Origin of the sequence: Streptococcus taonis (assembly GCF_029948085.1) — a bacterium.
Classification (GTDB): Bacteria; Bacillota; Bacilli; order Lactobacillales; family Streptococcaceae; genus Streptococcus; species Streptococcus taonis.
The window spans coordinates 1116-58786 of sequence record NZ_JARZZP010000001.1; the positions used below are offsets into that span (position 1 = coordinate 1116).

The 57671-nt window shown below is 39.4% G+C and carries 53 protein-coding genes, 1 tRNA gene, 1 pseudogene and 1 other annotated feature (1 of these 56 only partly in view); of the genes and pseudogenes, 8 read left to right on the plus strand and 47 right to left on the minus strand.

Features of this window, described 5'->3' with window-relative positions; genetic code table 11:
* From QEZ38_RS00010 to QEZ38_RS00065, 12 genes are all read right to left on the minus strand, one after another.
* A partial coding sequence (locus QEZ38_RS00010; RefSeq protein ID WP_281334586.1) for a sialoglycan-binding domain-containing protein occupies window positions 1-3543 on the minus strand: 3543 nt, incomplete at its 3' end.
* Window positions 3544-4057: 514 nt separating this feature from the next.
* Window positions 4058-10000 (minus strand): G5 domain-containing protein, encoded by a 5943-nt coding sequence (locus QEZ38_RS00015; RefSeq protein ID WP_281334587.1) that lies wholly within the window; start codon window positions 9998-10000, stop codon window positions 4058-4060.
* A 465-nt stretch (window positions 10001-10465) separates the two neighbouring features.
* A complete protein-coding gene (locus QEZ38_RS00020; RefSeq protein WP_281334588.1) occupies window positions 10466-10861 on the minus strand; it encodes a YtxH domain-containing protein in 396 nt (131 codons plus the stop codon).
* A gap of 15 nt (window positions 10862-10876) precedes the next feature.
* Window positions 10877-11260 (minus strand): DUF948 domain-containing protein, encoded by a 384-nt coding sequence (locus QEZ38_RS00025; RefSeq protein WP_414276739.1) that lies wholly within the window; start codon window positions 11258-11260, stop codon window positions 10877-10879.
* 1 nt (window position 11261) lies between these two features.
* Complete coding sequence (gene lgt / locus QEZ38_RS00030; protein ID WP_281334589.1) at window positions 11262-12050, minus strand: prolipoprotein diacylglyceryl transferase; 789 nt, start codon at window positions 12048-12050, stop codon at window positions 11262-11264.
* Entirely contained in the window at window positions 12043-12978 is a 936-nt protein-coding gene (gene hprK / locus QEZ38_RS00035) for an HPr(Ser) kinase/phosphatase (RefSeq protein ID WP_049526992.1), read from the minus strand. The genes lgt and hprK overlap by 8 nt, the downstream gene beginning before the upstream one ends.
* 129 nt (window positions 12979-13107) lie before the next feature.
* Window positions 13108-13284, minus strand: coding sequence for a 30S ribosomal protein S21 (gene rpsU, locus QEZ38_RS00040; RefSeq protein ID WP_000048054.1), 177 nt, complete (start codon window positions 13282-13284; stop codon window positions 13108-13110).
* A gap of 129 nt (window positions 13285-13413) precedes the next feature.
* Window positions 13414-13719, minus strand: coding sequence for a hypothetical protein (locus QEZ38_RS00045; protein ID WP_281334590.1), 306 nt, complete (start codon window positions 13717-13719; stop codon window positions 13414-13416).
* A 69-nt stretch (window positions 13720-13788) separates the two neighbouring features.
* A complete protein-coding gene (locus QEZ38_RS00050) occupies window positions 13789-14496 on the minus strand; it encodes a glucosamine-6-phosphate deaminase (protein WP_049508421.1) in 708 nt (235 codons plus the stop codon).
* Between the two features lie 511 nt (window positions 14497-15007).
* On the minus strand, window positions 15008-15643 hold the full coding sequence (locus tag QEZ38_RS00055) for an SGNH/GDSL hydrolase family protein (protein ID WP_281334591.1): 636 nt from the start codon (window positions 15641-15643) through the stop codon (window positions 15008-15010).
* A 1-nt stretch (window position 15644) separates the two neighbouring features.
* On the minus strand, window positions 15645-16472 hold the full coding sequence (locus tag QEZ38_RS00060; protein WP_281334592.1) for a Cof-type HAD-IIB family hydrolase: 828 nt from the start codon (window positions 16470-16472) through the stop codon (window positions 15645-15647).
* Between the two features lie 24 nt (window positions 16473-16496).
* A complete protein-coding gene (locus QEZ38_RS00065; protein WP_281334593.1) occupies window positions 16497-17816 on the minus strand; it encodes a CapA family protein in 1320 nt (439 codons plus the stop codon).
* A gap of 160 nt (window positions 17817-17976) precedes the next feature.
* Between QEZ38_RS00065 and def the strand changes: the two genes are divergently transcribed.
* On the plus strand, window positions 17977-18588 hold the full coding sequence (gene def / locus QEZ38_RS00070) for a peptide deformylase (RefSeq protein WP_281334594.1): 612 nt from the start codon (window positions 17977-17979) through the stop codon (window positions 18586-18588).
* Window positions 18589-18632: 44 nt separating this feature from the next.
* Window positions 18633-19361 (plus strand): 23S rRNA (guanosine(2251)-2'-O)-methyltransferase RlmB, encoded by a 729-nt coding sequence (gene rlmB / locus QEZ38_RS00075; protein WP_281334595.1) that lies wholly within the window; start codon window positions 18633-18635, stop codon window positions 19359-19361.
* Between the two features lie 181 nt (window positions 19362-19542).
* On the opposite strand, the gene trxB is transcribed toward rlmB, so the two are convergent.
* The 7 genes and pseudogenes from trxB to QEZ38_RS00110 form a co-directional block, all read right to left on the minus strand.
* Window positions 19543-20454, minus strand: a complete 912-nt coding sequence (trxB, locus tag QEZ38_RS00080; protein WP_281334596.1) for a thioredoxin-disulfide reductase — start codon at window positions 20452-20454, stop codon at window positions 19543-19545.
* Between the two features lie 65 nt (window positions 20455-20519).
* Window positions 20520-20744: a DUF4059 family protein gene (locus QEZ38_RS00085; RefSeq protein ID WP_000960970.1), complete on the minus strand. Its 225-nt coding sequence runs from the start codon at window positions 20742-20744 to the stop codon at window positions 20520-20522.
* 79 nt (window positions 20745-20823) lie between these two features.
* Window positions 20824-21567 (minus strand): amino acid ABC transporter ATP-binding protein, encoded by a 744-nt coding sequence (locus tag QEZ38_RS00090; protein WP_281334597.1) that lies wholly within the window; start codon window positions 21565-21567, stop codon window positions 20824-20826.
* Window positions 21567-22367 carry an amino acid ABC transporter permease gene (locus QEZ38_RS00095; protein WP_045762916.1) on the minus strand — a complete coding sequence of 267 codons (801 nt, stop codon included), beginning with the start codon at window positions 22365-22367 and terminating at the stop codon, window positions 21567-21569. Before QEZ38_RS00095 ends, QEZ38_RS00090 begins: the two co-directional genes overlap by 1 nt.
* Before the next feature lie 156 nt (window positions 22368-22523).
* Window positions 22524-22880 carry a Spx/MgsR family RNA polymerase-binding regulatory protein gene (locus QEZ38_RS00100; protein ID WP_281334701.1) on the minus strand — a complete coding sequence of 119 codons (357 nt, stop codon included), beginning with the start codon at window positions 22878-22880 and terminating at the stop codon, window positions 22524-22526.
* A 15-nt stretch (window positions 22881-22895) separates the two neighbouring features.
* Window positions 22896-23405: pseudogene (locus QEZ38_RS00105) on the minus strand (methylated-DNA--[protein]-cysteine S-methyltransferase); the annotation flags it as partial.
* Window positions 23398-23898 carry a GNAT family N-acetyltransferase gene (locus QEZ38_RS00110; protein ID WP_281334598.1) on the minus strand — a complete coding sequence of 167 codons (501 nt, stop codon included), beginning with the start codon at window positions 23896-23898 and terminating at the stop codon, window positions 23398-23400. The pseudogene QEZ38_RS00105 and the gene QEZ38_RS00110, both read right to left, overlap by 8 nt.
* 134 nt (window positions 23899-24032) lie before the next feature.
* On the opposite strand from QEZ38_RS00110, the gene QEZ38_RS00115 reads away from it, so the two are divergent.
* On the plus strand, window positions 24033-24488 hold the full coding sequence (locus QEZ38_RS00115; protein WP_281334599.1) for a DUF1836 domain-containing protein: 456 nt from the start codon (window positions 24033-24035) through the stop codon (window positions 24486-24488).
* Window positions 24478-25125 (plus strand): PAQR family membrane homeostasis protein TrhA, encoded by a 648-nt coding sequence (gene trhA / locus QEZ38_RS00120; protein ID WP_248034616.1) that lies wholly within the window; start codon window positions 24478-24480, stop codon window positions 25123-25125. Before QEZ38_RS00115 ends, trhA begins: the two co-directional genes overlap by 11 nt.
* Window positions 25126-25154: 29 nt before the next feature.
* On the opposite strand, the gene pdxT is transcribed toward trhA, so the two are convergent.
* The 6 genes from pdxT to QEZ38_RS00150 all read right to left on the minus strand — a co-directional run bounded on the left by pdxT (window position 25155) and on the right by QEZ38_RS00150 (window position 29023).
* Window positions 25155-25727: a pyridoxal 5'-phosphate synthase glutaminase subunit PdxT gene (gene pdxT / locus QEZ38_RS00125; RefSeq protein WP_153224914.1), complete on the minus strand. Its 573-nt coding sequence runs from the start codon at window positions 25725-25727 to the stop codon at window positions 25155-25157.
* Window positions 25728-26603, minus strand: coding sequence for a pyridoxal 5'-phosphate synthase lyase subunit PdxS (gene pdxS / locus QEZ38_RS00130; protein WP_006153788.1), 876 nt, complete (start codon window positions 26601-26603; stop codon window positions 25728-25730).
* Between the two features lie 138 nt (window positions 26604-26741).
* Window positions 26742-27374 (minus strand): Pr6Pr family membrane protein, encoded by a 633-nt coding sequence (locus QEZ38_RS00135; protein WP_281334600.1) that lies wholly within the window; start codon window positions 27372-27374, stop codon window positions 26742-26744.
* Between the two features lie 2 nt (window positions 27375-27376).
* Window positions 27377-27715 carry a zinc ribbon domain-containing protein YjdM gene (locus tag QEZ38_RS00140; RefSeq protein WP_075230400.1) on the minus strand — a complete coding sequence of 113 codons (339 nt, stop codon included), beginning with the start codon at window positions 27713-27715 and terminating at the stop codon, window positions 27377-27379.
* A gap of 139 nt (window positions 27716-27854) precedes the next feature.
* Complete coding sequence (cmk, locus tag QEZ38_RS00145) at window positions 27855-28526, minus strand: (d)CMP kinase (protein WP_075230401.1); 672 nt, start codon at window positions 28524-28526, stop codon at window positions 27855-27857.
* Between the two features lie 8 nt (window positions 28527-28534).
* On the minus strand, window positions 28535-29023 hold the full coding sequence (locus QEZ38_RS00150) for an SAG1386/EF1546 family surface-associated protein (RefSeq protein ID WP_281334601.1): 489 nt from the start codon (window positions 29021-29023) through the stop codon (window positions 28535-28537).
* A 45-nt stretch (window positions 29024-29068) separates the two neighbouring features.
* Between QEZ38_RS00150 and QEZ38_RS00155 the strand changes: the two genes are divergently transcribed.
* On the plus strand, window positions 29069-29266 hold the full coding sequence (locus tag QEZ38_RS00155; RefSeq protein WP_083303333.1) for a ferredoxin: 198 nt from the start codon (window positions 29069-29071) through the stop codon (window positions 29264-29266).
* Window positions 29267-29371: 105 nt separating this feature from the next.
* On the opposite strand, the gene QEZ38_RS00160 is transcribed toward QEZ38_RS00155, so the two are convergent.
* The 6 genes from QEZ38_RS00160 to QEZ38_RS00185 all read right to left on the minus strand — a co-directional run bounded on the left by QEZ38_RS00160 (window position 29372) and on the right by QEZ38_RS00185 (window position 36438).
* The gene (locus QEZ38_RS00160; RefSeq protein WP_281334602.1) at window positions 29372-30319 is read right to left on the minus strand and encodes a glycosyltransferase family 2 protein; all 948 of its coding nucleotides are present in this window, start codon (window positions 30317-30319) and stop codon (window positions 29372-29374) included.
* A complete protein-coding gene (gene galE, locus QEZ38_RS00165) occupies window positions 30303-31322 on the minus strand; it encodes a UDP-glucose 4-epimerase GalE (RefSeq protein WP_153224919.1) in 1020 nt (339 codons plus the stop codon). Before galE ends, QEZ38_RS00160 begins: the two co-directional genes overlap by 17 nt.
* A 103-nt stretch (window positions 31323-31425) precedes the next feature.
* Window positions 31426-32523 carry an NAD(P)/FAD-dependent oxidoreductase gene (locus tag QEZ38_RS00170; RefSeq protein ID WP_153224920.1) on the minus strand — a complete coding sequence of 366 codons (1098 nt, stop codon included), beginning with the start codon at window positions 32521-32523 and terminating at the stop codon, window positions 31426-31428.
* A 16-nt stretch (window positions 32524-32539) separates the two neighbouring features.
* On the minus strand, window positions 32540-33337 hold the full coding sequence (locus tag QEZ38_RS00175) for a Nif3-like dinuclear metal center hexameric protein (protein ID WP_281334603.1): 798 nt from the start codon (window positions 33335-33337) through the stop codon (window positions 32540-32542).
* Entirely contained in the window at window positions 33324-34001 is a 678-nt protein-coding gene (locus QEZ38_RS00180) for a tRNA (adenine(22)-N(1))-methyltransferase (RefSeq protein ID WP_281334604.1), read from the minus strand. The genes QEZ38_RS00175 and QEZ38_RS00180 overlap by 14 nt, the downstream gene beginning before the upstream one ends.
* Window positions 34002-34101: 100 nt before the next feature.
* Window positions 34102-36438, minus strand: coding sequence for a cation-translocating P-type ATPase (locus QEZ38_RS00185; RefSeq protein WP_281334605.1), 2337 nt, complete (start codon window positions 36436-36438; stop codon window positions 34102-34104).
* Between the two features lie 132 nt (window positions 36439-36570).
* Here QEZ38_RS00185 and QEZ38_RS00190 point away from each other — a divergent pair, with 132 nt between their 5' ends.
* Window positions 36571-37320 (plus strand): lysophospholipid acyltransferase family protein, encoded by a 750-nt coding sequence (locus QEZ38_RS00190; RefSeq protein ID WP_281334606.1) that lies wholly within the window; start codon window positions 36571-36573, stop codon window positions 37318-37320.
* Between the two features lie 119 nt (window positions 37321-37439).
* Window positions 37440-37512, plus strand: a tRNA-Thr gene (locus QEZ38_RS00195).
* 509 nt (window positions 37513-38021) lie between these two features.
* Here the strand turns inward: QEZ38_RS00195 and pyk are convergent.
* From pyk to QEZ38_RS00270, 15 genes are all read right to left on the minus strand, one after another.
* Entirely contained in the window at window positions 38022-39527 is a 1506-nt protein-coding gene (gene pyk / locus QEZ38_RS00200) for a pyruvate kinase (protein ID WP_001042821.1), read from the minus strand.
* A gap of 66 nt (window positions 39528-39593) precedes the next feature.
* The gene (gene pfkA, locus QEZ38_RS00205) at window positions 39594-40601 is read right to left on the minus strand and encodes a 6-phosphofructokinase (protein WP_000820873.1); all 1008 of its coding nucleotides are present in this window, start codon (window positions 40599-40601) and stop codon (window positions 39594-39596) included.
* 81 nt (window positions 40602-40682) lie between these two features.
* Window positions 40683-43784 carry a DNA polymerase III subunit alpha gene (locus QEZ38_RS00210; RefSeq protein ID WP_281334607.1) on the minus strand — a complete coding sequence of 1034 codons (3102 nt, stop codon included), beginning with the start codon at window positions 43782-43784 and terminating at the stop codon, window positions 40683-40685.
* A 116-nt stretch (window positions 43785-43900) separates the two neighbouring features.
* On the minus strand, window positions 43901-44611 hold the full coding sequence (locus QEZ38_RS00215; RefSeq protein ID WP_153225402.1) for a B3/B4 domain-containing protein: 711 nt from the start codon (window positions 44609-44611) through the stop codon (window positions 43901-43903).
* Between the two features lie 77 nt (window positions 44612-44688).
* Window positions 44689-45075: a lactoylglutathione lyase gene (gene gloA / locus QEZ38_RS00220; RefSeq protein ID WP_000157160.1), complete on the minus strand. Its 387-nt coding sequence runs from the start codon at window positions 45073-45075 to the stop codon at window positions 44689-44691.
* A 56-nt stretch (window positions 45076-45131) separates the two neighbouring features.
* The gene (gene rplT, locus QEZ38_RS00225; protein ID WP_000124830.1) at window positions 45132-45491 is read right to left on the minus strand and encodes a 50S ribosomal protein L20; all 360 of its coding nucleotides are present in this window, start codon (window positions 45489-45491) and stop codon (window positions 45132-45134) included.
* 51 nt (window positions 45492-45542) lie between these two features.
* Window positions 45543-45743, minus strand: coding sequence for a 50S ribosomal protein L35 (gene rpmI, locus QEZ38_RS00230; protein ID WP_001125942.1), 201 nt, complete (start codon window positions 45741-45743; stop codon window positions 45543-45545).
* Window positions 45744-45775: 32 nt separating this feature from the next.
* On the minus strand, window positions 45776-46306 hold the full coding sequence (infC, locus tag QEZ38_RS00235) for a translation initiation factor IF-3 (RefSeq protein ID WP_000848177.1): 531 nt from the start codon (window positions 46304-46306) through the stop codon (window positions 45776-45778).
* 15 nt (window positions 46307-46321) lie between these two features.
* Window positions 46322-46452 (minus strand) — a sequence feature (ribosomal protein L20 leader region).
* Window positions 46453-46539: 87 nt separating this feature from the next.
* Window positions 46540-47931, minus strand: a complete 1392-nt coding sequence (pgdA, locus tag QEZ38_RS00240) for a peptidoglycan-N-acetylglucosamine deacetylase PgdA (protein ID WP_153225403.1) — start codon at window positions 47929-47931, stop codon at window positions 46540-46542.
* A gap of 262 nt (window positions 47932-48193) precedes the next feature.
* Window positions 48194-49921: a septation ring formation regulator EzrA gene (gene ezrA / locus QEZ38_RS00245; protein ID WP_281334608.1), complete on the minus strand. Its 1728-nt coding sequence runs from the start codon at window positions 49919-49921 to the stop codon at window positions 48194-48196.
* An 81-nt stretch (window positions 49922-50002) separates the two neighbouring features.
* Window positions 50003-51949: a DNA topoisomerase (ATP-hydrolyzing) subunit B gene (gene gyrB / locus QEZ38_RS00250; RefSeq protein WP_281334609.1), complete on the minus strand. Its 1947-nt coding sequence runs from the start codon at window positions 51947-51949 to the stop codon at window positions 50003-50005.
* 14 nt (window positions 51950-51963) lie between these two features.
* A complete protein-coding gene (locus QEZ38_RS00255) occupies window positions 51964-52527 on the minus strand; it encodes an HAD family hydrolase (RefSeq protein ID WP_281334610.1) in 564 nt (187 codons plus the stop codon).
* A 105-nt stretch (window positions 52528-52632) separates the two neighbouring features.
* On the minus strand, window positions 52633-53184 hold the full coding sequence (locus tag QEZ38_RS00260) for a DJ-1 family glyoxalase III (protein WP_153225408.1): 552 nt from the start codon (window positions 53182-53184) through the stop codon (window positions 52633-52635).
* A 10-nt stretch (window positions 53185-53194) separates the two neighbouring features.
* The gene (locus tag QEZ38_RS00265; RefSeq protein WP_153225409.1) at window positions 53195-54418 is read right to left on the minus strand and encodes an FtsW/RodA/SpoVE family cell cycle protein; all 1224 of its coding nucleotides are present in this window, start codon (window positions 54416-54418) and stop codon (window positions 53195-53197) included.
* 32 nt (window positions 54419-54450) lie between these two features.
* Window positions 54451-56904, minus strand: coding sequence for a bifunctional DnaQ family exonuclease/ATP-dependent helicase (locus QEZ38_RS00270; RefSeq protein ID WP_281334611.1), 2454 nt, complete (start codon window positions 56902-56904; stop codon window positions 54451-54453).
* A 118-nt stretch (window positions 56905-57022) separates the two neighbouring features.
* On the opposite strand from QEZ38_RS00270, the gene QEZ38_RS00275 reads away from it, so the two are divergent.
* The gene (locus QEZ38_RS00275) at window positions 57023-57208 is read left to right on the plus strand and encodes a hypothetical protein (RefSeq protein WP_281334612.1); all 186 of its coding nucleotides are present in this window, start codon (window positions 57023-57025) and stop codon (window positions 57206-57208) included.
* Window positions 57209-57231: 23 nt separating this feature from the next.
* On the opposite strand, the gene QEZ38_RS00280 is transcribed toward QEZ38_RS00275, so the two are convergent.
* A protein-coding gene (locus tag QEZ38_RS00280; RefSeq protein WP_281334613.1) for an NAD(P)H-hydrate dehydratase crosses the window boundary here: on the minus strand, window positions 57232-57671 show its 3' portion. 409 nt of this gene lie beyond the right edge of the window; the window shows 440 of its 849 coding nt (coding positions 410-849); the start codon falls outside the window, past its right edge; the stop codon is at window positions 57232-57234.

The window sequence follows — 57671 nt, forward strand, 5'->3', positions numbered from 1 at the left end:
CTCAGCTTGCTTACGGAACTCAATCTGAATATTGGCGTTATTAGCAGTGTTATTGTTTGTGTTGTTATTTGTCAGACCTTCTTGGTCATATCCACTAATATAACGATTCCAGATATTTCGACTAGCTGGAGTATTGATAACCTGATCTTTACCAACATGACCTGAAATATTAACTTTATATGGGTTAGTATCTGTCGCATTGCCAGCTTGACCTAAATTACTTGTCTTATCCGTGAAGTTAATACTTGTACCATTAGCAGGAAGTTCAAGACGACCACCATTTGTAACTTCGAAATTACCTGATGGTGCTACTGCTTGAGCATTGTCGTGAACCTTAATCTTATCCAAGCGACCACTGTTATCAGTTAAGTTCACATCAACGCTAAACTCTTCTTCACGATAAACGATAATCTTATGTGGGTTAGTACTATCAATTTCCGCATTCTTAATAGGAGTTAAGCTAGTAATTGTTGGCGCTACTGTGTCACGAACTGTGAAGGTTACAGGTACTTCATCTGTTGAACCATCTGGATAAGTAACTACCGCTGTACGTGTGACTTGACCATTGTTAACAGTTGGAGTTTCTCCATCTTTCCATGTATAAGTCGTTCTTGCACCTGGCGTTGTACCTTCAGTTGGCAAGTCAGACTTGTTGGCAATATAAGTCTCTGGTGAGTCATAACCACTGATTGTACCATCTGTCGCTACATCGATTTTAGAGCCTGTTACTGCTGTTGGTGTATATTTATCAGCTTGCTTACGGAACTCAATCTGAATATTGGCGTTATTAGCAGTGTTATTGTTTGTGTTGTTATTTGTCAGACCTCCTTGGTCATATCCACTAATATAACGATTCCAGATATTTTTGCTAGCATCAGCTTTGACTTCCTGATTTTTACCAACATGACCTGAAATATTAACTTTATATGGGTTAGTATCTGTCGCATTGCCAGCTTGACCTAAATTACTTGTCTTATCCGTGAAGTTAATACTTGTACCATTAGCAGGAAGTTCAAGACGACCACCATTTGTAACTTCGAAATTACCTGATGGTGCTACTGCTTGAGCATTGTCGTGAACCTTAATCTTATCCAAGCGACCACTGTTATCAGTTAAGTTCACATCAACGCTAAACTCTTCTTCACGATAAACGATAATCTTACGTGGGTTTTTACTATCAATTTCTGCATTACGATTATCAGTTAATTTAGTAATTGTTGGTGCTACCTGGTCAGCTGGTGTTATCTTAGCTGGTGTTGTTACATCAGGAACTTCAACAGTTGGTTGACCTGGTTCTGTAATCTTACCTGTACCTGGGACATTACCTTCAGGTAAATCACTATTAGGTACTTTACCTTTACCGTCTTTACCGATTGTGACTGGGATTGGCTTGTCACCTTTACCTGGGATTTCTACCTTAGTTTCTGGTGGGTATGTTGAGCCATCTGGTTTCTTCGGTGTTACTGTAACGTCACCTGTCTTAGGATCTTGATTCAACTCTAATGTTGGTGTAATAGATTGTGTAACCTTGACAGTTGATGTAAACTCCGCACTTTGTCCGACGTTATTGACAGACTTGACCTTGACCTGATAACCTGTATCGCTAGGTTCAGAAGCAACACGACCTGTAATAATGAGCTTGTGCTCATAATCACTCACTTTATGAACTTCAACTTTTTGATCTTTAAGTTCCAGCTTACTATCCACTAACTTGATAGAATCAGCTGTATTATAACCTAGTTTTGGATCACCAAGTGAAAATCCTGCTAAATCATCTTTAGTTGTGAATTCGAGAGTGATCTCCTTGCCTTTTTCGATGGTTTGATCAGCCCCCGTCACCTTAGGAGATGGCAAACCATACCATTGCATATCATTTCGGTGGGTGTTGAACTCAAAGGAGCGCATCCCTGCTGCATACATGAGTGGAGTCCCCTCAGCAGCTTTGGTTTTGAAACGAAAGATATAGTTTGAGTTACTATCCTTAGTTTTACCACGATAATCGATTTCAAAATGGTAGACTCTTTGCGTATGCTGGATCAACCAATCCTTCAAATAATCTGATAACAGAACATCCTTCTCTGTTGACGTACGCGCACCCCCAGTACGAGTCCAGTACAGTGAATCAGGTTTTGAAATGATTTCTTCAAATGTTTTAACCTCTCCATCAGCACCTTTCCAGAAAGCATCGGTAGGGGATTTGCCCAAAGCCCACTCGATATGTCCACCAGGGGTACCATAGTTAGTAACCTTAGTCGTAGCGGCAACCTGCTGTTCAAAGATTTGTTGTAAGGTTCGTGATATTTTTTTTCTTCCTTGAGTATCAATACGTACTTTGCTACTATCACCACCCCAGTAACTAGCAAATGATGCCGAACCGTCGTTTACCAAGGTATGACCAGTTGGAATGGTAAACCAAGCATGAGCATTTTTGTGGTTTTCAGGATCACGGTCAAACTCAATGACCCAATCGTAGGTATCTCCGTTTTTAGTGACATCAACCTTAACGACATTCTTGACATCACTAACTTTTTGGTTATCCGCAGTATTTTGGTTACGGTCTCTAAAGAGCATGGTACCAGCTGGATAACCTGAGCCATCTCCTTCCTTTGTGAAGTAGAGCCCAACAGCCTTGTCATAGGTTGCCCCCGCATCAGCGCGAAGCGTTGTTCCAACTGGGATAGCTGCGCCATTACGGACGTCATTATGCCCAGAAGTCAAACGATTACGTGCAATCATAACAGAGCTTTCGTTACGTTTGATGACACGATTCATATCCTCAACATCACGAAGGCTAACTTCTACACCACCAAATGCAGACTTGGCTACAGCAACTTGGGCATTAGCTTTTTCCAAGATTTCACGTGTCAAGTCATTCTCAGGTGTTTGGGCGATAGCCTGCTCCAAACGATCAATAGATACTTTGAGACTAGCTTTAGCTTTTTCCAGTTGCTCAGCATTAGTATTTTCTGAAGTTTCCTCAGACTTAGCTGAAATTTCTGAAGTTGGCTTCGCTACTTCTGGCTTGATTTCCGAAGTTACTTCCTGTGTGCTTTCTTCATTTTTAGCTTCTTTAACTTGAGGAGTTTCAACTGCTCGTAGCTGGTCCAAAACATTGGTCAAGCGAGCTACCAAAGCGTCCACTTCTTCCTGACTCACTTTTGAATTAGCAAGAGTCTGTTCAGCCTTGACAAGTTCTTCCTTGGCGCGGACTAAAAGATCTGTATTCGCAGTTTCCTTGACGTGAAGCTGGTCTTTGATCTGTGCCACAAGCTGACTTGCAGTAGCTGTATCCACTTTTACAGAACTAGCAGGCTCTTCCTTATCCTGCGATGCTAGCGAACTCGTTTCTTGAGTTGAAGCCTCTACCTGAGGTTGATCAACAGGTGTCACGCTATCTGCACTAACGACACGCGCACCCAAAAACATCAGTGCTGCAACAGCAACTGAAGCCGCACCGAAGCTATACTTACGAATAGAGAAGCGTAAGACTTTTTCCTGTTGTCGACGCTTTACTCTACTTAGTGAATTTGATTTTTTTTCCATCGTTCCTCCTTATATTAAAGACAAAATCAAATTGAGAAGCAGTATTCCCTCTGGGGAATAATACAATAAAAATCACTCTTTTGAGCAATTTTTACACATTACAGCTATTACAGCTCGATTATATCATTTTCAATTCATTTAAGCAATCATAAAGCCATTCAACCTCTCGAATAAAGCGCAAACATATGCGAATATTTATAACACATTAATATACAGTTTGTTTAAATAAAACAGAAAGATTCTCCTTTCTGATGACATTCTCTATATATTAGATTAGAAAGTGTACTAATCGCTCACCGATTGAGAACTTTTGGGAACATTTCAAAACTGAGCACTAGGATTGAAGTCATACAATATTTTGAGAGGGGTTTGGTACCAATACTGATGTCTCCCTTTTTCAGAAATAAAACAACGACCTTGTACTTCTTCAAATGAGGAACAAGGTCGTTTCTTAATCTTTTATTTCATCGTTCACTTAACAGTGAGTAGTTCAAACTTTAACGAAATGCTTATTTTAGTCTTCTTTTTTCTTTCCAAACGCAAGTCCAAGGCTACTTAGCATACCAAGGAGTCCTAAAGATGCAAGAATCATATCAGATTCTGTTCCAAGTATTGGCAATACATTTTGAGAATCATTTGACTTAGATTCCTTATCAATAGTAGCTGTAGTAGATCTGTGATTTGCATTCGGAGTAACTGCATTTGGATTTGGAGTTGTTGGCGCAGGTGTATCATGACCAGAATTTCCATTAGTATCTGGTGTGACTGGAGTTGCTGGAATTGTATTTGGATTTCCACTTGCTTTTCTGAAAATGTGAGTAATTACTGGTTCATTTTCATCAATCACAGTTCGTACAAATTCATATCCTGGAATTGATCCATGTTCAGTATCCTTTTCATTACCTGTCTTAACAGATGGTTTCAATACATTTCCTTCTTCATCAATCCATCGAACCTCAATCATTAGCTCTGGTAATGCAATTGAACCCCCTAATACATCGTTTTCAAAAGTTGTTACCTTAGGAACTTCCACAGATGATTTACCTGGTTCAGTAATCTTACCTGTACCTGTTTTTTCTACGTTTGGTAGATCACTGTTTGGTACTTTACCTTTACCATCTTCATCGATTGTAACGACGATTGGATTACCATCTTTACCTGAGATTTCTACCTTAGTTCCTGGTGGATATGTTGACCCATCTGGCTTCTTCGGTGTCACTGTAACATCACCTGTCTTAGGATCCTGTTCTAACTCTACTTTTGGTTCTTTCGTTTTCCCATAAGTTCGAACGGTTGTTGGAGTTACCTTACCTGTTTTTGGATCAACTTCATAGGTAGTGATATCAATCACATCGCGACCTTCAGAATCTTTAGATTGTTCAACCTTAGTTTTCGCACCAACTTTAACGATTGTCTTACCTGCTGGGCTGACTACTGGGGTGCCAACGTGTTCTGTGATATGACCGTCATTTGAATCTACATCGTAAGTGGTTGTAGTAACTGTTTTACCTTTTTTACCCTCAGTACGCTGAGCTGGTGTACCGAAGTCTTTTTCACCATCTCTAACATACTCAACTTCAGGTTCAATCGGTGTTTCTACTACTTTGTCCTTCGCTGAAACCTTGACAATAGTTTCTGTTGGATTTACTACTACTGGTTCTCCTACTCTTTCTGTAATTGTTCCATCTGATGGATTTACTTCGTAAGTAGTTGTTACTGTTCTTGAACCTGCTTGGCCTGCTTCTTCTACATTGTCTTGGCCTTTTTCGCGCGTATCATCTTTTACATATTTCTTAGGTGATGGGATTGCTGTTGTTTCTACTTTATCCTTCGCTGGAACCTTGACAATAGTTTCTGTTGGATTTACTACTACTGGTTTCCCTACTCTTTCTGTAATAACGCCTGTAGTAGGATCAACACTATATGTTGTTGTGGTAGTGCTTGAACCTGCTTGGCCTGCTTCTTCTACATTGTCTTGGCCTTTTTCGCGCGTATCATCTTTTACATATTTCTTAGGTGATGGGATTGCTGTTGTTTCTACTTTATCCTTCGCTGCAACTTTAACAATAGTATTAGTTGGTTCTTTCGTACGAACTGGTTGACCTTCATTTGCTGTAATCTTTCCAGTATTAGGATCCACAGTGTAAATGGTTGTGATAGTGTCTTCACCATCTTCACCTTTAACAGTAGTTGGGGCTGTACCTTTTTCTTTCGTATCATCTTTTTCATAGACAACAGGTGATGGTACTACTCTCTTCTCAACTGTTGGTGCTTTCGTTTTCCCATAAGTTCGAACGGTTGTTGGAGTTACCTTACCTGTTTTTGAATCAACTTCATAGGTAGTGGTATCAATCACATCATGACCTTCAGAATCTTTAGATTGTTCAACCTTAGTTTTTGCACCAACTTTAACAATTGTCTTACCTGCTGGGGTGACGACTAGGTTACCAACGTGTTCTGTGATATGACCGTCCTTTGAATCTACATCGTAAGTGGTTGTAGTAACTGTTTTACCTTTAGCTCCTTCAACGCGTTCATTAGGTGTGTCAACTTCTCGTTCACCATCTCTAACATACTCAACTTCTGGTTCAATCGGGGTTTCTACTACTTTGTCCTTGGCTGCGACTTTGACAATTGTTACTGTTGGATTTACTACTACTGGTTCTCCTACTCTTTCTGTAATTGTTCCATCTGATGGATTTACTTCGTAAGTAGTTGTTACTGTGCTTGAACCTGCTTGTCCTGCTTCTTCTACATTGTCTTGGCCTTTATCGCGCGTATCATCTTTTACGTATTTCTTAGGTGATGGGATTTCGGTTGTTTCTACTTTATCCTTCGCTGGAACCTTGACAATAGTTTCTGTTGGATTTACTACTACTGGTTTTCCTACTGTTTCTGTAATAGCACCTGTAGTAGGATCAACACTATATGTTGTTGTGATAGTGCTTGAACCTGCTTGGCCTGCTTCTTCTACATTGTCTTGGCCTTTATCGCGTGTATCATCTTTCACATATTTCTTAGGTGATGGGATTTCGGTTGTTTCTACTTTATCCTTCGCTGCAACTTTAACAATAGTATTAGTTGGTGCTTTCGTACGAACTGGTTGACCTTCATTTGCTGTAATCTTTCCAGTATTAGGATCCACAGTGTAAATGGTTGTGATAGTGTCTTCACCATCTTCACCTTTAACAGTAGTTGGGGCTGTACCTTTTTCTTTCGTATCATCTTTTTCATAGACAACAGGTGATGGTACTACTCTCTTCTCAACCGTTGGTGCTTTCGTTTTCCCATAAGTTCGAACGGTTGTTGGAGTTACCTTACCTGTTTTTGAATCAACTTCATAGGTAGTGGTATCAATCACATCGCGACCTTGGTTATCCTTATTACGTTCAACCTTAGTTTTCGCACCAACTTTAATGACTGTCTTACCTGCTGGGGTGACGACTGGGTTGCCAACGTGTTCTGTGATATGACCATCGTTTGAATCTACATCGTAAGTGGTTGTAGTAACTGTTTTACCTTTAGCTCCTTCAATACGTTCATTAGGTGTGTCAACTTCTCGTTCACCATCTCTAACATATTCAACTTCAGGTTCAATTGGGGTTTCTACTACTTTGTCCTTGGCTGCGACTTTGACAATAGTATTCGTTGGTTCTTTCGTACGAACTGGTTTTCCTTCACTTACTATAATCTTTCCAGTATTAGTGTCCACAGTGTAAGTTGTTGTGATAGTGTCTTCACCACCTTCACCTTTAACAGTAGTTGGGGCTGTGCCTTTTTCTTTCGTACCATCTTTTTCATAAACTACTGGGGATGGTACTACTTTCTTCTCGACTGTTGGTTCTTTCGTTTTCCCATAAGTTCGAACGGTTGTTGGAGTTACCTTACCTGTTTTTGGATCAACTTCATAGGTAGTGGTATCAATCACATCGCGACCTTCAGAATCTTTAGATTGTTCAACCTTAGTTTTCGCACCAACTTTAACGATTGTCTTACCTGCTGGGGTGACGACTGGGGTACCAACGTGTTCTGTGATATGACCGTCCTTTGAATCTACATCATAAGTGGTTGTAACAACTGTTTTACCTTTTTTACCCTCAGTACGCTGAGATGTTGTACCGAAGTCTTTTTCAACATCTTTAACGTATTCTACTTCAGGTTCAATCGGTGTTTCTACTACTTTGTCCTTAGCTCCCACTTTTACAACTCTAGCTATTGGTATAGTTACGACTTCTGGTTTGCCTTTTGATGGAGTTAGGGTTCCATTTACTGGGTTTACGCTATATGTTGTGGTGACTTTAGTTTGTCCTGCTTTCCCTGGAAATTGAACGGTAACAGTACCTTTTGGACTGTTCTCATCTTTTAAATAAACTGGTTTGGGTTCAACTGAATTATACTCAACTATATCCCTCGCGCCACCTCTATTGACTACTTCTTCCTTCTCAGCCGAAGTAAGACTGCCAATTTTGGGGTCTACTGTGTAGCTTGTTGTCTTCTTAACAACGTCGTCTCCTTTTTTAATGTATTCTACTTCATCCTTGGCTGCGACTTTGACAACTGTTTCTGTTGCCGGTTGCTTAACTACTGGTTGTCCTACATGTTCAATAAGAACTCCAGTTTTAGGATTTACACTATAAGTTGTTGTTACCGTCTGTTTCCCGATTTTTCCAGGTACTTCAACATTAGCTTGTCCTTTTTCGCGTGTATCATCTTTTACGTATTTCTTAGATGATGGGATTTCTATTGTTTCTACTTTGTCCTTGGCACCATCTTTCTTGAAGATTTCATCAGTTGTATTCTTAGTAATATTTCCTGTATCAGGATCCTTAATACTAACAGTTGTTGACTTAATGATGTCATCTCCGCGTTTACTATATACAGTAGTTTCTCCAACTTTTTCTAGAGACTTGGCTGTAGTAATCTTAGGATTTTGAAAACCTATCCCATCTAAGGAAATTCGTTTCCCAGAAATAAACTCTGGTCGTCTATTAATCATATCGGCTTCAAAATAAGAACGGGAACTATGCCCTCCTTTTGTATCCCCAACATTTATAATAACATCACTATCATTGCTGACACCTTTTCTTATCGTCGAATCATTATCAACAATATAATGAGTCAATTTCCCTAACTTAGCTATTTTTTTGCTATCTAAACCTTTCTGCCAAAATTCACGACCAGAAACCAAACTTGTCACAACTTTTGGGGCATTAAATGTTGTTCCTTTTTTTAATACATTATTATAAAAGTTTCTATAAGCCAGCTGTTCTTTAGTAGACATGACTCTGCTGTCAGAATATGCCAACTGATAGGCTTCAACCATTGCCCGTTGTACTAAATATCCTCCTAAAGAGTGTCCTGTCAAATATAGATTGGTAATACTCTTATCTTTAGCCAGTTCACGCATGATATTTTCTGCATCGATCCCTTGTTGAGGATTGCTTCCTATTCCAAGTGTTATATCAGCTCCTATATCTTTGGCATCACTTGTTCCACGAAAGGCTAATACTTGTGCAGTTCCATTTGGTAAATATGAGAAATCACTCTTTGTTTCATACAAGACAGCATCTAGTCCACTGGAGGTATGATAACTTTTCTTCCTTTCCCAATAAGGGCCCAATTCCTTATTCATCATCATATACTCATAACGTGGTCTACTGTCACCATTCTTTTTATATAACTCTGACTCTGTTAAGGGTTTCTTATGATTCAGCACTCTATCAATATAATTATCATCACGGTAGGACAATTCCATGAACATAATCATATCGCGCTCACTGACATTCCATTTTAATTTTTCATCTGGCTTTTCTTTACTGTCAATAATACCATCACCATCAGTATCTTCTAAAAGTGGATGACTGTTATAGCCTACATACTTTTTCCCATTTTTTTCATATATATAAACTTCTTCTTTATCCTTCAAGTAATCATCATCTGTATAACCTTCTGGATTTAACTTGGGACCATTAACTAACAAACTATCAAGTTGATCACCTTCTGAACCGATTATTCCTGCTTTTATTTGATTCGCATACTCATCAGTTAATTCATACTTTTTAAGCTCAGAAGGATTTGATGCTGCTCTAACCTCTGGAGCGCTTGATCTGTCTTCACCTGCCACCAAAGTAGTTGCCGTCGAATTGACAGTTTCCTTATCACCAGAAGTATCCAGAATTGTCGTACTCGTAGCTACTGTTGAGAGCTCTTTAGAATCTATCTCAGAAGAAGCATTGTTTCGATGTTCTGAAATATTTTGAACTTCTTCTTTAATCTCCACAGTCGGCAGTGAATTATCAGTTTCAGAATTAACTTCTATCCCTGTTTTATTATTTTCCGTAGAAGCCAAAACTCCTTGAGTTGGAGCAAATAAGGAAACCCCTATTAGTACCGACGCCACTCCAAAAGAAAACTTTCGAATCGAAAAACGCTGGCGTTTATTAAAGATATCTTTCATGTTATCCAATCCTTTTTAACAATTTTTCATATAAAACATAGAAAACATTAACATTTTCTGTTAACAAAATCACAATTTTTTCTTTTCCTAAAATTTAGGAAGTTTACTCTACTTTAATACATCACATTTTAAATCCTTTCAATTTTTAAATAACTATTTGTTATAATAGCTAAACCCAGTCACCCAGTTCATCAGGCATGTTATTTAGGTTACGGACAGAACCGCTAATTTTAGACTTCCAAACAACTCTGTAAAAAGTACAAGGTTATCTTTTTCTATTTTATCATCTAGTTCCATTTTCCCATCCGTATAAAGATCAATAACCTGCTGTTAAAATTTCACTAAATTAAGAAAGAAATCTAAATACTGAACTTTCTATACTGCCATTATATCACAAAGAATTCCTTAAAAGAAAAAAATCACCATTCTTGATTTTCTAGAAAACCAAAAAATGGTGATTCTATGTTAATTTTCTTGAAGCTCAATGACAATTTCTTGACCATTTCCATTTTCTTCCACAACTACTTTTTCTTCCAGTTGTGATTTGAAATGATTCAAGGTTTCTTTTGAAACTTCAGTCGCTTGTTGAGCATGATATTTTGCTTTATCAAGAACAGTGTCCAGAGTAATTTCCCCAGATTCAATCTGCTCTTTTGTTTTAAGAACAAATTCTTTGGTTTGTTCTTTGACATCCGTTAATTTTTCACAAACCTGCTCTTTAGCATACTCAGGATCTTCTTTTAGATCTTCTAAAAATTCTTGTGCTTGGCTTCTAACTTGTTTTCCTTTGTCACTTGTTAGAAACAAGGCTGCAGCAACACCTGAAACAGTTCCTAGAAAGATAGATGATAGTTTACCCATTAGCTTACTCCTTTTTTATTTTTTGAAAAATTTACTTGCAAGACGAAGAGCTGACAGACTTGCACCAGTCTTGAGTGTTTTTGAACCAGCAGATGATGCCTTTTTACTCAAAACACGCGCTTGATCATTTAGGTCAGAAACAGAAACAGAAAGGTCTGCAACTGCTGTAAAGAGGGGATCAATTGTAGCAACTTTGACATTGATATCATCAACAAGAACGTTGACTTTTGTAAGCAATTCATTTGTTTGATGAAGAGTTACATCTACATCTGATGTTAAAGTTTTAACAGTTTTTTCAGTTTCATCAATTACACGACCAACTTTTTGAAGGGTAATAGTCAGATAAACTAAAAATACAACCAAGGCAATTGCCACAATAATATAAGCCACTTCTAACATTTTAATTCTCCTTTTTTACATTATAAAATGGTGCTTTTTTCCGATATTGATAAAAGATGATATAAATACCAAGGCCAATCAATAGGGCAGACAACCACTGAGATACTCGGAGTCCAAAGAACATGAGACTATCCGTACGCATGCCCTCAATAATCATACGTCCAAATCCGTACCAAATTAGATAAAAGGCAGTGATATGACCACGACGGATACTCTTTAATCGGCGTCTAAAAATGACAATCAAGGCAAAACCGATCAGATTCCAGATAGACTCGTATAAGAAGGTTGGTTGGCGGTATGAGCCATCAATATACATCTGATTCTTAATAAAACCAGGTAAATAGTCTAGATTTTCAACGACTGCTCCATAAGCTTCTTGGTTAAAGAAGTTTCCCCAACGCCCTAGACTCTGAGCAATCATGACGCTAGGAGCTGCAATATCTAAGAAATCCCAAGTATTGATTAATTTGCGATCAGCAAAGATATAGAGTACAATCGCGCCAGTAATTAAACCACCGTATATGGCAAGACCACCATTCCAAATAGCAAAAATCTCTCCCAGATGTTGGCTATAATAATCAAATCTAAAAATAACATAGTAGAGTCTAGCTCCAATGATTGACAAAGGAAAGGCAATTAAGATGAAGTCCAAAATATCATCAGATAAAATCTTCTTTTTAGGCGCTTCTTTACTGGCAAGGTATACCGCTAAAACAAGACCTGAAACGATGCAGAGTGCATACCATCTAACAGCTAAAGGACCAATTTGAAAAGCGATTGGATCAATCATTTTTCACCTCGTTCTTTGCAATCAGATTTGTCAATCTTTCTTCAAATAGTCGAGTAGCATCAAAGCCCATTTCCTTAGCACGATAATTCATCGCTGCTGCTTCGATAACGACAGAAATATTACGTCCTGTTTTTACAGGAATGCGGATACGTGGAATAGCTACTCCAGAAATCTCCAATTCCTCAGCATTATTGCCTAGACGATCAAAAGTCTTTTGCGTGTCATAATTTTCTAGATAGACAGCCAACTGAACTTGTGAAGAATCCTTAACTGCACTGGCACCATAAAGACTCATCACATCTATAATACCAACACCACGAATCTCAAGTAAATGCTTCAAGATTTCAGCTGGTTCACCCCAGAGAGTCATTTCATCCTTAGCAAAGATATCTACACGGTCATCAGCTACCAAACGGTGTCCTCGTTTCACGAGTTCTAGACCTGTCTCACTCTTACCAATACCACTGTCGCCTTGGATTAACACACCCATACCATAGATATCCATCAAGACACCATGTACACTTTCACGCTCAGCCAAACGAGAATCTAGGTAACTTGACAATTCTCCAGACAGACGACTTGTTGCTGTACGACTCGTTAAAATAGCGATTTTACATTCTCTAGCGGCCTTTAGCATTTCCTCTGGAACTACTAAACCACGCGCAACAATAACTGCAGGTGTTTCTGGTTGAAACATCTTTTTCAAAACCTGGTAGCGGTTATGAGAAGACATACTAATCAGATAAGACCACTCTTTCATTCCCAGTAACTGAATCCGCTCTGGAGTATAGTAGTCAAAATACCCCGTCATTTCAAGCCCTGGTCGCGTAATATCCGCAGTATTGATTTTCTTTTCAAGTAATTCTGGCTCACCATAGACAATGTCTAGTCTGAGCTTATCAATCACTTCTTTGACTAAAACCGACATAATTTTCTCCTTCAATCAAGTTCTTCCCTCTATTATATCAAATTGTAGGAGGAAGTTTCAGAATTTTGCAGGATTTATAGGATTTATTTAAAGCAAAAAAGACTAGATTACTCTAGCCTTTCTTATTAATTAGAATTTTTTACGTTTACGAGCTGCTTCTGACTTACGTTTACGTTTTACAGAAGGTTTTTCATAGAATTCACGTTTGCGTGTTTCTTGAAGAGTACCAGCTTTAGTAACTGCACGTTTGAAACGACGAAGAGCATCGTCAAGAGATTCATTCTTACGTACTACTGTTTTAGACATTTTTTTCACTCCCTTCAAGTTCAAGATCTATTCTATTTTACACGGAATGAAGAAAATTGTCAAGAAAAAAATGAAATTCTCCCAAATCATTCCATTTAAAATTTACAAGATTTTACCATTATATCTAGCCTAGTTCTCCACTTCTAAGGTTTGTTCTAAACGAACACTTAATTTTTTAATTTCTAACCCCATGTGGTCTAGGTACTCCCAATAAACTGACGGTAGATCAAAAATGATATATAAGTCCTTGCTGTCAACGTGATCAACAAAATGTTTCAGTATTTGCTCTCGAATAAAATATAAATCCTTTACTTGACCTAAACTAATAGTTTCTAACTTTGCTAAATACTGACATAAAGCAGAAAGTGATGAACAGTCAAATTTGTCTTCTTCATGTAAAAAATACAAAAAATTTTGATTTTCATCCCTCATCATATTTGAAAAATATCCAGACCAAAAAACCACCCAATCCACAGGATCGAATGGTTTTTAATGATTAAAATCTTATTTTTTTAACAAGCTGAGTGCTGCTGCATCTGCGATAATGGTCACATCTGGATGGTTTTGCAGGCTACTTGCCGGTAGACTTTCTGTCACTGGCCCTTCAACAGTTCCAGCGATAGCTTCTGCTTTTGATTCACCATAAGCAAATAGAAGGATAGACTTAGCATCCAAAATGTTCTTAATCCCCATTGAAATAGCTTGGGTTGGAACATCTTCAATCTTCTCAAAGAAGCGCGCGTTAGCTTCGATTGTAGACTGATCTAGCTCTACAAGGTGAGTTTGGCTATCAAATGGTGTGCCTGGTTCATTAAAGCCAATATGACCATTGCGACCAATTCCTAAGATTTGTAGGTCAACTGGATGGTCAGCAAGAATTTGGTTGTAGCGTTCTACTTCTGCTTCTGCATTATCCTTGACACCACGTGGCAAGAAACTTTCTTTAAATGGTTTCTTGTTGAAAAGATTTTCTTGCATAAAGTAACGGTATGATTGAGGATTGTCCCCATCAAGACCTACGTACTCATCCAAGTTTACACTTGTAAGATTTGAAAAATCAAGATCGCTCTCAACGATTCGTTGATAAAACTCCAAAGGACTGCTTCCTGTTGCAAGTCCCAATGTTTGTGCACCGTTTTCCAATTTTTCTTTTAAGATATCAAAAGCAACTTTTCCACCTTCAATTGGATTTTCCACTTGAATAACTTTCATAATTTTGTCCTCCATATTCTTTATTTTATTATATGGTATAGACCAATTTTTGTCAAGTGAAAACGATTTATTTTTGTTGAAAATATGACAGTAGCCTCAAAATAGCTACTGTCTTGTCTCATTTGATTCTTAAAACCTTGATAGACTTGACAAATAGTAGGAAAGAGCCAAAAAAAGCTCGATAATATTTGTAATAGGCAAATTCCTATAGATATTATGGAGCTTTTTATTGTATCGAATTGTCAAATGAAGAGCAGATAGTAGATTGCATACAGAATAGTCCACTGTGACTTCTAAAACATTGCTAGAAATTGATTTGACTTCCTTAATCAATTTATCCAGATTTTAATACTTTCAAGATCTATTATTTAGTATATCCTCCGACAGGTGAATGGTATCATCAACTAACATGAGATCGCTAGTATTGAGAGAATTTTTTTAATAATATTAGCAACATATTTATTTTACCAAAAATATTAATCATAAAAAATCTTGTTCATCTATACTAAACCTAGAAAATATATTTTTTTAAAGTATTTGATAAAGCTTGATAACCAGCGACACTGAGGTGAAGACCATCCGTTGTATAGTCTGCCTTGAGTTGCCCTTCCTGATCGAGTAAGTTCTCAAAAACAGGCACAAATTCAACCTGCATATAGGCAGAGGCAAGGTCTTGATAGGCTTGGTTCCAGGCCATGATCTTCTCATTGGTACGAATATAAACTGTCTGTTTGTATTCTTCCCCTTGATGAGCTGGCAGAATAGAAACTAGCTTTATCTGTGACAGTGGATAGTCGCGAGAAATACTTTGAATCACGCTTTCAAGATTGTTTAGCGCTTCATTCATTGGAACATCTTTTCCAATGTCATTTGTCCCAATCAATAGTACAATTTGGTCCACTGCATCGCCATAGAGATGAGCATCAAGATTTTCTCGTAAAAGTCCCGTCTGGTAGCCTCGAATCCCTCGGTTCACAATGTTTTTTGACGTTCCCAATAATTCTTGCAAGGGATAATACTCAATAATAGAATCCCCAATAAAAATGATATCTGGTTCAATTACCGAGATTTGATTAAGTTCACGATACTTGGTTTGAATTTTCTCTTGCTCTTTTAAGAGCCAATTTTCTAAAAGCTGTACTGCCAAGTTATTCTCCTTCTTCTAGCCAGTTTTCTAAAACTTGGTAAACCCCTGCCTGACTGTTAGCTGGTGCTATTTGGGTGGCTACTTCTTTGACAGTCTCCTCAGCATTTTCCATCGCATAAGAAACACCTGCTAACTCTAACATTTCGATATCATTTTCACTATCACCAAAGGCCATAATTTGTTCAGGTTTCAAGTCCCAACGTTTGAGCAACTCCTCTAAGCCCCATGCCTTATGAATGCCATCCTGTAAGATATCAATACAGCCGTAGCCACTCGAAACAGCTCGAACATGACCATCAAACAAGTCATTGATTTCCTGTACAACCACATCTGATCGTTCTTCTCCAACAACCATACTCATCTTGAGGACACCTCCAAAGAGACTGGAGTCAAATTCATCAACAAAGTGCATTCGTTGATAGAATTTCTCTATCATCTCCGGAGTCATAAATTTATCAAGTTCTGTAAAGACAGTTCCTTCCTTGACAAAACCGCCATTCATAGCAGTTACGACAAACTGATCCTGGCACTCTCTGCCTTTAAAATGGCCCAAAGCCCTATCAACCATAGTATCAGCCCAAGTCTGAGCTTGAATCAATTGATCATTTTCGAATATACGAGCACCATTAGCAACCACAAGAACTACTCTTTCTGCTAGATGTCCCAGTAATTGTCGCATTCGATGAACTTCATTTCCCGTTGCAATGACAAAACGAACGCCACGTTGATCGAGTCGGTCCAAGATTTTTTCGAGGCGTGTTAGATCCAATTGTCCTTTAGGATCTAACAAAGTACCGTCCATATCCGTCGCTATTATCTTAATATCCATTGTGTCTCCTTGTGGTCCAAGTCACTACCACTTCAAACCTACATGTTCATTCATTTCTTTATAGGCTGTATCAATCCGTTCCTTGGTATCTTCATCTAATTGACTACGATATTTCCCACCCTCTATAAAATCTTCTAAAATGTAGGTCTGGTACAGATAGAGCGGATAGCCTTCAGGAGAATAAGTTCCTTTTGGTGTTCTATTAACCCAGCTAGGATGAGCTTGAGCTGTCTCAATCGTAGTCTTACCTGCTTTTTTCTTAATAGTCACATCCATGAGAACACCACGTTCTGTCCATTTTGCATTTTCCTCATCTTGCATAGTTTCAATTCGCTGATTTGAGATGAAATTCCCCATAGAATAGATAATGAGTTTCTTGTCCCCATCTTTCTCAACCGTTTCAGCAGGCTCAACTACGTGAGGATGACCACCAAAGATAATATCAGCTCCCCAATCAATCATCTTGTGATAGAGAATCTTTTGTTCTTCAGTTGGTTCCAATTGGTACTCAATTCCCATCTGAGGCATGATAATTGTAATATCCGCTTCCCTCTCTGCTCGTTCAATTTCAGCCTTCATCTTGTCTTCATTTAAGTCAGAAAGATGATTATCATAGTCTTCTTTAGAAATGTATTCTTCAATGCCGTTAAATCCATAAGAATAGGCTAAAAGGGCAACTTTAATCCCGTTAACTTCCTTGATGACTATCGGTGCTTTCTCTCGTGGTTCATGGGTATAAACACCAATTGGTGTCATTCCAGCTTTTTCGATAGCATCTGCAGTTGAAAAAACTCCCTCAATCTGAGAATCCAAAATATGATTGTGAGCCAAGTCTAAGACCTGATAACCAGCATCCTTTATAGCATCCATGACTTCACCAGGTGCATTAAACAAGGGGTAACCTGCGAGATAATGGTCTTTATTTACAGTTCCTTCAAAATCACCGATGACTAAGTCAGCTTGCTTGAGCCATGATTTTACATACTCAAAATTTTCATGGAAATCATAAGTCCCATCTTCTTTTAGAGCAGTTCTATAAATCGGAATATGATAGAGCAAATCCCCATTTGCCATTATACGCGCACTTGTTTCTTGCTCCGTATCTGCATTCTTTTCCTGAGAATTTAACTTTTTCTGCACAGCACTTGGATAACTACTGCTTAAAGAAATCCCTCGAGCTCCTTCCGCTAATAAAGTAAAAATCATCGAGACAGCTACCGAAGCTAACAAGACCACAATAAAAGTACGATTATCCCACTGCTTATAATTCCTGAAAAATCGAACAGAATGTCTAATAGCATGTAAAACAGGACCATTTTTTCTTCTACTATTACGTTGTTCCATATTTTTTCTCCTTGCTTTTTGATGCAAGTCTCCTTACCTTATTATACCACAGACAAATTAGTATTTCCTTTTATTATATTATTTTTTAGCAACTTCTGTGACTTTCTTTCTCATCTGTTTTGTGTTATCATGTAATTGTAATAGAAGGAAAGGAAAGAATATGTCTGCTATAGAACGAATTACCAAAGCTGCTCATTTAATTGATATGAAAGATATTATCCGCGAAGGGAACCCTACTCTTCGTGCCGTTGCCGAGGAAGTCAGCTTCCCCTTGAGTGATCAAGATATCATTCTTGGAGAAAAAATGATGCAATTTTTGAAACACTCGCAAGATCCTGTTATGGCTGAAAAATTAGGTCTACGTGGAGGAGTTGGACTTGCTGCACCGCAGCTCGACATCTCAAAACGCATCATCGCCGTACTGGTACCAAATATCACTGAGGAAGGTGAAACTCCTCAAGAAGCCTATGACTTACAAGCTGTTATGTACAATCCTAAAATCATCTCACATTCAGTCCAAGATGCTGCCTTAGGCGAAGGAGAAGGTTGCTTGTCTGTTGACCGTGCTGTTCCAGGTTATGTTATCCGCCACGCTCGAGTAACTGTCGACTATTTTGATAAGGATGGAGAAAAGCACCGCATCAAACTTAAGGGCTATAACTCAATCGTAGTTCAACACGAAATTGACCACTTAAATGGCATTATGTTCTATGATCGTATCAATGAAAAAGACCCATTTGAAGTTAAAGATGGCCTGCTCATTCTTGAATAAAGAAAATCCCGTTGCAAGACGGGATTTTGTGTTATAATGAAGATATGAAAACAAACGATATTGTCTATGGCATTCATGCCGTCACAGAAGCTCTTTTAGCAAATACTGGAAACAAACTCTACCTTCAGGAAGATTTACGAGGAAAGAATGTGGAAAAAGTTAAGGAATTGGCTACTGAAAAGAAAGTATCCATTTCTTGGACTTCCAAAAAATCACTTTCTGAGATGACTGAAGGAGCTGTTCATCAAGGTTTTGTCTTGCGCGTTTCTGAATTTGCCTACACTGAACTTGAGCAGATTCTTGCTAAGACACGCCAGGAAGAAAACCCACTACTACTAATCCTTGATGGTTTGACGGACCCACATAATCTTGGTTCTATCTTGAGAACAGCAGATGCAACCAATGTTTCAGGTGTCATCATTCCCAAACATCGAGCTGTCGGTGTTACTCCTGTCGTAGCAAAAACAGCAACAGGTGCGATTGAACACGTTCCTATCGCTCGCGTGACCAATCTCAGCCAAACCTTGGACAAACTTAAGGATGAAGATTTCTGGACATTTGGTACTGATATGAACGGAACTCCTTGCCACAAATGGAATACCAAAGGAAAGATTGCTCTCATCATCGGAAATGAAGGCAAAGGTATCTCTAGCAACATCAAAAAACAAGTGGACGAGATGATAACTATTCCAATGAATGGGCACGTACAGAGCCTCAATGCCAGCGTCGCTGCAGCCATTCTCATGTACGAAGTATTCCGCAATCGACTCTAATAAAAAGTGAGGTTGGGACAAAAGATCCCGACCTCACTTTTTATTAGCAATCAAACTTTGACGCGGTAGCTGATTGAACTTTTTGTTCGTCTTTTAGACTCCAAAAAGCTCCTAATCATCCTCGCGGGGCTGGGACTACGAAATCGAGACTTTGTCTATCGATTTCTATCCCACCGCCTTTTTAACTATGTTCAGTAATATATTTATAGGCCTCTTGACCTGCAATAGCACCATCTCCAACAGCTGTTGTAACTTGTCGAAGGTCTTTTTGACGAACATCACCAACAGCAAAAATACCTGCAACACTTGTCTTCATGTGATCATCTGTCACAATCCAACCCGCTTGGTCTCGAATCTGCAACTCTTGTACGAAGTCACTAACAGGGTCCAATCCAACATAGATGAAGACACCACCAAAGGCTTGTTCTGTCACTTGTCCAGTTTTAACATTTTCAATGGCAACCGACTCAACACGGTTCTCACCCTTGATTTCTTTGACAACCGAATCCCAAATGAAGTTGATTTTTTCATTGGCAAAAGCTCTATCTTGCAAGACTTTTTGAGCACGAAGTTCATCACGACGGTGAATGATAGTTACAGACTTAGCAAATCGTGTTAAGAAGATTGCTTCTTCAACTGCTGAGTCACCTCCACCTACGACCAACAAATCTTGGTCGCGGAAAAAGGCTCCATCACAAACCGCACAGTAAGAAACACCACGGCTATTGAGTTCTTCTTCACCTGGAACTCCCAAGAGACGGTGTTTGGAACCAGTCGCTACTATAACTGTACGAGTTTCATAAACTTGGTCGTCTATTACGACTTTTTTGAATTCCCCATGATCCTCAACATTTTCAACGAAGCCATAGAGATGCTCAACACCCAGATTTTCAAGAGGTTCAAACATTTTTTCAGCTAATTCAGGACCACTGATATTAGCATAACCTGGATAGTTTTCAATGTCAGAAGTATTATTCATCTGACCTCCTGGAAGGCCCCCTTCAATCAAAGCCACTTTCAAATTACTGCGTGCTGCATACAAGGCTGCAGTCATCCCAGCAGGACCTGCACCGATAATAATCGTATCGTACATTCTATTTCCTTCTTTCTTGTTGTAACCATTTTTATTCTAACGAATTAAATCCCATTTTACAACTATTAAGCCTTGAGAACCAACAAGATGCTCATGGTTGCAAATGACAATACTGGAATTGTTAAAACTCCAATCATAATCATATCGTAGAGATGGGCTTGACGTGCTTTAGCAGTTTTGTCAACCCCCGACAGAGCTCTAAGTCCAATCCAGAGTCCCAAAATAATCAAGACCAGTAGAATTGTCAACACTAAACTCTCTAAATACAAAGCAAATAGCTGAACTAGCATGCTCTCTCTCATTTCTATTAATTTTAAAGAGCAAACCCAGTTAGCCTAGCCAACTGAGTCTTTCTTATCTCCTATTATATCAAATATAGGTCCGTTTGTAACTAGCAAAGAACTCTTTTGTTCGTTCTTCTTTTGGGTGGTTGATAATCTCATCAGGAGTTCCAGTCTCGATAATTTTTCCTTTATCCAAGAATAAAACCTTATCAGCTACTTGAGCAACAAATGACATATCGTGACTAACCAAAACCATGGTTTGACCTGATTTTGCAGCATCTGCGATAGATTTCTCCACTTCACCGACCAACTCTGGGTCAAGGGCTGAAGTAGGCTCATCCAAGAGCAAGATTGCTGGCTTCATGGCCAAAGCACGCGCCAAAGCTACCCGTTGTTTTTGTCCACCTGATAAGTGGCGAGGATAGTGCTGTTGGCGATCAGAAAGACCAACCTTAGCCAGCTCTTCTTTGGCAATCTTCGTTGCTTCTTCGTCGGAAAGTTTTTTAACAACTACCAAACCTTCCTTGACATTGTCTAGGGCTGTTCTACGTTCAAATAAGTTGAACTGTTGGAACACCATGGACAACTTGCGACGAAGAGTCAAGATTTCATCTTGAGTAATTTGAGAAAAATCCACTTTGAAATCATCAATCTGAATACTTCCGCTATCAGGTGTTTCCAGGTAATTTAGGCTACGAAGAAAGGTAGATTTTCCTGCTCCAGATGAACCAATCAAAGCAACTACTTCCCCTTTTTGAATATCTAAATTCAGATGATCCAAGACGGTTTGACCTGAAAAGGATTTGCTTAAATTTGAAATCTTAATCATTAGCGAAGGTCTCCTTTCACATCTGTTTTTACATTATCTGGTGCTTCGATGGCCATTTTTCTCTCAATAAAGCGACCAAGATTTTCAATAGCGATATTTACCACCCAGTATACAAGAGCAACTGAGATGAAACGTTCGAAGTAACGGTAGTCTGCACCACCCAAAATCTGAGCTTGGGCAAAGACTTCTACAACACCCGCACTAAAGGCTAGGGAAGTTCCCTTAGTTAAACCGATTAGGGAGTTAATCAAGGTTGGAGTCGCTACTACCGCTGCATTTGGAATAATCACACGACGATAGACTTGAGCACGTGTCATCCCAAGACTACGAGCAGCTTCAATCTCTCCAGGATTGACAGAAAGAATAGCAGCACGGATAGTTTCACTAGCGTAAGCTGCTTCGTTAAAAGCAAAAGCTACAATGGCAAAAGCTGCAGCCGGAATCGCATTAATATTAAAAGCAGTTCCCCATTGTTGATTCAACGCTTTTAATGCCAGAGGAATTCCATAGTAAGTCAACATCAGCTGCACTAGGATTGGTGTCCCTTTTAAGAAACTAACAAAGAATGCTTGTAATGGATAAAGAATTCTAACTCGATTAATTTTTACAATAGCAAAAACCAAGGCCAAGATGATACCAAAAAAAGCACCAAATACTGTCAACATCAATGTTGTTGGCAATTGTTGTACAATTCTTGGAATCCCATCAAAGACAGAACGAAAACTAAACAGTTTACCGTCTGGAATATACTGCATCAAGTTTTGGTACCAATCTGATGCTAAAAGTGTTGTAACATTCATAGAAACATCCTCTCCTGATAATGAATCATTCTATCATACTTCTGCCTAGATTTAAAATATTTGCTACGTGCAGAAGAGTCTTTGTCTACCTATTAGTTTATCATACTTTAAAAGTGTGAGGTTATATATTTTACCTATCAAGGAGATAGAAAAAAACTATTTCAAATCCAAGTTGTCGTAGGCTTTACGATAGCCAATTTGTTTAACAACACCATTCTCCACTAATATTGGACGTTTTAATAACATACCATCACTGGCCAAGAGTTTGGCTGCTTCTTTATTGGATAAAGTCCCAACCTTATCTTTTAAGCCCAGTTCACGGTATTTAATTCCACTGGTATTGAAAAATTGCTTCAACTCAAATCCTGAAGTTTCAAGCCAGTTTAAAATGATATTTTCACTCGGAGTCTCTTCAACGATATGAACATCTTTATATTCTAGTCCAAGTTGATCTAACTCCTTTTTTGCTTTCTTACAAGTTGTACATTTTGGATATTCGATAAATTCTAACATTTTCTTTTCTTTCTGTTCTTTATTCTCTTGAAATGCTGCACCTTCATGCTTTAAGAGCCAAGCCTTCTTGTCAATTCCTGAAGCAAAGCCTGTTAGACGATTACCAGCACCTAGTACGCGGTGACAAGGTACTAGGATTGACCAAGGATTACGTCCTACTGCTCCTCCGATTGCCTGAGCCGAAGCTATCTGCAAATCCTTAGCTATTTGTCCATAAGTAACTGTCTGACCAAAAGGAATTCCTCGCAAGTAGTTCCAGACTCTTTTTTCGAAATAACTACCAACAGGAGCCAAAGGTAACTGAGACAAATCTTGGTTTTGTCCTTTAAAATAGGCATCCAAATTGCTAATAATTTGATTTAAAATGGGATGACTTTTCACCTCAACTAGATTACATAGCGACAAGCCTCTCTCGAAATAACTCTGTGCTTCAACCCATATCCCAAACAGATAGTGATCATCTGCTACCAAAGATAAGATTCCAATCGGAGACTTGTACAGCATCTTTGCATACTGCTTAGGCATTTGATTTTAATTTTTGATAGGCCAAACGTTCCCCATCTACTGGAACTTTACCGACCTGTTTAAAACCAAGCTTTTCAAAGATATGTTGCATGGCCTTATTTTTAGCATGTGTATCTGAACGAAAATCCAGGTAATCAAAGCCTTCAATCAAGCCTTCTAAGAAGGTCTGAGCAACGCCTTGGCCTTGGACATCTCTAGAAACCGCAATCCGGTGAAATACAAGATATTCTGGTTCTCTTCCTTCCCAACTTCCATCATAAATGGCTTCATATGCTTTTTCTGGACTTTTAGTCACTGCTGCATAGGCTAAAAGTTCTCCTTCGTCCAAGGCTACATAAGCCTGACCAGAGATGATATCTTCAATAATCGTGTCGGCATTTGGGTAACCATTTTGCCATTGGGTACTACCAGCTTCCGCCAAGCTTTTTTTAGCTTCCTCGATCACCTGCATAATTGCATCTACTTCGTTTGGAAAGGCTAAACGAATTTCCATCTTATCTCCTCTTTTCTGACTAGTTTCTCTCATCATAGCATAATTTAAGGCTTTCTACAAGCAGTTAAAACTTGACTTTTTATTTCTATTATTTTATAATCTAGTTGTCAAAACTAGATAAACAGGAGTTGGAAATGAAATCTACTTTTTCCTACCCAGAATGGGACGAAATTCCAAACATTGATCTCTATTTGGATCAGGTCCTACTTTATGTAAATAAAGTTTGTTCCCCTATTTCTCTTGCTAAAGAGAAAGGTTTAACTGCATCAATGGTGAACAACTATGTCAAACACGGCTATATCAGCAAACCTGAAAAGAAAAAATACAAACGCAAACAAATCGCCCGATTGATTGCTATCACAACGCTCAAGTCTGTTTTTTCAATCCAGGAAATTGCTCAAACCCTTAATACCCTACACACAGAGACTAACTCAGAAGAACTTTACAATGCTTTTGTAGACTATATGAATGAGGACCTAGACCCAGCCAATCCTATTATCCAAGCAAGTTGCCAAACGGTCAAACTCTATCATCAAACACTAGCACTAGTCTATACAGAAAATGAAGAGGAGGAAACAAATGAATACTAGTTTCAAACTTAGTAAACGACTTAGTTTTGGAGAAGAAATAGCAAACAGTGTCACCCATGCTGTAGGGGCACTTATCATGCTGATTTTGCTCCCTATCTCATCGACTTATAGTTATGAAGCTCATGGATTTTTATCGTCTGTCGGTGTGTCCATCTTCGTCATCAGCCTCTTTCTTATGTTCCTTTCATCGACTATTTATCATTCTATGGCTTATGGTTCCACTCATAAGTATGTCTTGCGCATTATCGACCATTCCATGATTTATGTTGCCATTGCTGGCTCTTATACTCCTGTCGTTTTGACCTTGATGAATAACTGGTTTGGTTATCTGATTATCGCCATTCAGTGGGGAACAACTATTTTTGGTATTCTTTATAAAATATTTGCCAAAAAAGTCAATGAAAAATTTAGTCTGATACTCTACCTCATCATGGGTTGGCTAGTTGTGACTATCCTACCAGCAATCATCAGTCAAACAAATCCAATCTTTTGGACTCTTATGGTATCAGGTGGGCTTTGCTATACAGTTGGTGCTGGTTTTTATGCTAAGAAGAAACCATACTTCCACATGATCTGGCACCTCTTCATTCTGGCAGCTTCCGCTCTCCAATACATTGCCATTGTTTATTACATGTAAAAATAGGCCGGGAAAATCCCGACCTATTTTTATTTGCACATATTGATAAAGTATTGATGCAAGCGAAGATCATTTGTCAATTCCGGATGAAAGGAGGTCACTAGCATATTCTTTTCTTGAGCGGCAACGATTTGATTGTTCACTACTGACAGAACATCGACACCCTTACCAACTTCACTAATAATAGGTCCACGGATAAAGGTCATGGGAATCTTGCCAACACCCTTGCAGTCTGCTTCTGTATAAAAGCTTCCTAGCTGACGTCCATAGGCATTACGCTCCACTACTATGTCCATAGTCGCTAGATGGCTTTCCTCTTGAGAAGTGATTTGTCTCGCTAGCAAAATCAAGCCTGCACAAGTTCCAAAGACTGGTAAACCATTGAGAATAGCCTCTCTTATAGGAATCAACATTTGCTGATCTCGCAATAGTTTTCCCATAGTTGTAGACTCACCTCCTGGCAAAATCAAACCTGATAGCTCACTTCGATGTTGCTGAAAGTCTTCTAGATTTCGCAGTTCAACACTTTCAACTCCTAGTTTTGCAAGGACTTTCTCATGCTCTACAAAGGCGCCTTGCAAGGCCGATATTCCAATTTTCATCTATTTTCCTCGCTCCGCCATGAGAATTTGGATTTCATTCTCATTGATACCAACCATAGCTTCTCCCAAGTCTTCAGAGATTTGAGCTAAAATTTGAGGATTCTGATAATTGGTAACAGCCTTGACAATTGCTGCCGCACGTTTAACAGGATCACCTGACTTGAAAATTCCTGAGCCAACAAAGACACCTTCTGCACCTAGCTGCATCATAAGAGCAGCATCTGCAGGTGTTGCAACCCCTCCAGCCGCAAAGTTAACAACTGGTAGTTTTCCATGTTCGTGAACGTATTGAACTAATTCTACAGGTACTTGGAGTTCTTTTGCAGCAACATATAACTCGTCCTCACGGAGGTTTTGAATGCGGCGGATTTCTTGATTCATCATACGCATATGACGAACTGCCTGAACGATGTCTCCTGTTCCAGGTTCCCCTTTTGTACGAATCATAGAAGCTCCTTCAGCGATACGACGTAAGGCTTCACCTAAGTCTTTAGCACCACAGACAAAAGGAACTTGAAATTCTTTCTTGTCCACATGGAAACGATCGTCAGCTGGAGATAGAACTTCGCTCTCATCGATATAGTCAATCTCGATAGCTTCTAAAATCTGAGCTTCAACAAAATGCCCAATTCGAACCTTAGCCATAACTGGAATGCTGACTGCTTCTTGGATTTCCTTAATCATCTTTGGATCACTCATGCGAGAGACACCACCCGCTGCACGAATATCAGCTGGGATTCGTTCTAAAGCCATAACTGCTGCCGCACCTGCAGCCTCAGCAATTCTTGCTTGTTCAGGGTTTTGGACATCCATGATGACACCACCTTTAAGCATCTGTGCTAAATTCTTATTTAATTCATAACGATTTTCAGTCATTTTTTTCATCCTCAATAGTTGTATTGGTAGCTACAGTTTTATTGTAAGGTATAAAAGACTGCATAACAAGATAAAATAAATCGATTTGTCCGGGTACAATTATCTCTATCACAAAAAAAGCACCCACATTGGGTACTTTTATTTCTTAGATTTTTTAATACTTTTCACAAGATAAAAGAGATATCCTGAAACCATGTAGGCAACAAAGATAGTTGCCGCCCATTTAAAGACAAAGCCCCAACCATGTTTGGTAGCATTCAAAAAGAAATAAGGGAAGGGACTATCCTTAGCATTAGGGACATCCATCTTTAGAACAAAACCGTTTAAGAGGGCAAAAATCATATAAAGCAAAGGAAAGCTAGTCCAAAGCATGGGATCAACTAACTTATATTGACGACTCTTATCAAAAATAATTGTATCTGCTAAAAACCAGAGAGGGACAATATAATGGCAAAGGAAATTTTCCAAACGGTAAAAATCTGTCGTCAAAGGAGCTAGCATGAAATGATAGATGACACAAGTAATCATAATACTCATAGTGACACCACCTTTGAGACGTAGAATCCCAGCACTCTGCCAACTATCACCGCCACTACGCATCTTTAACAAAAGATAAGCTGTAAAGATGACAACCAAAAGATTGGAAAGGACTGTATAGTAAAGCAACATCCCTAAACCACCACGTTTGGTAATTTCCAGATAAACCCCTGTAAATGCTGCGAAAAACAAGAAAGTCCGACTGAAAAAAATAAATTTATTCCAAGTAGTCATGATTAAATCTTTTTAACAAATTCTGATTTTAGTTTCATAGCACCAAAGCCATCAATCTTACAGTCGATGTTGTGGTCACCCTCGACGATACGGATATTTTTAACACGTGTTCCTTGCTTAAGATCTTTCGGCGCACCTTTCACTTTCAAATCTTTGATCAAGGTTACTGTGTCTCCATCAGCCAATTTATTTCCATTAGCATCAATAGCAACAACACCATCTTCAGCTTCTGTTTGTTCTGCTGGATTCCATTCATAGGCACACTCTGGACAGACTAGCAATGCTCCGTCTTCATAGACGTATTCTGAATTACATTTTGGGCAATTTGGTAGATTGTTCATTTTATCTCCTTATAGTTGCATGATTGTTTGATTGTCAAATTTTCGTTAACAATGACTATTATACCTTAAAATTAATAATTTGACAAATTGCTAAAAAACCGACTCACCACTATCATGGTCAATCGGTTAAAATTTCAAATTAAAAATGTTTGACTGCTTCTGATTTAATTTTTTCGACAACTTCTAAAATACTTAGTCCTGTCGTGTCCAGATAGATTGCATCATCTGCCTGCTTAAGAGGAGAAGTTTCACGATGACTATCTTTATAATCACGCGCAGCAATCTCTTCTTTCAAAGTTTCCAAATCTGTTTCGATCCCCTTTGAAAGATTTTCCTTATAACGTCGTTCTGCACGTTCATCTACTGAAGCAACAAGAAAAATCTTCAATTCAGCCTTAGGCAAGACCACTGTACCAATATCTCGACCATCCATGACGATTCCGCCTTGTTGGGCAATTTCTTGCTGGAGAGCTACCAATTTTTCACGAATAGCTGGAATAGCTGCAAAAGCTGATACTGCATTAGTCACAGTATTTTCTCTGATTGGATGGCTAACATCTACATCACCGACATAGACAAGCTGTTCTCCATCCTCAGAACGCCCAAAACTAATCGGATATTGATCCAATAAATCAAGGAGCTGAGAGGATTCTTCTGGATTGATTTGATGCTGTAAGGCAATATAAGTTGCCGCACGATACATGGCACCTGTATCCAGATAAGTATAGCCAAAGTCCTTAGCGATAATCTTAGCTACTGTACTTTTACCACTGGATGCTGGTCCATCAATAGCGATCTGAATTGTTTTCATTCTAACTCCTATCTTGTCTTAAGGACATCACCAGGATTTGCAAACCAAGTTCCTGAAGACATATGACCAGGGTTCAAGGCTTCAAGCTGGGCAATAGAAATGCCTGCTCTAGCTGCAATAGCTGCTTCACCTTCACCTGCAAGGACAGTAATGGTTCCCTCAGCATTTGTATGTTCCTCTGAACTACTTGAAGAAGTTGATCCTGCTTCAGAACTTGATACTTCAACTGAACTACTTGATGATGTTGAAGAAACTTCCTCTACCTTAGGCGCAGAAGAATCATGAAAATCTTTCAAGGCTGCTGTACGATCACTTCCACCAGATGACAGGTAGATTAAAACAGCAATCATACCGACAACGATAACAAAGAAAATACAAGCCAAAATGGTTAGAATACGGTTGGCTACCACTCCTGTTCCCTTATTTCCTCTACTTCTTCGTTCCGAACGACTTTCCTCGATGTCGTAAATATCTTCTTGCCATGGTTCCTTTTCCATACCTTACTCCTTGTTTTTTTTCTAATTTCTTATTACAATATAAATATGAAAATCACACTTATACCTGAACGATGCATTGCCTGTGGGCTATGCCAAACCTATTCTGATTTATTTGATTACCATGATAATGGTATTGTGCGTTTCTATGATGATCCTAATCTACTAGAGAGAGACGTCCCAGCTAGTGAAGAGCTACTGGAAGCTGTGAAACAGTGTCCCACTCGCGCGCTCATCAAAGATTAATTTGTCATCAGCGGTGATTCGATTTCCAAATCCCACTTCCTCTAGTTTAGCATATTTTTCCAGAAAATTATAGTCTTTTGAAGGACTTATTTTTAGTAAATCTTATCATGACTCACTCTGTTCTTTTATCAGATAGAGGGGTCTTTTTTTCGTTTCCATATAAATTTTACTGATATATTTTCCGAGAATCCCAATCGTCAATAATTGGACACCACCAAGAAATAGAATGACAGCCATCAGAGAGGTCCAACCAGAAGTTGGATTGCCCAGTACGAGAGTACGGACAACTACAAACAATGTCATCACTAAAGCCAGAAAACACGACGAAAGGCCAGCAACAAAGGCTAATATTAAAGGGAAATCTGAAAAATTCACAATCCCTTCAATAGAGTAGAAAAAGAGTTGTCTAAAACTCCAACTTGTCTTACCTGCCTGCCTTTCAACATTAGGGTATTCTAAATAGTGAGTACGGAAACCAACCCAGGCAAAGAGTCCTTTGGAAAAGCGATTGTATTCTGTCAATTCTAACACTGCATCCACAACTGATCTTCTCATCATCCGAAAATCACGGACACCCGATGGAAGGGCTACTGGGCTAATTTTTTGCATAAAACGATAAAAAAAATCTGCGCAGAAACTACGTAAAAAAGGTTCTCCTTCTCGACTGGTTCTGCGTGTTCCAACGCAGTCCAAGTCTGGATTCTGATCTAGTAGTTCCTTCATCTCAAGCAAGAGGCTTGGTGGATCCTGAAGGTCTGCATCCATAACTACCACCAAATCTCCACTTGCTTGTTGTAAACCTGCATATATGGCCGCTTCCTTCCCAAAATTTCGCGAGAAAGAGATATAATGTACTGCAGGATTTTTCTCTCGATAAATCTTTAGAACGTCCAAAGTCCTATCAGTCGACCCATCATCTACAAAAATATATTCGATTTCTGTTCCCAAATCTGGGATCAGTACTTCAAGAGTTTGATAAAAAAGAGGAAGTACTTCCTCTTCGTTTAAACATGGGACTATGATTGAAATCATCATTTTAGTCTTCAAATCCATTTGGATGCTTACTTTGCCAACGCCATGCATCTTCACACATTTCTGTAATACCAAGTCCTGCTTCCCATCCAAGTTCTTCCTTAGCTTTGGCTGGGTCTGAGTAACATTCTGCAATATCACCAGGACGGCGCTCCACAATACGATAAGGAATCGGGCGTCCGACTGCTTTTTCCATATTTTGGATAATTTCAAGGACAGAATAGCCTTTCCCTGTACCAAGGTTGTAAATGTTTAGTCCTGAACCTTTTTGAAGCTTCTTAAGGGCCGCAACGTGCCCTTTTGCTAAGTCAACGACGTGGATATAGTCACGAACACCTGTTCCATCTTCTGTATCGTAGTCATCTCCAAAGACCTGAACTTGTTCCAACTTACCAACTGCGACTTGTGTAACATATGGAAGAAGGTTATTTGGAATACCGTTTGGATTTTCACCCAAATCACCGCTCTTATGCGCTCCGATTGGGTTGAAGTAGCGAAGTAAAACAACGTTCCATTCTGAATCGGCTTTATAGATATCCGTCAAGATTTCTTCAAGCATCAACTTAGTACGACCATAAGGGTTAGTAGCAGAAAGAGGGAAATCTTCGAGGATTGGAACAGTATGCGGATCTCCATAAACTGTTGCTGAAGAGCTGAAGATGATATTCTTACAGTTTGTCTCTTCCATAACTTTCAAGAGACTGACAGTTCCAGCAATATTGTTATCATAGTAGGCAAGTGGGATACGTGTAGATTCCCCTACAGCTTTCAAACCAGCAAAATGAATCACACCTGTTGGTTCTTCATGTTTGAAAATATCACGAAGTGTATCTGTGTCACGAATATCTGCTTCGTAGAAAGGAATTTCTACCCCAGTGATTCTTTCGACTACTTCAAGACTTTTACGACTACTGTTTACCAAATTATCGACAACAACAACTTGGTGTCCTGCTTGGACCAGTTCGATGACGGTGTGAGTTCCGATAAAACCAGCTCCACCCGTTACCAGAATTTTTTCTTGCATTTTATTTCCTCAATTCTTGGATTATTTTTTTCATTTTACCATTTTTGATAGGGAAAGTCATTTACTTTCCTAACACTATCGTAAAATCTAAGTAAAAGATTTACTATTGTTTCTTTTTAATGTATCTTTCAGTTGGATAATCTGCTGGATCCAATACTCCACTTCTTCCTTGAAGCATTTGAGCTAGGTGATAACCGATAATAGGACCAGTCGTTAACCCTGAAGATCCTAGACCACTTGCTGTATAGACTCCTGATAAGTTTGGAACCTGTCCGAAAAATGGAGAGAAATCACTTGTATAAGCACGAATCCCCACACGTTCACCAGATGAAATTGCCTCAGCCAGGGCTGGATAAAATGGACTCGCCGCCACAACCATTTGATCGAGCAAGGTTTCATCCACTGTCAAGTCAAATCCCATGTCATTCTCATGGGTAGCTCCTAGAGATAACTTACCTCCAGGAAATGGTATCAAATCCCACTCACCTTCCGGCATGACAACAGAATAGCTTGCCATGTCTAAATCAACCTGATAATCTCTAAGTTGACCTTTTTGAGGACGAACATCCACCTCATAGCCTAAAGGCTCCAAAATGTGTCCAAGCCAAGCTCCCGTAGATAAAATTACTTGATCAAACATTTGATTGTCTATCTGATAGCCTGATAATAAAGGAGTTAGACTAACCTCTTTCTTTACGACCTTAACCTGACTGGCCTCCAGTAAACGACCCACTAGGAGTTGCCCATCTACTCGAGCTCCTCCAGAAGCATAGAGCAATCTCTCAAATCCCTTTAGACCAGGGAATAGGCTGCTTGCAGCAGCTTGGTCCAAAATGGCTAATTCGCCAATTAAGGGAGATTCATCTCTACGTTGCAAGGCTAAATCATAAAGTTCCTCGAGCTTGGAATCATCTTTTTTGAGAAGGAAGACTCCTGAGCGCTGGTAGAAATCAACCTTTTGACCAGTTTTTTCTAAATCAGCTAATAAATCTACATAAAAGTCTGCTCCTAGGCGAGCCATCTTGTACCAAGCTTTGTTACGTCGTTTAGAGAACCAAGGACTGATGATTCCTGCAGCTGCCTTGGTCGCTTGTCCGTATCCATGATCAAAGACAGTTACTTCGATATCTGCTTCTTTAGAGAGATAGTAGGCAGCTGTTGCCCCTACAATTCCTGCTCCTACAATGGCAACTTTTTTCATTGTCTTTACCTTCTAACTAGATATGATGGAATGGATTGGTAGAAGCCTGACTTGCGACAACTTCTAGCGACCAAGCATTCTCTTCCTTCCATTCATTCAGAAACGTTGCAATTCTTTCAACAAAGAGAACCTCAATATAGTGGCCTGGGTCCAGAGCCAACAAGCCGTCTGACAACATATCTTGGGCAGTGTGGTAATAGATGTCACCAGTAATGTAAAGATCTGCTCCTTTTGCTAAAGCATCAGAGTAGAAAGACTGCCCACTGCCGCCACAAATGGCCACTCTTGAAATGGTCTTTTGCAAATCAGTCTCTTGATAATACACCATACGAAGGCTATCTAGACCAAAGACTTCCTTAACATGGTCAGCAAATTCCTTAAAGGTTTGAGGTCTAATAGTTCCAATACGGCCAATCCCACGTTCAGGACCTGTTTCCTTTAGATAAGTTGTATCCTTAATATCTAACAGTTGGCAGAACCAATCATTAAGACCATTTTCAACGATATCAATATTAGTATGACTAACGTAGACGGCAATATCGTGCTTGATGAGATTGATGTAAATCTGATTTTGAGGACGACTAGCTACCAAGTCCTTGATTGGACGAAAGATAGGGGCGTGCTTAACGATAATCAAATCTACTCCCTTTTCAATGGCTTCTGCAACCGTTTCTTCACGAATATCAAGGGCAACCATGACTTTTTTAATTTCCTTGTCTAGGGTGCCAATTTGCAGGCCACGACTATCACCTTCCATAGAAAATTCTTGTGGACAATAGGCTTCATAACGCTTAATCACTTCACTTGCTTTCATGGAGCACCTCCTTGATGGCTTGAATTTTATCTGCTAGAACCTGACGTTCTTCTTGATTTTTTTCTGGAATTTGACTAAGGGCAAACTCAAGCTTAGCAGCTTCTTTTTGCCATTTTTGGATGAAGACTGGACTGACTTCTTTGGACAAGAATGGACCAAAGCGAACATCAGTGGCTGATAGATTCATTTCGCCAGCTTCTGCAACTATAATCTCGTAGAATTTTCCAGCTTCTTCTAGAATACTTTCTGCTATAATTTGAAAACCGTGCTCTTGTAACCAAGAACGCAACTCATCTTCTCGGTTATTCGGTTGAAGAATCAATCGCTCAACAGTTGCAAGTTTGTCTAATCCGTCTTCCAAAATCGTAGCAATCAAACGGCCACCCATTCCAGCAATAGTGATAACAGAGACCTGGTCAGCCTCTTCAAAAGCAGCCAAACCATTTGCTAGGCGAACCTGAATTTTCTCAGTCAAACCATGACTTTCAACATTTTTGACTGCAGATTGATAGGGACCTTCTACTACCTCTCCTGCAATGGCACGCTCAATGTGACCCTTTTCAACTAGCTCAATCGGTAAATAAGCATGGTCGCTTCCGACGTCCAATAAAACAGCTCCTTGAGGTACAAAAGAAGCTACAATTTCTAATCTCTTCGAAATCATTTTCTCTCACTTTCCAAAACTCTATTTCCCTTTATTATACCATATTTTGTCTAGCAATCCTGCACCCAAAAAGACCGCAATCATAGATTGCGGCCTTTCTTTATCTTCTAGCTTGATAACGACTTGTCAGGATGAAAATCACAGTAAAGATCAGCATCATGATGCCATAGACAGGTAATGTTTGTCCTGTCAGTGTTGAAATTTCAAGTAGTTTTTGGATTCTTGGGAATAGAGCCGTTCCAAGGAAGCCACCAACCGACCAAATAATCAAGAGAATACGCCACAGACTAAATGGCAAGCAAGCTCTAACTACAGACATGAAACCAATCGATGCCAGTAGATAATACAAAAGTGTCGAAATTTCAATGGCTGACCAACCTTGACTGGTTCCAAAAATTTTAATAAATAGAACGCTAAAGACTACCATCAAGGCACTTGGTAGTGCACGGAGCATGGATTTTCTGAGAAAGTTTTGTTCGACTGGTTTGATATTTCGTTCAAAGGTCAATACGAACGGTGGGAATCCTTCCACAAACTGGTCAATCATGGTAATCTGAATCGGAATGAATGGGAAAATCAAAATCCATTCAGTACGACCCAACAATGCACTTGCAATACAGATGATTGCCAATAAGAAGGAATAGATGGTCTTAATCAAGAAAATTGGAGCAATGTGGGCAATGTTATTGACCACACGACGACCTTCAAAGAGAATCTCAGGAACATCATTAAAGTCTGAGTTCAAGAGGACCAGATTTGCAATCTGACGAGTCGCTGGATCTCCTTCAGCCATCACGATGGAACAGTCTGCCTCGCGGAGAGCAAGGATATCATTGACACCATCTCCTGTCATTGCAGTCGTATGACCTGCTTTTTTCAACGTTTGGATGATCAGTTTCTTTTGATGAGGAGAGACACGTCCGAAAATCGCTGTCTCCTCAGCCATAGCAATCAATTCCTCGTCCGTGATTTTCGAACAATCTACATAGCTGTGGTAATCTGCAAAACCAGCTTTTTGAGCAATACTTGAAACCGTAACTGGATTATCACCAGAGATAATTTTCAGGCCCACTTCCTGAGAACGAAGATAGTCTAGAGTTTCAGCTGCCCCTTCTCGGATTGGATCTAGAATTTCAAGCAAAGCCAAGGCTTGAATATCAGATGGCTTTTGTGGCTTGTGGTGATCAAGTTTTTCTTGACTGAGGGCCAGAACTAAGACACGAGATCCTCGTTCGAGAGCTTCTCTAGCCTCAGGAACTTCAGCATCCAACAACATCTCTGGTGCGCCTAGAAAAACAGTTCCAAGACCTTCCAACTCCATTGCTCCCCATTTACGATCGCTTGAAAATGGAAGATTAGAAATCATCGGATAAGTTACTTGACCTTGAAAACGTTGACGAATAGCTTGTGCTGTTGGGTTCTTATCTTCACTGTTTGCCATATAGCTAGTTAATATTTTGGCAATAGCATCCTTGTCATAAGCCTGGGTCAGAGGAAGAACAGTCTCAACCTGCATCTTCCCTTGGGTGATGGTACCTGTCTTATCCAAGCAGAGCATATCCACGCGCGCTAGGGTTTCAACAGAGTACATCTCCTGCACCAAGACCTTTTTCAAACCAAGCTTGATAACAGCGGTTAAAAGAGAGGTAATGGTCAAGAGGGCAATCCCCTTAGGCAACATTCCCAAAAGAGCTGTAGAGGAATTCACTACAGAAGACTTCAGTGGTAAACCTTTCAAGACCAAAGCTTCAAGCAAGAGGGCAATTCCAAATGGAATGATGATTTTCCCAGTAAAGCCTGCAAGTTGATCAAGTGATTTCATGATACGTGAGTTGATCGGTTTAACTGTCTTAGCTTCAAGCATGAGTTTGGCTGCATAGTTATCTGCTCCTACATGATGAACTCGAGCAAAGACAGAACCACTGGCAAGAAAACTACCGGATAGCATTAAGTCTTCTACTTCTTTTTGCACCAAGTCGCTCTCGCCCGTTAACATGGCTTCATTGACTTCTGCAAAGCCTTCTAATACAATCGCATCACTTGGAATTTGATCCCCTGCAGACAAGCGAATCACATCATCCAAAACAAGCTCTTCAGGGTCTAAAGCAATTTCTTGTCCATCACGGATAGTGGTAATCTTTTCTTTATTCAGGAGATTGAGTTTATCAACCATATGCTTGGCACGTAGCTCGGTTACAATTCCTGAAAAAGCATTAAAACAGATAACCGCAAAGAAAACCAGGTTGCTCCAGGCTTGAACAAAAGCGAGCGCTAATGCAATAGCAAAGTTTAAAGCATTGAAGAGAGTAAAGACATTTCGTTTTACAATCTGCCAAGTACTGGTACTAGCTGATGCTTTGAAATCATTGACCTGTCCCTGTTTCTGACGTTCTTTAACTTCTGATTGGCTTAAGCCTATAATTTTATTTTTATCCATAAGTTCTATCATATCATTTTTTTTTGAATAATTCTAATTTCATATGAAGAGCAATTCCACCTAAACAAAAAAACATTTGCTTGTCCTAGTATGATAAGGTATAATAAAAGAAAGAAAATTGAAGGAGATACCATGTTTTATACTTATCTTCGTGGGCTGGTTATGTTGATTCTCTGGTCTATCAACGGTAATGCTCATTATCATAATACGGATAAAATTCCGAGTCAAGATGAAAACTATATTCTAGTTGCGCCCCATCGTACTTGGTGGGATCCTGTCTACATGGCATTTGCGACCAAACCGAAACAGTTTGTTTTTATGGCTAAAAAGGAACTGTTCTCTAATCGAATCTTTGGTTGGTGGATTCGTATGTGTGGTGCCTTTCCTATTGATCGGGAGAATCCTAGCGCTTCGGCTATCAAATACCCTATCAATGTTCTTAAAAAGAGCGACCGATCTCTCATCATGTTCCCAAGTGGCAGTCGTCATTCCAACGATGTTAAAGGTGGTGTTGCTCTCATCGCTAAAATGGCAAAAGTACGTATCATGCCAGTTACCTACACTGGTCCAATGACCTTAAAAGGGCTCATTAGTCGTGAACGTGTCGACATGAACTTTGGAAATCCTATTGATATTTCTGACATCAAAAAAATGAATGATGAAGGTATTGAGATGGTTGCAGACCGCATCCAATCTGAATTCCAACGTTTAGATGAGGAAACGAAACAATGGCACAATGATAAGAAACCAAATCCACTTTGGTGGTTTATCCGTATCCCTGCCCTTATTCTAGCTATTATCGTAGCTGTTATCACCATCATTTTTAGCTTTATCGCAAGCTTTATCTGGAATCCAGACAAAATAAAAGAAAAATTAGGCTAAAGGAAACAGTGGCTTAGGAGCTATCTCCTTAAGCCTTTTTTTGAGCGGAAATCCGATTATTTTTTAAAGAAAATAACGTATTGACAAAGATTTGAAACTATAGTATACTTTTTAAGTAAGCTGATTTAGCTCAGTAGGCAGAGCGCATCCATGGTAAGGATGAGGTCGCCGGTTCGATCCCGGCAATTAGCATTGTTGATCAGTTCCTTGGTATAGGAACTTTTTTTATTGACATTTTATTGACCTTATAGTAAAATAAAACTTGCGATGAGTCGATATGTAGCGAGAGCTACTATTGAGCAAAGGAGGTCATAACGCAGGAGCGGACCTTGAGAAATTGTGTGAACCAATTTCTCACATGGAGATGCCTCTCAAGCTTTCTGGTTTTTCCAGAGAGCTTTTTTTTATTTTCCTAAACACTATTAAATACTATCTTTTAGCAATTCTTTCTGTTCAAATAGCAATAAGCTCAAGCAACAATCAAACACTGATAGACTTATTATCCAAAAAATCCTAGCTAGATTTAGACAAAAAGATACTAAGATGACCAATGAAATCTCTAATTACAGCAAAAGTTACAGGGCAAACTGTAGTTTATACCTTAGCATTGAAAGGAAAATGATATATTTTGCCCCTCGTCACAAAAAAAGACCTATCACACAAGCTAGAAAGCTTGATATGATAGGCTTTTTAATATTAGATTAACGTACAGTGCGGATACGCATTGTGTTAGTACGAACTGCTTCACCAAGTGGCACACCTGCAACGATAACGATATCGTCACCAGATTGTACAAGACCTGCTTCAACTGCTTTACGTTCTGCAATTTCAAACATGTCATCAGTTGATGATGGAGCTTCTGTCAACATTGGGATAACACCCCAGTTCAACATCAATCCACGTTCTGTCAATTCGTCAAATGTCAATGCCAAGATATCAGCATTTGGACGATATTTAGAGATCAAACGTGCTGTGTGACCAGTCTTAGTAAGAGTTACAACCAATTTGATGTCCATTGAGTTTGTAGCGTCTTTAACTGCTGAAGCCATAACTTCTGTCTTAGAGTTACGTTCAAATGAATCTGAGTTCAAACGTCCGTATTCGTTAAGAAGAGTTTGAGCGTTCTTATCGATAGTTGCCATTGTACGAACAGACTCAAGTGGGTATTTACCATTTGCTGACTCACCTGAAAGCATTGTAGCATCAGTTCCGTCGATAACAGCGTTGAATACGTCTGATACTTCTGAACGAGTTGCACGTGGTTTTTCAGTCATTGTTTCAAGCATGTTTGTTGCAGTGATAACAACTTTACCAGCAGCGTTCACTTTAGTGATGATCATTTTTTGGTAAACTGGAACCATTTCAAATGGTACTTCGATACCCATGTCACCACGAGCGATCATGATACCGTCAGCAGCTTCAATGATTTCGTCCAAGTTATCGATACCTTGTTGGTTTTCGATTTTAGCGAACAATTGAACGTGACCGTTACCAGTTTCTTCACAGATTGCACGAACTTCGTTAACGTCTTTTGCAGTACGTACGAATGAGATCGCGATGAAGTTGATACCTTGTTCAAGACCGAAGCGGATATCAGCGTTATCACGTTCAGCAAGAGCTGGGAAAGGAATTTTAGTGTTAGGGATGTTTACACCTTTTTGTTTAGCGATAACACCGTCGTTTTCAACTTCAACGACAAATTCACGAGTTGCATCGTCTTTTTCTACAACACGAAGACCAAGTTTACCATCGTCAACCAATACTTGGCGACCAACTTCAACGTCATCATAGATGTCAAGAGCTCCAGCAACGTTCAAAGCAATCACTTCACGAGTTGATTTGATACCTTGTTTAGTTGCAACACGGATTTTTTCACCAGTTTTGTATGAGTACTCTTTAGCTTCACCTTCGAACAATTCAGTACGGATTTCTGGTCCTTTAGTATCAAGAAGGAAACCAACTTTTTTACCTGCAAGTTTTTCTGCAAGTTTAACAGTTGCCATACGGTCACCTTGTTCTTGGTGGTCACCGTGTGAGAAGTTGAAACGGAAAGTGTTAGCTCCTGCTTCAATCAATTGAGCAATGTTTTTAGCTGAAGCTTCAACGTCAAGTTTTTCACCCCAGTATCCGTCTTCACCGAATTTTTTACCACCACGGATTTCTACCGCAGGACCCAAAGTTGCAACGATTTTTACACGTTTGTTCATGATTTTTGTGACTCCTTTATATAATTTGACCTTTTATGGTCATTTTACCAGTTTAGTTAAAGTTGATTATGACAAGCTCTTGTTCAAAGCAGAAAGTTCAAGGTCAGCTTTGTGAGGGTTGTTAACAACGATCTTACCATCAGCTGTTAGGCTAAACAAAGCTCCTTCTTCTGCAGTTCCAAGAATTGGATTTTCAACCATTTTCTCATTGCGGATACCAACAGCGACACCACCGATTCCTTGTTTAAGAAGTTTAACAGCGTGTGCACCCATGCGTGACGCCAATACACGGTCACGAGCAGTTGGAGATCCACCACGTTGGATATGACCAAGTTCAGTTACACGAAGGTCGCTTGTATCTCCAGCTTCTTTTAGCTTTTGACCAAATTCAGCCGCTGACATAACACCTTCTGCCAAAACGATAATGTTGTGTTTCTTACCGTGTTCATATCCAGCTTTGATACTTGCTACGATGTCTTCCATCTTGAAGCCTTCTTCAGGGATGATAATTTCATCAGCACCAGTGGCAATACCAGCCCAAAGAGCGATATCTCCAGCATTACGTCCCATAACTTCAACTACGAAAGTACGACGGTGACTTGATGAGGTATCACGAATCTTATCGATCGCATCCATTGCAGTTGTAACTGCAGTATCAAATCCGATTGTGAAATCAGTACCTACGATATCGTTATCGATTGTTCCTGGAAGTCCGATAGCAGGGAATCCATGCTCAGTCAAGCGCATAGCTCCGTGATAAGAACCGTCACCACCGATAACCACGACACCTTCGATACCGTGTTTTTTCAACTGCTCAATCCCTTTAAGTTGACCTTCGAGTTTTGCAAACTCAGGATAACGAGCAGAGTGAAGGAAAGTACCACCACGTGAAATGATGTCTCCCACTGAAGCAGCATCAAGTGGATAAATTTCGCCGGCAACCATACCTGCGTATCCATCATAGATACCAAAAACTTCCATTCCTTCTGAGATTGCTTGACGAACTACTGCACGGATGGCAGCATTCATACCAGGGGCGTCTCCACCACTAGTCAAAACAGCAATACGTTTCATTTGGTTTTGCTCCTTTTTCTTTTAACATTCTAACTGATTATACCATAATTAAAGTTAAAATTCTTTTATTTTCATTGATTTTTAACGATAAATCGTTTTCATAGTTATTTGACTCAAAGATTCCTGCAAACTAACATCTTTTGCAACAAAATAACCCGGCAACAGAACATTTTTTTGTTCATTTTCGTAGCGTATAATGACTGGAATTTGTCCCTTGTATTGTTCTAAAATATGATAAATTTCAGAATCATGTTCATGATCAGCAGCCTGAATCCAAAATCGTTCACTCACTGCTTCTTTTAGATTATTTAACACTAACTGAAGGCGACCGTCTCTTGCCTGCACTTTTCCATTTAGGTAGTAAAATCTTCCTTCATGTAAGAGATTGTTAAATTGGCGATACTGATCAGAAAAAACTGTGACTTCAAGCTTCGTTTTACTATCACTAACTTTCAGAAAAGCCATGTTTTCACCTTTTTTAGTACGAATGACACGAATGGATTCTATCTCAACGAGTACTGTAGCTGTCTGTCCTTCAGATAGTTCAGACAAACTCACAATTGGATAGAGGGGATTCTTTGCTAAAATCAGTAAGGGATGCGGACTGATACCGACTCCAAGCCACTCCTGTTCCTTACGAAACTTTTCGACTTGCGTAAAATCCTCACTCTCAAGCCAATTGTAGCTATTATCTGCAAATAAACTACCCAATTCTTCCACAAAAATAAACAAAGTAGGTAAATTGGATAAGATTTTTTGGCGATTTTTTTCAAAACTATCAAATAAACCAATCTCGACTAGGGGAGTTAAAAGACTCAACTTCTGATAATTTTTAGGCAAGCGAGTGACAAAATCTTCGACACTGCTAAAAGGACGATTCTCTAAAATCCAATAGGCAAAATCTCGAGGCATCCCCTTGATACTCTTAAGCCCCAAGTAAATAGTCTTGTCTGTCAATTTATCCAGATACGGAATTGTATTGATAGAGAGTGGTGTCAGTTCAAAGCCCATTTCAAGCGCATCGAGAATATAATCTCCACTGGCATAGTTGAGCATGACTTGATAAAAGATTTCTGGGTAATGTGTTTTAAAGTAAGCAAGCTGGAAGGCTAAAGCCGCATAAGCATAAGCATGCGATCGGTTGAAACCATAACCAGCAAATTTTTCCATGACAGCAAAAACCTGCTGAGCCTGTTCTTTACTATGCCCTTTTTCGAGTGCTCCTTGGATGAAACTTTCCTCCATTCGGTGCATCTCAGCTGCGTTCTTTTTCCCCATGGCACGACGTAAAATGTCGGCCTTCCCAAGGCTGAAACCAGCGTAACGCTGTGCCACTTGCATCACCTGTTCTTGGTAAAGCATAATGCCATAAGTTGGAGCCAGAATATCTTCCAAAACTGGGTCCAGAACTGTTACCTTTTCTTTACCATGTTTTCGAGCCACAAAGTTGTCGATATAGTCACTCGCTCCAGGTCTGTTGAGGGAAGTCGTTGCCACTACTTCTTCAAATCTTTCTGGTTTCACGCGCTTTAATAAGCGAATAGCACCAGGTTGTTCAAATTGAAAGATTCCCTTGGTCTTCCCAGCTGCAAAGAGGGCTAAAGTTTCTTTATCCTCAAGGTCTATATCCTCAATCCTTAGCTGAATTCCTTGAGTTTCATATAAGAGCTCCTGCATTTTTTGAGCGAAGGTTAGGTTTCGAAGACCCAAGAAGTCCATCTTGAGCAAGCCGTTTCCTTCAACTCCATGAGCATCATACTGGGTAATGAGCATATCCTCACCATACTTAAGAGGAATATAGTCCGTTAGATTTTTATCACTAATCACGACACCAGCAGCATGGATAGAAGTCTGTCGAGGATAGCCTTCTATCTTTTTGGCAATTTCAAAAGCCTTTTGGTACTCAATCCTGCTTTGAATCAGTTGTCTAAATCCTAGATTGCCTTCATAGGCGGTTGTCAAGGTATCTTTGAAACCAATTTTCTTGGTTATGGATGTCAACTCGTACTCGGGAACACCATACCGTTTAAAAACATCTCGGATAGCCTGTTTGGCACCAAAAGTCGAGTAGGTGACTATTTGAGCAGCGTGAATACTACCATAACGGTCACGAACATAACGGATAAATTCAGGACGATAGATATCAGGAATATCAATATCGATATCAGGCATGGTATAGCGTTCACGATTTAAAAAGCGCTCAAAGATGAGATTCTTAGCCACAGGGTCAATACCAGTGATATCTAGAGCATAGGCCACTAGACTTCCAACTGCAGATCCACGTCCCATACCCATATAATATCCTTGAGAACGACCAAAACGTAAGAGATCCCAGACAACTAAGAAGTAGTCATCGAATCCCATGTCATGAATCACAGATAGTTCTTCTTCCAAACGAGCCTGATAAACTGAATCTAGTAAGCCTTTCTGTTCCAAGCCCTTAATAGCTCTTTCGCGCAACTCTTCAACAGCAGGACGCTCTGGATTGAAGCGTGGAAGCTTGAGACTACTATCAATCTCATAAGTAGTTGCTCCAATCAGTTCAGATAGATTGTCTAAAGCTTTTGGAAACTTTTCTACAAAAAATTGTTCAAGACGGTCAGCAGGTAAAAACAAGCCTTGTTGCGATTGAACATCTACCTCTCGCAAGGTCACATTTTCCTTAATCGCCTTGAGCATTTGAAGCGTTTCTAAATCCTCAGATTCGAAGGAATTAACACGATAAAGTGGGAGAATGGAGTGAGAAAAATTCGACTGAGGTGTATCTGGATACACTCCGATATAATAGTCATGCCCTAAGTCCAAGGAATCAATTGCAGAATAATAGGGAACAATAACACAAATATCTTCTAGATAGGGAGAAAAATCAGTCCATTCCTTTTTACCTGTCATTTTTAGAGTCGAAATCTTCATGAGATTTCGATAGCCATGATTTGACAAGGCTAAAAATCGAAGGTTGACGAGTTCCTCCTTATGATGAACAGTCACCTCAAGACCTAATAAGGGCTGAATCCCCTGTTTTTGGCACTCTTTGATAAAATAATAAGCCCCATAGAGATTGTCAATATCCATGATTCCAAGTGCTGAGTAGCCGTATGCTTTCCCTTGGTCAACATACTTCTGAATGGAAATCATACTCTCCATGAAACTATAAACCGTTTTTGTATCAAGTTGTGCAATCACTCGCTATCACCTCCCTTTTTCTTCTTATATTATACCATTTTAGAAAATAGAAAAACAATTTCTTTCTTCCCTTGTAGAAAAAGAACCACAGCTGAATTAACTGTGATTCTCACTTATCATTCTATTTCCAAGATAGGATTTGTAGCTGTCAAGTGACTGATCTTGCCACTAACACCGAAATATTCCTCAATTTTAGTATGTAATTCTAGCATTGCTTCCCGAGCTCTTGATGCCTGTTCTTCATTGATAGCTTCAATGACTAAAACAGCATCTTTGGTTTCTTCTGTTAACATGGTTCTTTGGGCTTCACGCCAGTTTAAACACCGACAAACCGCACCTTGTTCATCAAAATAAATAATTTCATCGGCTAATGCAGAAGCATCACTTTCGGCCCCTAGTGGAAAGAAGGATTCATTCCCTTGAGCTCTTCCGAGACATAAGTCACCAACAATCTTAGCTAAATCCTCTCCCCCACAAGGAACAGCGTAAGAAAGTGAAACACTATTATAAATATCTACCAAAGGATTTATTGGATTAAATTCTCTTCCTTGACTTACACGCTTTAATAAAGCTTCAATAGAAGAACGAGCACCTTTTTTGGTTTTGAATTTAGTGAATGCCTGGCGCCATTCTTGAATCACTTCATTCTGAGTGAAATTTTCATCTGGTATAAAAATCCGAGCTTTTTTGATCCCTTCATCTAGTAAAGCTTTAAAATATGGATCCTCATTCTCATCAATAGTATTGTTGAGACCTTTTACCACCAATACAGAGATTTGAGCATCTGGAAATAGTTGCCAAAAATCATCTTTTACATGAACTTTCATGACCTTGACGCCATTCTTTTTCTTTCATTCTACTACAAATTAAAAAAACGAGTAGCATACAAGCTACTCGATAGGAACTATAATGAATTTTCACGAATCACTTCTACCTTGTATCCATCTGGATCTTTGATAAAGTAATAGTTTGGTTGAGTCCCTGGAAGTCCATTAGGTGCTGTCACTTCATAGCCTTTGTCGCTATGTTCTTTATGAAGAGCCTCAAGATCAGGTGTGCTTAAGGCGATGTGAGCAAAACCGTCACCGACAACATATGGTCCGTGATCATAGTTATAAGTCAACTCCAACTCATAATCATCACCTTCAAGTCCAAGATAAACAATAGTGAACGCATAGTCTGGAAAGTCTCTACGACGTAATTCCTTAAAACCAAAAGCATCTTGATAAAAAGCGATTGATTTTTCAAGATTTTCAACTCGCAAGCAAGTGTGTAGCATTTTAGAAGCCATTTTTTTCTCCTTTGTTAAAAAAGACTGGGACAAACTTGCACCAGTCTTATGAATAATTATTTACCAAGTTTTGCTTTAGCTGCATCTGCAAGAGCTGTGAAAGCTGCTGCATCGTTAACAGCCAAGTCAGCAAGCATTTTACGGTTAACTTCGATCTCAGCCAATTTCAAACCATGCATCAATTGTGAGTATGAAAGTCCGTTCAAACGAGCTGCCGCATTGATACGTGTGATCCACAATTTACGGAAGTCACGTTTCTTTTGACGACGGTCACGGTATGCATAGTAGTAAGAGTTCATTACTTGTTCTTTTGCAGTACGGAACAAGATGTGTTTAGCTCCATAGTAACCTTTTGCTAATTTAAGAATACGTTTACGACGTTTGCGTGATACAACGCCACCTTTAACACGTGCCATGTTTTATTTCCTCCAAATATTTCCTAGAATTGTTTACTTACAAATACGCGATTATTTCAAGCGAGTAAGCATTGCCTTGATACGTTTGAAATCTCCTGAATGCACCATAGATGCTTTACGAAGATGACGACGTTGTTTTTTAGTTTTTCCGTGGAAACGGTGAGATGTGTAAGCACGGAAACGTTTAAGTCCACCAGAACCTGTACGTTTGAAACGTTTAGCTGATGCGCGGTGTGTTTTTTGTTTTGGCATGATTTTTTCTCCTTTATTTAACTTTCTGACAATTATTTTTTGTCAGTTGCTGGCGCCAATTGCATGAACATTTGGCGTCCATCCATTTTAGCACGTTGTTCAATGATAGCAATATCTTGAGTTGCTTCAGCGAACTCGGCTAAAACTTTTGCACCAATCTCTTTATGGGTGATCATACGCCCCTTAAAGCGAATAGATACCTTCACTTTGTTTCCTTTTTCAAGGAACTTGCGAGCATTGCGAAGTTTAGTTTCGAAATCACCCTTGTCGATAACTGGGCTCAAACGAACTTCTTTCACGGTCACAACGCTTTGTTTTTTGCGTTGCTCTTTTTGTTTCTTCTGGTACTCAAATTTGAACTTACCGTAGTCCATAATTTTCGCAACAGGAGGTTTAGCTTGAGGTTGAATGAGAACCAAGTCCACATTAGCTTCGTCCGCAAGTGCTTGCGCTTCGCTTAGTGGTTTGATACCCAATTGCTCACCTTCAAGACCGATTAAGCGAACTTCGCGTACACGAATTTCATCATTGATGAATAAGTCTTGCTTTGCTATGGTTTTCACCTCTTTTTTTAATTTAGAGAAAAACAAGAGCGGACTTGCTAACGCAAACCCGCACTACATGATTGTATTTCATTTCTGAAATTTGATCCGTAGGGGCCAGACAACGTTAGTCGCAAGGCGAGAAGTTCTCACTTCTGCTTTTCTCAACTTTTATATGATATCAAGTTTTCCCCTACTTGTCAAGATTAAAACTATCTTTTTTTAATTTTTTTAAATATTTGCCTACTGTGAACTTACTGGTTACGAGAATAGTAAATCTCATGTGGCTTCAAACGAGTGTTGAGTAGATCTGATACAGTCACAAAACTATATCCTTGTTCCTGTAGATACTCAATTACTTTTGGTAATGAATTAACAGATGTTTGATGGATATCATGCATTAAAATGATAGATCCATTGCTTGCCTGACGCTGAATTTCTGTCAAAATCGCTGCTTCATTTTTACTCTTCCAATCGAAACTATCCACATCCCACATGATAAAGCTTAAATCAAAGCTATTGCGAATATCATCTGAGATTGCTCCGTATGGTGGACGCATCAATTTAGAGCTTTTACCAAGAACTTTTGTAATAGCATCTTCTGTATCTGTAAGCTGTTTCTTAGCGTCTTCCAATGACAATTTTGTTAAAATTGGATGATTCCAGCTATGGTTTCCAACTTCATGACCTTCAGATTGCATACGTTTAAGGATCGACTCATTACCTGAAATATTTTTTCCTTGAACAAAGAAGGTTGCTTTAATCTTATACTTGGCTAGAATATCTAAAGCTTGTGGAGTTGTATTTCCATCTGGTCCATCATCAAAGGTAAGAGCTACTACTTTTTTATTTTTCTCAGCCTGAGCCTTCTTATAAAGTTCTGCATCCTTTTCAGTTAGATAGGACGATTGGATAACATCAAAGAAGTCTGAAATAGGCAAAGCTATTTCTTCTACATTATTGGTTGCTTTGATTGGATAAAGAACCAATTGACTATCTTTGTATGCAAACTTCCAAGATGATAAATCGCTAGCTGAAAAATCGGCTGTTACTTGATCAACAAGTGTTTGTTCAATCTTTTTATCTTGGAGCGTTGACTTGATATCCTCAAGAAACTTCTCTTTAGCTTTGCTAGCATCTGTAAAGAGCTGATCTAATGTAAACAGAGTCCCATCTTCCTTAAGATAAAGCTGATCTAACGACGTATTTTCTAATTCCACAACAGTAGAATCACTCAGGTCATAGGCCTGTTTTTTTACAAGATGGCTCTCCACACCTTTGATAGAGGATGAATCTTTTTCAGAATAGTAAAAAATCAAATGTTCTTTATCTTCTACTTTATCCGTAATATCTTTTACAATGATATCCTGAACAGAGGTAATGACCTTGTCCCCCGTCATAGGATAGTAGGTGATGATTTCTGCCTGCCCCTTACGAAAATTCTCTTTCTGACTTCCTTGTGAATAGGAATCATCTTTTTCTTTTTTCAGTGCTTCAATTTTTTGCTCAAAAGCTTGCTTGGTCAAGACTTTATAAGCAATACCTGCACCTAATGTTAGGATTGTGAAGAATAGAAGCCCCACAATAATCCATAAATTTCTTTTCTTCTTGTCATTTGTTTTACAATTTGTTCTTTTTTTAGTCATAGTCTTATCATATCAAATCAGGCCTATAATTTCAATGATAAATAGGAAAATGTCCATTTTTAAAGAAAAGAAAGGTAAAAGAAAGAGGTTGGGACAAAAGATCCCGACCTCACTTTTTATTAGCAATCAAACTTTGACGCGGTAGCTGATTGGACTTTTTGTTCGTCTTTTAGACTCCAAAAACTCCTAATCATCTTCGCGGGGCTGGGACTACGAAATCGAGACTTTGTCTATCGATTTCTGTCCCACCGCCTTTTCTTAATTAAAATCGAATGATTTCTCTTGTTTTTTCATATGAGGAAACAAAGCGATTTGTTACCCCTGGTTCAGCAACTTCCAAAGCTTGGGAAATCTTTTCGAAAGATGCTTGATAATCAAAGGCATTTTCAAAGATTTCTAAAGATTCATGGAAGGCTTGTTGAATCCCTTCATCAAATGATCTGTAGCGGTTAGAATATTGAAGCAATTGCTCTGTCAAGGTTGCATATTGCACAATACTGTAAGTTTCTGTTTCCAAAACTTCCATATCGTGAGTTGCAATTTCTAGGATACGATTAACAGACTCAATGTTGACTTGTGACTGTTCCAACTCTGCCATCAAATCCTCAGTACTATGGCTAGCAGCAAAGAATAATTTCAAGAAGTTCTGTGGGATTCCTGGAAGATTTCTCTTTTCCATGTAGCGCTTGATTGTGTGGAGACGATTGACGTAAACATTTGCCTTTTGACGAGCATTAACATCATCTTTTTCAATCTGTACTAAACGTTCGCTCACTGAAACTTGATCATCTTCAATTTCTTTTAATGTAGCTTGAACATTTTCTAAACGTTCTTCCAATACAGAGTAAGCTTCTGAATATTCCTCTTGTTCTGAAGTCAAATCACTAACTGTAACTTCTAAGGAATCCAAATCCACTTGAAGACGACGGACGTGATTGACATCACTCTCAGACATCAAGTAAGTTTTGCTCAAGCGTTCAATATCTTTTACCAAGACCTGATTGTTGTCTTTTAAGTGGTCAAGATAGGTTGGAAGTGTTGACAACAAGTTTTCAACAACCTTTTGAGAAGCAATCTCTCGTGTGAAAATATTATAGAGAGCATTGATTTCTTCTTGAATCTGAGTGTTTTCATATTCAGCATTATCCAATTCCAATTTTTTAATATTTTCTTGGTTATTTTTCAATGCTTCATACAACAACTGCAAACGCGATTCAATATCAGTTTCTACAAAGTGATAGTTAGCATCAAGCAACTTACGATAGCCAGCCTCCAGATCTTCAAGTTGATCAGGGAGTTCTGTCGTTAGTTTAGTAACAATTGCTGGAATTCTCTCTACGATATGTGTCAAAGCGAGGATATGGTTTTCAGCATTATCCAAAATTCCTGCTGCTTCAACTGGATCTCCTGAAGAGTTTAGCGTCACAAATTGAGAAAATTCTGATTGGATGTTCTCCAATTGTTTTTCAATTTCAGGAAGTGCTTGACCATATTTCTCAGAATCTTCTGCGACCGCCTTCTGTAAGCTTTCAAATAAATCTAAAGCATGCAAGACACGACCACTATTTTTTGATTCTTGTTTTTCTAGATCTGCCAAAGCATTTCGAATGGAGGCAATATCTTCTTCGATAAGGGTAATCTGGCTTTCAATTTGATCAATTTTGTGTTGAGCTTTCAAGAAGCGAAATGAATTATTGTACCCTTCTGCTTCAAACAGATTATTCTCAATATCTGCAAATGAGTTGAGGGATAGGTCTACCCATTTTTGGTTCCACTCTCTAAATGCAATCTGACTTTGACCAATCAGATGCATATTCTTAACAGCTTCAACTTCATCGTTAACTGGAAGGTTATACAACTCTTCCTTTCTTCCTTCTAGTACTGCGATCCTCTTTTCATTTCGTTTGCGTAACAAAATCGCTACAACATAAGCAATGATCAGAAGAGTCGCGATTACAATCATAATAATAATCAACAGATTATCAGACATATCAAACTCCTTTTTATACTTGAAACAATTGTAATGATTATATCATATTTTTCAAACCATGGGAACTATTTCCAAATTTTTTTAAACGTCAAGCGTACTGTAAACAGCATTTTCTTCGATAAATTCTCGACGTGGTTCTACGCGGTCACCCATGAGCATATCAAAGATTTTATCTGCTTCTGCAGCATCATCAACTGATACGCGCGCCATGAGACGATGTTCTGGGTTCATAGTTGTTTCCCAAAGTTGATGGTCATCCATTTCTCCAAGACCTTTATAACGCTGAATAGTTGGTTTTGAACGTCCTTCACTATAGCGAGCCAAGGCTTCCTGGAGACGGATTTCTTGATCTGCTCCAGGTTGGATGTATTCTTTAATTTCACTGCCGACCTTAACACCGTAAATTGGTGGTTGAGCGATATAAACATAACCTGCTTCTAAAACGGGTTTCATATAACGATAAATCAAGGTTAACAAGAGGGTACGGATGTGAGCTCCATCGACATCGGCATCCGTCATGATAACGAGTTTTTGGTAACGGGCCTTGCTAACATCAAATTCAGCACCAAAGCCTGTTCCCATAGCTGTGAAAAGGCTACGGATTTCTTCATTGGCAAGGATTTTATCCATGCTGGCCTTTTCAACGTTGAGGATTTTACCGCGAATCGGTAAAATCGCTTGGAATTCACGGTCACGACCAGACTTTGCAGAACCTCCCGCTGAATCTCCTTCGACGATGAACAGTTCAGTTTCAGCTGGATTATTTGAGGAACAATCTGCTAATTTCCCTGGAAGGTTTGAAATCTCTAAACCAGATTTCTTCCGAGTAACCTCACGCGCACGCTTGGCTGCTACACGCGCCTTAGCTGCCAAAATCCCTTTTTCAACAATCCGCTTAGCAATCTGTGGATTTTCCATTAGGAAGTCTGAAAATGCTTCACTAAAGAGGCGGTTAGTAATCTTGACAACTTCACTATTTCCAAGTTTAGTTTTCGTTTGTCCTTCAAACTGAGGATTTGGGTGTTTAACAGAGATAACAGCAGTCAATCCTTCACGGACATCCTCACCTGTCAGATTATCTTCGTTATCTTTCAGCAATTTGTTTTTACGAGCGTAGTCATTGATGACACGGGTTAGGGCTGTACGGAAACCTTGTTCATGTGTTCCACCCTCATGTGTATGAATGTTATTGGCGAAACTCATGACATTTTCATGGTAACCAGTTGTGTACTGCATGGCTACTTCAACTGTGATGTCATCCATTTCTCCATCTGTGTAGATTGGCGTATCAAAGATGACATCCTTGTTTTCATTGATATACTCAACGTAACTCGCAATCCCACCTTCATAGTGGTAGTTTTTTGTTTGTTCAAGCCCCTCACGCTTGTCAGTGATGGAGATTTGAAGACCACGGTTCAAAAAGGCTAGCTCCTGGATCCGCTTGTTTAATTTATCAAAATCAAAAGTTGTTGTTTCTGTAAAAATTTCTGGATCTGGCGTGAAGTGTACGGTTGTACCTGTTTTATCTGTATCTCCAATCACCTCAAGGTCAGCAACGACATGTCCACGACGGTATTCTTGGTAATGGATTTTTCCATTTTTATGAACATGAACATCTAATTGAGTTGAGAGGGCATTTACAACGGATGAACCTACACCGTGGAGTCCACCTGAAACCTTGTAGCCACCACCGCCGAATTTACCCCCGGCATGAAGAACTGTAAAGACTGTCTCAACAGCAGGTCGACCAGTTTTTTCTTGGATATCAACTGGAATTCCACGTCCATCATCGACAACCGTAATCGAATTATCTGGTTCAATATAGACTTGGATGTGGCTAGCAAATCCTGCTAAGGCCTCATCGATAGAGTTATCTACAATTTCCCAGACAAGATGGTGAAGGCCTTCTTTTGAAGTTGATCCGATATACATACCTGGACGCATACGAACGGCTTCCAGACCTTCCAAAACTTGAATCTGACTGGCATCATAATCCTGTGCCTGTTGGTTTTTGATTTCTTCTGTCATTTTTTTCCTTTTTCTTACATGTCTAATACTTGTCTCAATGTCACGATATTTTCAAAGAGATGCGTCGCTAAGCCAGCTGCTTGTCCAGCTTCAATGTCTATAGGTCGATCACCAATAACGATGCCAGAGCTTATCTTGTACTTATCTCGCAAATAAATCATTGACTCTGGATTGGGTTTTCTCTTGAAGCCAGAACTAGCTGTTACTACTTCTGTAAAATAGGCAGCAATTCCAGTCTTTTCAAGGATTTCCAAAACTTGGTCATTGCGATGCGAAACTAAAAAATTCCGTCCTCCCTGGTCTGAGATTTCCTCCAATAAAGCAGGTACTCCCTCAAACAAGGCTGGATGTTCAAGCTCTCGCGCTTCGTTTTCCTTGTATTTTTCTAAAAAATTCTCTATTGTTGGGGCAAAACGGTCAATCGCAAAAGCAGTTGACACTTTCAAGGCATTGTAAACTTTATCATGTTCTTCTTCGATTCCAAATTGAGCTAATGTTTCCACAAAAGCAGCGGTCGAAGTCTCATAATTATCAAGCAAAGTTCCACCTAAATCCCAGATGTAATCGTGATATTTCATACCCTTCATTATAGCATTTTTTTATCAAAAAAGCGACGATTTCCTTCTATTTTAACAGTAAAAAACGAGAAGAATCCCCTAATTGATAGATTCTTCTCGTTTCACTTAATCTAAACCAAATACATCACGATAAAGCATAGCTTCTCTCAAACCATTTGCATCGCCACCAAGTTGTTCCACTAGGTTATAAGCAAAGGCAAGTGCAGTAGCTGGACCGCGACTAGTTGTTAACTGACCGTCAATAACTACTGTTTCCTTGCGATAGTGACCATCAGTAATTTGCTCTTGAACACCATCGTAGCAGGTGAACTCTTTATCCTTGAGGAGACCAGCGCGATTCAGAACAATTGGTGCTGCACAGATGGCAGCTATTTTTTTACCGACTTGTTCACATTTTTGAAGTTCAGCAATCAAAAGTTCATGATCGCGTAAATTTGCTGATCCTGGCATACCTCCTGGTAAGACAATCATGTCGTACTCAGATAATTCACCATCAAACACACGATCTGCTTGTACTTGGATGGCATGTGATCCTGTCACTTGGGCTTCAAAACCAACCATATGACAAGCAATATTGGCACGACGTAATACATCCACAACTGTTAGGGCTTCGATTTCTTCAAAGCCATCTGCTAAGATAACTGCAACTTTAGCCATGATTTACTCCTTATTTAACTTTTTTCAAAACAACTTTCTTCCGTTTAAATCTTGTCTTACCGCTCTTTTCTTCGGCTAGATGCGTTTGATAACTCATCGATAGAAGCAATCCAACACCAATCAGATTACTGATAATGGCCGATCCCCCTTGGGAAATGAATGGGAGAGGAATCCCTGTCAGAGGAAGGAGGCCTGTCACTGCACCGATATTTTCAAAGATATGGAACAAAAGCATCATAATAAATCCAGTTGAAATGTAGGTATAAAATTGATTATTGGACTTGAGAGTGATTTTTAGCATTCGATAGATAAGTAGAAGATAAAGTGTAATTACGAGGACAGAGCCGATAAAACCAAAATCTTCTGCAATGACTGTAAAAATCATATCACTCTCACGAACGGGAATGAGGAGATTGGATACATTAAATCCTTGACCAAACAAGCCTCCACTTCCAATGGCGATTTGCCCTTGAGCCTGTTGATAGGTGGTCGTTTGTGCATAATCAAATGGATTGAGCCAAGCAAGGATACGGTTAATCTGATAGGTTGGCATCCCGATTTGATGTATGAAAGCACGCCCATCTTTTGTGATGAAAATTGCCAAAAATCCTGCAATTCCCGATACAGCTGTTACAAAAATTGGAATGATGATTTTCCATGATACTCCAGAAAGCAAGACCAGTCCCGCAAAGATTGCGACAAAGACCAAGGCCGTTCCTAAGTCACTCTGCAGGGCCAGTAAACCTAAGACTGGCAGCGTGAAGATAATCATCCACAATATCAAGAGGAAATCTAAAGGAATCGTTCGTTCACTTTCCTTGTGTTTCTGTGTGAATTGAACAACAACCCGAGCCAAGATCAAAATATAGGAAATTTTCATGAATTCGGAAGGTTGGAAAAGTGTCACTCCTCCAATTGACACCCAGTTTTTAGCCCCTGTTGCTGCCACTAAATTAGGATTGTAAAAAATCAAGGGTAAAACCATAAGGGCTAGACCTAGGGCATAAAGATAGGGAGTCGCCTGCCATAAAAATTTTGTATTAAAGAACATGACTACAAAGCTGATGATAATTCCCAAGACGATCCATGCTAGTTGCTGACCGAGAATTGGCCAAATATTATGTGGATAGTCATGACTGACAGCTATGTAAATAGCCACAACTCCAATCACCAGCAAACAAAATACTGGTAAAATCAAACTATAATCGACTCGAGAGTCGAGAGAACGTTTCATAAAGGTCTCCTTCATTCTTTCAGATGTTTATTTTATTGTTTGTGTAAAAATTCTTGAACTTTTGAGAATACTTGCTCTTTGCCAACTTCTCTCACTCGACTAGTCTGCGACAAGGCCTTGCTAATCTGCTTTCCATATCGCTTGCTTGTCATTCGGCTATCCAAGATAAGGACAGATGATCGCTGTCCAAGACGACGCATGGTTCTACCAATCGCTTGTTTGAGGCGAATAATAGCCATTGGCAGTTGATAGTCGTAGAAAGGATTTTTCCCTTCAAGGCGCAGTTCCTGATTCATTTTTTTCGTAAAGGGATCTTCTGGATTTTGGAAGGGCAAACGTGTCACCACTTCAATCACTCGAGGTTGAGTCGCAAAATCAACTCCCTCCCAAAAACTTCCTGTCCCTAGTAAGAGTTGAGAGTCTCCTCTTTCAAATCGTTTCTTGAGTTGAGCCGAATCTCCGTTTTTATATTGGGCTAGATGAGAAAGAGATAGAGAGTCTGATACCTGCAACAAAAGGTCTTTTGAAGTAAATAAAACGAGCATGGGTTCCTCAAGATAGGACAAATCTTCCAGCACTTCTACGAGAGCTTGAGCATAGTCTTCTTGAGAGGTTTCTGTCACCAATGGAAAATCCTTGACGAGCAAAATTTCTTGATTTTCTTGAAAATTCTCATCCAATTTGTCAAAAGCTGCATGAGGAAATCCCATTAGTTCTGGTAGAGATACTCTGCTACTAATTTCCAAGGTCGCAGAGACAGCTAATAGCTGACAAGTCTCAGGAAAAATCTGTGAAAAGAGCAGACGTTGATTGCGACTGGAAGAAATGACAATCTTCTTGCTAGACAAGTCTGAGGCTGATAGCCAAAATTCTCCATCAATGCAGAAAAATCGCTGATAATCTTGGAAACTTTGAACTTCTAACTCTGAGAAATCCTGTTGGAGCTGTGCCATGGTTGTCGCAGGGCATATTCTTCGTTTGCCAGATAGGAACTGGTCCATCAAGTGACAAAGCTCAAAGCGAATACTCTCCATCAAGCGTCTCTGAAGCGTCCCTTTTTCTCGAACTAAGGCTTGATCTAGCTGGTCTACTATGTCGTTTAAAACGAAACTCTTCTGCGAAAGATTTTCCAAAGTTAATAAGATCTTCTGGGCTTCATCTAAGATCAAGAGACGGCCCTCTAGTAGACTGGGATCGTCCTCAAGTCGGGTAACGAGATAAGCATGATTGGTCACAAGGAGCTGGCAAGAGCGAGCTTTTTTCTGCCCCCGTCTCCAAAAATCCTCCAACCAAAAGAGAGAAGCTTTGGGAAGATTACCATCATGCACCAAGTTTGGCAAAAATTGCTGGTAACGGTAAAGCTGGCCAATCTCATCTAAATCTCCAGTTTCTGTTTCGGTCAACCAAACTAGAAGTTGCATCTTGAAACGTGTGTACAAGCGATTGGACTCTTCTTCCTCTAGTGCATGATGAAAGGCATCTAGTTTTAAGTAATTCTGGGGTCCTTTAAGATTATGAATCGAAAGGTGAAAGACCTCTTCCAATCTACGAGCCTCTTCTTGCATCACTTGATTTTGTAAAACTTTAGTAGGAACACTAAGTAGGATTCCTTTTTCGTTTTCTAGTGATAAGGCTGGCAGGAGATAGCCATAGGTTTTTCCAATCCCAGTCTGAGCTTGCACAAAAGCAATTTGCTCATTTTGTAGAAAACCTTGAACCTTTTGAGCAAAGCTAGCTTGCGAGACTCTATCTTCCAAATCCAACAAGGCAATATTGGTTTGGAAATCTTTTGATAGTTTTCGTGGAGAAAGGGCTGGCTTTTCTTTTCTTAAAAATAAACCTTGCACCTCTACCAAGTCATGTTCAACTAGGATAGACTGCTTCTGATAAACTTCCTCAATAACCAAATAAGACTCATATAATAGACCATCTGACAAACTTAACAAGCGTTCCAACAAGCCTTTTGGCAATTGAAACATTTTTTGTCGCATACAGAGAAATAGTTCTGCTGTTGCTTGAGCATCTGATAGGGCCATATGGGCTTTTTCTAGTGAAATACCCAACTCTTGACAGAGAATCCCCAGGTTATACTTTTCAAGCTGAGGATAAAAAACCTGAGCCAACTCGACTGTATCGATACGGGGAGTGCGCAATTCATAGCCCTCAAAAAAGAGAAATTCTGCCAACAAATTGGCATCGAACTGAACATTGTGCGCAACAAAAACACCGTCCTTGACCAAGTCAAAAATTTTTCCAGCCACCTGAGAAAATTCCGGTGCCTCTGCTAGTCGCTGATCGGTCAAGCCCGTTAATTCTTTGATATGAGAATCCAAGGGTTCGTGGGGATTGACATCCGTAGCATATTGGTCAACAATCTCGCCATTTTCAATGACCACGATTCCTACTTGGATAATTTTTGCCTTGCTTCCGGTACTGGTCGCCTCTAAATCCACGACAACGTACCGATCATTTCTAAAATTCATCATTAAAAATTATATCAAAATTTGCACCATTTGACACCCCTGAACTTGATTTGAAGAGTCAAGTTTCTTGCAAGTTTTGAACAAACATGATTGAATAGAAGTGTAGAAAAGGAGTGACATCATGAACCCATTAGATTTGTTTAATCAAGTAAAAGAGCTAATCGAGAAAAAAGATTTGGCTGCCGCAAAAACCTTTGTCGAAGAAAATAAGGACCAACTCGGTGAGTATCTTAACCAAGCACAAGCTTTGGTTTCAAGCTCAGAAGGACTTAACGGTCTTGTAAATAAGGTCAAAGGCCTCTTCTAATAGTCAAAAGGCACCTGAGGTTTTCAGGTGCCTTTTTGTATTTTCTTCATAAAGGCTGGGATATGTTGACTGATCGTGGTTGGCAGAACTACAAAATTGTCCTCAGCCAGTTCTTGGGCAATTGCTGAATGTAAATAAGTCGCTACTGTCACTCTTTCATAGAGACTTGCTTGGGGAAATTGGCCTGCAAAACCAGCGATCATCCCCGCCAGAGTATCACCCATTCCTCCAGTTGCCTGATAGGGGCCACCGACACTCAGCTGATAACAATCAACTTGTCCAGCTTGCCAGATTCGAGTAGCTAGACCTTTTTGAACCAAAATCGTTCCTGAAGGAAATCTCAGCAAAGCCTCTCTTGTTTCCTCGGTTCCATGGGAATCCAAATCTAAGCCTGACAAGACTTGCCATTCCCTTTGGTGAGGCGTTAAAACAAGCTGAGCTTTAGGAAATTTCATTCCCGTCT

What these genes read in the sequence shown, in the direction of transcription:
- QEZ38_RS00015 (WP_281334587.1), bottom strand. Translation starts at nt 10,000, where the DNA reads ATGAAAGATATCTTTAATAAACGCCAGCGTTTTTCGATTCGAAAGTTT.
- QEZ38_RS00260 (WP_153225408.1), bottom strand. Translation starts at nt 53,184, where the DNA reads ATGGCTAAAGTTGCAGTTATCTTAGCAGATGGCTTTGAAGAAATCGAA.
- pgdA (WP_153225403.1), bottom strand. Translation starts at nt 47,931, where the DNA reads ATGACTAAAAAAAGAACAAATTGTAAAACAAATGACAAGAAGAAAAGA.
- QEZ38_RS00065 (WP_281334593.1), bottom strand. Translation starts at nt 17,816, where the DNA reads ATGGAACAACGTAATAGTAGAAGAAAAAATGGTCCTGTTTTACATGCT.
- cmk (WP_075230401.1), bottom strand. Translation starts at nt 28,526, where the DNA reads ATGAAAACAATTCAGATCGCTATTGATGGACCAGCATCCAGTGGTAAA.
- QEZ38_RS00115 (WP_281334599.1), top strand. Translation starts at nt 24,033, where the DNA reads ATGAAATCTACTTTTTCCTACCCAGAATGGGACGAAATTCCAAACATT.
- QEZ38_RS00155 (WP_083303333.1), top strand. Translation starts at nt 29,069, where the DNA reads ATGAAAATCACACTTATACCTGAACGATGCATTGCCTGTGGGCTATGC.
- rpmI (WP_001125942.1), bottom strand. Translation starts at nt 45,743, where the DNA reads ATGCCAAAACAAAAAACACACCGCGCATCAGCTAAACGTTTCAAACGT.
- rlmB (WP_281334595.1), top strand. Translation starts at nt 18,633, where the DNA reads ATGAAAACAAACGATATTGTCTATGGCATTCATGCCGTCACAGAAGCT.
- def (WP_281334594.1), top strand. Translation starts at nt 17,977, where the DNA reads ATGTCTGCTATAGAACGAATTACCAAAGCTGCTCATTTAATTGATATG.
- QEZ38_RS00060 (WP_281334592.1), bottom strand. Translation starts at nt 16,472, where the DNA reads ATGGATATTAAGATAATAGCGACGGATATGGACGGTACTTTGTTAGAT.
- ezrA (WP_281334608.1), bottom strand. Translation starts at nt 49,921, where the DNA reads ATGTCTGATAATCTGTTGATTATTATTATGATTGTAATCGCGACTCTT.
- rplT (WP_000124830.1), bottom strand. Translation starts at nt 45,491, where the DNA reads ATGGCACGTGTTAAAGGTGGCGTTGTATCACGCAAACGTCGTAAACGT.
- gloA (WP_000157160.1), bottom strand. Translation starts at nt 45,075, where the DNA reads ATGGCTTCTAAAATGCTACACACTTGCTTGCGAGTTGAAAATCTTGAA.
- QEZ38_RS00095 (WP_045762916.1), bottom strand. Translation starts at nt 22,367, where the DNA reads ATGAATGTTACAACACTTTTAGCATCAGATTGGTACCAAAACTTGATG.
- QEZ38_RS00255 (WP_281334610.1), bottom strand. Translation starts at nt 52,527, where the DNA reads ATGAAATATCACGATTACATCTGGGATTTAGGTGGAACTTTGCTTGAT.
- QEZ38_RS00270 (WP_281334611.1), bottom strand. Translation starts at nt 56,904, where the DNA reads ATGATGAATTTTAGAAATGATCGGTACGTTGTCGTGGATTTAGAGGCG.
- trxB (WP_281334596.1), bottom strand. Translation starts at nt 20,454, where the DNA reads ATGTACGATACGATTATTATCGGTGCAGGTCCTGCTGGGATGACTGCA.
- pyk (WP_001042821.1), bottom strand. Translation starts at nt 39,527, where the DNA reads ATGAACAAACGTGTAAAAATCGTTGCAACTTTGGGTCCTGCGGTAGAA.
- QEZ38_RS00025 (WP_414276739.1), bottom strand. Translation starts at nt 11,260, where the DNA reads ATGTTAGAAGTGGCTTATATTATTGTGGCAATTGCCTTGGTTGTATTT.
- QEZ38_RS00190 (WP_281334606.1), top strand. Translation starts at nt 36,571, where the DNA reads ATGTTTTATACTTATCTTCGTGGGCTGGTTATGTTGATTCTCTGGTCT.
- QEZ38_RS00215 (WP_153225402.1), bottom strand. Translation starts at nt 44,611, where the DNA reads ATGAAAGTTCATGTAAAAGATGATTTTTGGCAACTATTTCCAGATGCT.
- QEZ38_RS00170 (WP_153224920.1), bottom strand. Translation starts at nt 32,523, where the DNA reads ATGAAAAAAGTTGCCATTGTAGGAGCAGGAATTGTAGGGGCAACAGCT.
- QEZ38_RS00100 (WP_281334701.1), bottom strand. Translation starts at nt 22,880, where the DNA reads ATGTTAGAATTTATCGAATATCCAAAATGTACAACTTGTAAGAAAGCA.
- lgt (WP_281334589.1), bottom strand. Translation starts at nt 12,050, where the DNA reads ATGATTGATCCAATCGCTTTTCAAATTGGTCCTTTAGCTGTTAGATGG.
- QEZ38_RS00090 (WP_281334597.1), bottom strand. Translation starts at nt 21,567, where the DNA reads ATGATTAAGATTTCAAATTTAAGCAAATCCTTTTCAGGTCAAACCGTC.
- QEZ38_RS00020 (WP_281334588.1), bottom strand. Translation starts at nt 10,861, where the DNA reads ATGGGTAAACTATCATCTATCTTTCTAGGAACTGTTTCAGGTGTTGCT.
- hprK (WP_049526992.1), bottom strand. Translation starts at nt 12,978, where the DNA reads ATGTCGGTTTTAGTCAAAGAAGTGATTGATAAGCTCAGACTAGACATT.
- QEZ38_RS00150 (WP_281334601.1), bottom strand. Translation starts at nt 29,023, where the DNA reads ATGGAAAAGGAACCATGGCAAGAAGATATTTACGACATCGAGGAAAGT.
- rpsU (WP_000048054.1), bottom strand. Translation starts at nt 13,284, where the DNA reads ATGTCTAAAACAGTAGTACGTAAGAATGAATCTCTTGACGATGCTCTT.
- QEZ38_RS00050 (WP_049508421.1), bottom strand. Translation starts at nt 14,496, where the DNA reads ATGAAAGTTATTCAAGTGGAAAATCCAATTGAAGGTGGAAAAGTTGCT.
- trhA (WP_248034616.1), top strand. Translation starts at nt 24,478, where the DNA reads ATGAATACTAGTTTCAAACTTAGTAAACGACTTAGTTTTGGAGAAGAA.
- pdxS (WP_006153788.1), bottom strand. Translation starts at nt 26,603, where the DNA reads ATGACTGAAAATCGTTATGAATTAAATAAGAATTTAGCACAGATGCTT.
- QEZ38_RS00175 (WP_281334603.1), bottom strand. Translation starts at nt 33,337, where the DNA reads ATGAAAGCAAGTGAAGTGATTAAGCGTTATGAAGCCTATTGTCCACAA.
- pfkA (WP_000820873.1), bottom strand. Translation starts at nt 40,601, where the DNA reads ATGAAACGTATTGCTGTTTTGACTAGTGGTGGAGACGCCCCTGGTATG.
- gyrB (WP_281334609.1), bottom strand. Translation starts at nt 51,949, where the DNA reads ATGACAGAAGAAATCAAAAACCAACAGGCACAGGATTATGATGCCAGT.
- galE (WP_153224919.1), bottom strand. Translation starts at nt 31,322, where the DNA reads ATGCAAGAAAAAATTCTGGTAACGGGTGGAGCTGGTTTTATCGGAACT.
- QEZ38_RS00160 (WP_281334602.1), bottom strand. Translation starts at nt 30,319, where the DNA reads ATGGATTTGAAGACTAAAATGATGATTTCAATCATAGTCCCATGTTTA.
- QEZ38_RS00140 (WP_075230400.1), bottom strand. Translation starts at nt 27,715, where the DNA reads ATGAACAATCTACCAAATTGCCCAAAATGTAATTCAGAATACGTCTAT.
- pdxT (WP_153224914.1), bottom strand. Translation starts at nt 25,727, where the DNA reads ATGAAAATTGGAATATCGGCCTTGCAAGGCGCCTTTGTAGAGCATGAG.
- QEZ38_RS00185 (WP_281334605.1), bottom strand. Translation starts at nt 36,438, where the DNA reads ATGGATAAAAATAAAATTATAGGCTTAAGCCAATCAGAAGTTAAAGAA.
- QEZ38_RS00265 (WP_153225409.1), bottom strand. Translation starts at nt 54,418, where the DNA reads ATGAAACGTTCTCTCGACTCTCGAGTCGATTATAGTTTGATTTTACCA.
- QEZ38_RS00085 (WP_000960970.1), bottom strand. Translation starts at nt 20,744, where the DNA reads ATGCTAGTTCAGCTATTTGCTTTGTATTTAGAGAGTTTAGTGTTGACA.
- QEZ38_RS00275 (WP_281334612.1), top strand. Translation starts at nt 57,023, where the DNA reads ATGAACCCATTAGATTTGTTTAATCAAGTAAAAGAGCTAATCGAGAAA.
- QEZ38_RS00180 (WP_281334604.1), bottom strand. Translation starts at nt 34,001, where the DNA reads ATGATTTCGAAGAGATTAGAAATTGTAGCTTCTTTTGTACCTCAAGGA.
- QEZ38_RS00045 (WP_281334590.1), bottom strand. Translation starts at nt 13,719, where the DNA reads ATGATGAGGGATGAAAATCAAAATTTTTTGTATTTTTTACATGAAGAA.
- QEZ38_RS00110 (WP_281334598.1), bottom strand. Translation starts at nt 23,898, where the DNA reads ATGGAAATTCGTTTAGCCTTTCCAAACGAAGTAGATGCAATTATGCAG.
- QEZ38_RS00135 (WP_281334600.1), bottom strand. Translation starts at nt 27,374, where the DNA reads ATGACTACTTGGAATAAATTTATTTTTTTCAGTCGGACTTTCTTGTTT.